The organism is Haemophilus parainfluenzae, from assembly GCF_014931395.1.
Lineage (GTDB): Bacteria > Pseudomonadota > Gammaproteobacteria > Enterobacterales > Pasteurellaceae > Haemophilus_D.
This window is the reverse complement of sequence record NZ_CP063120.1, coordinates 417,501-475,171: the sequence shown is the minus strand read 5'-3', so window position 1 is coordinate 475,171 and position 57,671 is coordinate 417,501. Positions and strand designations below refer to the sequence as shown.

Sequence of the window (57,671 nt, the reverse complement as noted above, 5' to 3'; positions counted from 1 at the left end):
TGTTTTTCTAAAATACTAGGATATTTCTTAAAGAGATAGGCAAATAATAGACAAATACCTTTATGCCCCGTACTATGTTTCTTTTTCTTTGGTATCGTTTATGACTCGAATTAATCTTGTTCCGCCTGAGGAGCTTTGTGATCAACATCTTTTAGCTGAACATCGTGAATTAACCCGTATTCCTAATGCCGTGGCGAAAGGTAAATATCACTTAAAAGGACAGCCTGCAGAATATAAATTAGGGGAAGGGCATGTGCGTTTTTTCTTTAATAAATTGGCATTTTTAAAAAAACGCTATGATGCATTACATGCGGAATGTAAAGCCCGAGGCTTTAACGTGCAGTATATTTGGAATGAAACATTACCCGATGACCCAAGTTTATGGTTGGACTATGAAGCCACAGAGGTGGCGTTGCAGATTAATCGGGAACGTATTCAGGAACAAATGCCATTAAAGGCGAGATTTACACCGCATCTTCCAAAGAGCGGTCAAAAATAAAGGAGTTTTCACTTATGAAAGGCAGTGAGAATATAAAAAAGGTGAGCATCGCTCACCTTATGAATTGTTTAATCTTTCAATTTAATAAAAAACGTACCACTAGGTATGATAGGCAAATAGTTTTTATGGAAATCCATAAAGGTTTTTTGTGGGTCTATGTCTTCAAAAAGTTTTGGGTAAAGTGCTTTTGCCATAAATTGAGCGGCTGCTAGATCACTTAGTGAGCGAGAAGCCGTATGATAAATACCGTAAACACGGTGGTTTTTAACTGCAGGTAAATCTTGCCACCCTGCACGGGTTAAGAAACCTTTTAGGCGTTTTTGTGTATCCTGTTCATTGATGTTTATTCCCATCGCCATCATTTCATCGTTAGTTTCATGCCCCATTTCTGTGCCAGAAATCATAATCACTTCAGGTTGTGCGGCAAGAAGTTGTTCTGGATTAATTGGTCCCCAATTTTCGACAAAAGGCGCGCTTACGTTATCACCGCCAACAGTTTCAGCAATAGCACCCCACATATTTTTACCAAAGGTAAAGCTATATTCACTAGGACCTTTATTGCCAAATTCTACATAGATTTTAGGTTTAGGTAGGTTAGCCTCTTTTACACGTTTTTGAATATCAGTAATGCCTTGAGCATATTCATCTGCAATTTTATTTGCTCGTTCTTCGGTACCTGCAAGTTGCCCAAAAATCTTTGCGCTTTGGGTGTGTCGTTCTACACTTTGAGCATTAAAATCGACAACAATAATTGGAATGCCAGCTTGTTCTAACTTTGGTAGTTCGGAACCAATAGTTTGATATTGCCATTCTGCAAGAATCAATACATCAGGTTTTAATGCCAAGGTTTTTTCGGTTGAGAAAGTTCCTGTATTTACATTACCAATATCAGCAATATTTTTGAGTTCAGGCATTTTTTCAGAAAACAATGCCCAACTTCCTGGATTAAATTTTTCCCAAAATTCACGTGAGATACCTTTAACATATTTAAAATTTTCAACACCCGTAACAGCAATGTAATCAGGATAGTAAAAGCCTAACACGGCATTTTTTACGGGCACATCAACGTTAACTTCTCGTCCTAATACATCTTTGATTGTTTTTATTTCTGCTTGAGTAGTGATACCAAAAGTCAGTAATAGAACGGCCAAAATTAAACGAATTGTTGATTTTTTTTGCATATAAACTCCTGTCTGAATAAAACATCAGAACATTACCATAAATAAGAATTATTATCAAATTTAGATGTTATAAAGTGATAATACAAGAAATGCTGTTGAAGGGTAAAATAGGCATATATCTAGAAAAAACATATTTCGCATTTAAAATTGGAAGTGCGGTCAAAACTTAGTAAGTTTTCACTTCTCCTTGGGTTGGACTAAAGGAGAAGTGAATGTGGGAGAATTATTTATATTCAACCACGATATCGCTTTCGCTGACGGTATCACCATAAACTGGCAATAAGGTTTTTTCGTAAGCTTGTTTTAAACGCCCATCTTTGCCTAGAGTTTGGATTTCGTTATTTAACCAATTTAACAATTCAGGTGCATCTTTGCGAACAGCTGGTGCAATAACATCTTGATCACCAAAGTTTTTTACGCCCACGGTATAACCTGGATTTTGTTTTGCCCAAGCGAATAAGAAGGTATTGTCATTAGATAATGCATCACCACGACCATCACGTAAGGCTTCAAAGGTTTCTGTATTTTGTTCGAATTTCAATAACTTCACATCTGGATAGTTTTTGGTGAAGAAAATATCAGCAGTAGTACCCTTATCTACGATTAAAGTTTTGCCTTTTAATTGTTCAAGGTCAGTAATCACAGAACCATCTTTTGAAACGACACCGAGTGCCACTTTCATATATGGATTCGCAAAATCTACCACTTCTTTACGTGCTGGCGTCACTGTAAAGTTGGCGAGAATGATATCAACTTTCTTAGAAAGTAAGTATTCTGCACGGTTTGCGGCATCGACTAAAACAAACTCTACTTTGTTTTCGTCACCTAATAAGTCTTTACCGATCGCTTTACCAATTTCGATATCAAAGCCTTGGCTTTTACCTTGTGCATCCACATAACCAAATGGTGGTTTATCGCTAAATACACCAATGCGCACTTTGCCATCTTTTTGTATTTGCTCAAGGCTTGAGATTGTTTTTGCTCCGTCTTTAGCTGGTTCTTTGTCATTACACGCGGTTAAGCCAAATGCTAAGGTGGCAGTAGCTAAAAGTGCGGTCAATGTTTTAAATGTTTTCTTCATAGTTTGTCCCTCTCGGTTCATAATTTAAGATATTTAAGAATGTTTTCGCACGATCCGTGGCTGGATTCGTGAAGAAATCTTCCGGTTTTGCCTGTTCAATGATTTGCCCTTTATCCATAAACACAATGCGATTAGCCACTTGACGGGCAAAGTTCATTTCATGGGTAACGATAAGCATCGTCATGCCATCTTTGGCAAGACCTAAAATTACATCAAGTACTTCACGTACCATTTCTGGGTCAAGGGCAGCAGTGACTTCATCAAACAGAATAATTTCAGGGTTCATGCAAAGTGAACGTACAATAGCAATTCGCTGTTTTTGTCCACCGGATAATTCACGTGGATAGGCATTTTTTCGATCATATAGACCTACACGTTTAAGTAACTCATCGGCTTGTTTTTCAGCTTCTGCACGATCGCGTTTTTGTACTTTTAAAGGACCGAGCAAAATATTGTCAATTACTGATAAATGAGCGAATAGTTCATAACTTTGGAATACCATCCCAATGCGTTGACGCGCTTTAACCCAAGGAATGTCTTTACCTAACTCTCCTGCATTTTGCAGCAAAATCTGACCGCGCTTTATTTCCTCTAGTCCATTTAGGCAGCGTAAAAAAGTACTTTTACCACAACCCGATGGACCTAAAATAACGACAACTTCGCCTTTCTCTATAGAAAGATTGATACCTTTTAGTGCTTCTACATCACCGTAATTTTTGACGAGGTTTTTAATTTCTAATAACGCCATGTGTTTTCCTAATTAAAATTAACTTTCCCAACGGGTTTCTAAATAACGGGAAAATAAGGATAGCGGGTAACAAATCACAAAATATAAACCGAAAATGACACCATAAATCCAAAGCGCCGCCGATTGATTACTAAATAATGAATGCTCGATAATTTGTTGACCGACTTTAATCACTTCTACGACACCGATTAACATTGCCAAGGAACTGGTTTTTACCATGCGGGTAAAGAGGTTAATAGCACTTGGTGTCACACGTTTTAAACTTTGTGGAAGTAAAATATACACAAAGGTTTGAAACGGCGTTAAACCTAAAGCGTAGGCTGATTCCACTTGATGTTTTTCAATGGAAGTTAATGCGCCACGCACTAAATCCCCCATTTCAGCCGTTCCCCAGAAAATAAACACCAAAATACATACAGAAATGCCATCTAAGTGAATATCAAACCATTTTGCTAAACCAAAATACGCGAGAAAAAGTAAGGCTAATAATGGAATGATGCGTATAAATTCTAAATAAAAGCGACAAATGGCTTTGATAATGGGATTTCTGCTTGTCATGATTACGCCAAAAATCACACCTAAAATACAGGCGAAGAAGACAGAAATGAACGCAATTTCAGCCGTCACCCATAAACCGTTGAGCAAGCGTTCAATGTTGCTGCCTTGGAATAATAATTCAAGCCCCATATTTTGCTCTCCGAGTACGGCGTTCTAAATGACCGATGAACAGAGACATCGGTAATAGAATGATCAAATAAAACACCACTAATAAAAATAAGGCTTCATTGGTTTTGTAATCGAGCCCGATGACTTCTTTCGCCACAAACATCAGTTCGGCTACGGCAACGGCACTGATCACTGAGGTTTCTTTCATTAAGAACAAGCAATTTGCGCCGATTGCAGGTGTGGCAATCGCAAAGGCTTGTGGGAAAATCACATAGCGAAAAGCTTGAAAAGGGGTTAGACCAATACTTAAGGCTGATTCAATTTGCCCTTTTGATACCGCTTCCAGACCACCACGAAAGGCTTCTGCCATATAGCTTCCACCTAAAAATGCCAGGCCGATAATGCCGCAAGTAAATCCATCTAATTTCAGGCCAATTTTAGACAGCCCAAAATAGAGAAAAAACACTTGAATCAATAAAGGCGTATTACGAGAAAGCTCAATATAGCCTTTTACTAGCCAAGTTAATGATTTGACTTTGTAGGTGGTAATCACCGCACAAATCACACCAATCACTAGCGACAATAAAATGCCCCAAAAGGCGAGATGAAGGGTCATCAGCGTGGCATGAATAAAACGTGGGGTGACACTTAAAATATAATCCCAATTCATTTTTTATAATTTAATCGTTTGCGTAACGATATAGTAAAAAATTTTGAATCGTTGAGAAAAGAATGGAAATTTATTACTTATAATGAAATGTAATAACAAGTGGGTTTTAAATGAAATAAGTGGTGGTTAGGAATAAAAAAACGGGGCTTTATTCAGCCCCACCTTTGTTTATTTTAATCACGTTTTGCAATAAGTACGGTTGGTTCTTCGTCTGTTTTTGGTTCATCTTGTATTTCAGCCGGTTTGTCTTGAATAGACATGGCTGATTTTAAACTGTCCTGACGAATTTTTTCCGCTGCTTCTTTGTCGCCAGCTTGTTCGAACACATAAGATGCCATCATGACATCATTTGGTTGAAGTTGAGTTGGGCAAGCAGTAACTTCTTTAAATGCTTCTGCTGCTTTAGCAAAATCGTTATTACGAACATAAAGATAGCCTAATGCACGATTGAGACAACAACGTTGGCTTTCATCGGCACGTTTTGCACGTTTTTCCACTAACTTAAGCAGTTTGCTGTTATCTTCTGCTTGTAAACGAGTGATTTGCGTGCAAAGCTCAGGGCTAATTGGGGTGTTATCACCCAATTTTTTCATGATTTCAAGCGTAAATTCATAAGCTGATTCATGGTCGTTGCAATCAATCAAGCGTTGAATTAAAGCGGTTTTTAATTCTAAATCATTGCGACGACGGCGTGGCTGAGCTTCCCACCATGCGAGCAAGCCTTCAACGCCTTCTTCATTCATTTTCTCATCTAACAAGCCATTTTCTGTTTCTTGTTGAAGCGCTTTAAATTCTTCAGCTGAGAATAAGCCTGAACCTTCGATTAAATCTAAGATGCCATCAAGTGCTTGATAAGCTTTGGAACGGCTATAAATTTCAGCAGCAAGTTTTAATACTTCTTTGTTGCGATCTGACATTTCAAGCAAGCTATCAACGGAACTACGCGCAGCCGGTAATTTATTTTGTTGTAATAAAATACGGGTACGGGCAATTTCGACTAATAGATTATCTGAACCGGCAAGCTCCGTCGCCTCAATTAAATAACGGTTTGCGCTGAATTCATCACCGCGTTGTTGTGCAGCTTCAGCGGCTTTAATCAGATTTAATACTGGCTCGGCAGAATGTTTTGCGTTTTTACCAATCAGTTTTTCTGCTTTGGCATAATCGCCTTCATTCATCTTCATCAAGCCTTCAAGGGTTTGACGTTGTGCTTTCACACGTTTACGACGAGAAAACCAGTTATAGGTATTGCTACTTAAACGGAAGAAACGGGTAACAATCCACTCTAATGTATAAATCACTGCAAGTGCGACCACAAAGAGAATGACTAATGTAGTAAGTGACATTTCATACACGGTGTTTGCCGTTTCAACTCTGACATAACCTTGCTGACCGGAGAGGTAAGGCCCTGCAATCAATCCGGCAAGTAAGGCGAGCATTAAAAAGAGAACTCTAAACATTATCTATCCTTATTGTTGGGGTTCAGTTGCCGGTTGTGCAGCTGGTGCTTCAGCGGGTTTTTCTTCAGCTTTTGGCTCTTCCACTTTCACTTCAGGTGCTGGTTTTACTTCTTCTTTTCTTGGTGAATTATCAACCGCTTTTTCTGCTTCAATTTCCACTTTCTGTACATCTAAAGGTGTACGATTTAAGTACTTATCAAGCATACTTAAGCTTTGTAATTGGCTTGGTACATCTACATAGATAGATACTTCAGATAATTCATCCACTGATTTTAAGAAACTTTGAGTCACTTCAGCATTGGTATCAAAATAGCTACGAATCCAAGATGCAACGGCTTCTAAAGATTGTTTATAAAGCTCATTTTGCTGACGAGGCACGGCCATAATCGCTAATTGTAAGCGTAAACGAATGTTTTCACGCAAATATATATCTTGGTTTGGCGCTAATAATTCTTTGCGATCCGCACCATGTTTCGGTGAAATACGGATAAAGTGATTTAAGAATGAGGTCGCACTCTTTTCTGCATTTTCCGCCCAGTCAGACAGGGAATCTGATAATTTTGTTGCATTTTGGTCGTCGCCAAAATTCACATCTAACACAGGTAACTCATCAACAGTATTAGCTAATTGCGATAATTTTTGCATGACCGAATTTTGATCGACGCCAGCTACGGAGAGAAGTTGTTTCAGATCTTGATTGATTGCGCTGCGGATAGCCGCGGATTGTGAGTTATTCACTTTAGCAAGAGTCTCATCAGCGAGTTTTAAGAGTGAAACCGCTGTATCCACGTCATTATCTAACACTAATTTACGCAATGCATTGTTGAGTAAGAAATCAGCTTCTGAGAATAACCAATCGGTAGGTTGTTGAGCATTAGCTTGTGCGCTCACTTTATTAATTTGTGATTGTAAGCCAACTAACTCATGTGATTTGGCATTGATTAGCTCTTCTACTTGCGCAATTTTGTTTTGTGTTGCTTTATTCGCAGACTCTAATTGAGCAAGCTGTGTAGTATCAAATTTTACTTCTTGAGCAGGTGCTGAAACCACCGTTTTATTATTGATTTGAGCTTCAAGTGCGGTCAATTTTTGTTGGAATTCATCCACTTTTTGTTGGCCAAAATAATAACCTGCACCACCCACGCCAAGTGCAATGAGAATAGCCAATAAACTTAATCCAGTACCACTTTTCTTCACAACAGTTTGTGTACGTGGCGCAACAGGCTCGCGATCTTCAGTTTGAATTTCCACTGCATCTGTTTCTTGGATTTCATCTGTCGTTTCAGGGGTTAATTTCTCTTTCGCCATATCTTTTCCTTAGTGAGAAAGGGGAGTTACTTCATTAAGTAAGGTATTAAGTAAACTTTGATTGTCCGCACCAGCGGAAACCACCACATTATGCCAACCTTGTTGTACTGCGACATCCGCAATGCGTTGACTTACCGTGACTAAACAGCAATTTTTTAGCCAATTTTGTTCATTTTCAGGCACAAATTCGATTAACGCCTGCAAAATTTCAAGGCTTGTTACCACAAGGGTTTGCACACCAGAACGAATACAAATACTGGTTTGCTCTTCGTTATTATAATTAATCGGCGTGCGTTGGTAACATTCGACTGTCTCAACAGTTGCACCGCGTAGTGTGGCCTGTTCACGTAGTAATTCTCGTCCACCGTTGCCACGTAAAATTAACAAGTTTTTATCTGTTAATTCTGTCATTTGCGGTAAATTTAATACACCTTCAGTATTTTCCGACGTCATTGGATAACGAATAGTACATTCAGTTTGACAGGAAAAATGCTGTGCCGTTCTATGTCCAACTGTAAAGTATTGTAAATCTTGACGCCAGCTAAAGCCAATATCTTTCAGGGTTTTATCCGCAAAATCGACCGCACTTTTTGAAACCAAAAACACATAATCACCACTTTTTAGCTGATTAAGTTTCGTCGGTAATTGGGCCAACTCAACACCCGCTTCAATAGAAAGCAAAGGCAAGTGCAAGGCAACTACACCGGCTTGATTCAGCTGGTCAACGAGGGCTTGTCCTCGTTCATCAGGGCGAGTGACTAGTACGGCCATGGTAATTTCCTATGCTGAATAAATCTTCGCCAGAATCTTATCTGCGCCTTGTGCTAGAAGTTGTTCTGCAATGCTCACGCCTAATGCTTCGGCGTTTTCAACCGCACTTTTACCTTCTGCACGAATAATCACGGAACCATCGGTTTCGCCGACGAGTGCACGCAAGAAAATTTCGCCATTTTGCTCAATGGCATAGCCTCCGATTGGCACTTGGCAGCCACCTTGTAAGCGAGTATTCATTGCACGCTCAGCCAAAACACAAGTTGTCGTAGTGGCATCTGAAAGTGGCGCAAGTAATGCTTTTACTTCTTCATCATCAACACGGCACTCAATGCCTACCGCGCCTTGTCCGGCAGCCGGTAAAGATTGTTCTACTTCAATGAATGAGGCAATACGTTCCGCTAGCCCTAAACGAATTAAGCCAGCTGAGGCTAAAATAATGGCATCGTATTCGCCATTGTCTAATTTATTTAATCGGGTTCCCACATTGCCACGTAAGGAACGGATATCAAAATCAGGGCGTAATTGTTTTAGTTGGCATTGACGACGTAAGCTTGATGTTCCAACGATAGCGCCTTGGGGCAATTCATCTAATGAACGGTATGTATTGGAGACGAAAGCATCGCGCGGATCTTCACGTTTACAGATCACACTTAACCCTAAACCTTCTGGAAATTCCATTGGTACGTCTTTCATTGAATGGACGGCAATATCGGCACGTTTTTCGAGTAAAGCATTTTCTAACTCTTTAACAAATAAGCCTTTTCCACCAATTTTAGCTAAAGGGGAATCCAGGATGACATCGCCTTTCGTTACCATTGGAACTAATTCAACAGAAAGCGTTGGGTGAAATTTTTCTAATTGATCTTTCACAAAATTTGCCTGCCAAAGGGCTAAAGGACTTTGACGGGTTGCAATTTTTAAGGTTTTAAGTACTGCCATAAATACCGCTGATTTTAAATAGAAACATGCCCTATGCTACCATTTTTAGGGCAAAAAGTCAGATCATTTAAATTTTTGATTTCTGATGAGCTAAGTGGTACAGTAATATCAGTTATATGGTCATAGGTAGGAAGCCTTGAAATACGATCTCACTCAAGCCCGAAAATGTATCAAAACTCTAGATAAACGTCGTTTTGATCGTGCATTATTGGGCTCAGGTGATGCATTCCGACACATCGTCTCTTTAGTGCCGCTGTTGTTGCATCTTAATCATCCTGCTCTGCCGAGTTATGTGAAAGATGCCCCGGCAGGCATTGCTGATTTTACTTTTTCAAATTATCAGCAAAATTTTCTCTCAAAAGAACATCCCGAACTTGTCGAAGCCGTGCAAAGTGCAGTCAATTCTGATGCTGTTTTTGCGCAGATCTTAGGTATTTATGTGATGGGCAGTTTTGGCTCCATTAGCCAAACTTCAGCTTCTGATTTGGATATTTGGATCTGCCATCAAGATGATTTATCTGAACAAGAACAGCAGCGCTTAGCAGAAAAAACGAAGAAAATCAGCCAATGGGCATCGACATTTCATGTGGAAATGCATTTCTATTTGATGACGCAACAACGTTTCCGTAACGAACGTTATTCCGATCCACTAACTAAAGAAAACAGTGGTTCAGCTCAATATATGTTGCTGTTGGAAGAATTTTATCGCTCCGCTGTACGTCTTGCTGGCAAGCCATTATTGTGGCTCCACTTGTGGGTGGAAGATGAAAAACAATATGAGGTCGAAGTTGCTCGTTTAGTTGCAGCTGGTGAGCTTAATTTAAATGATTGGGTTGATTTTGGTGGCTTAGGGCAATTCTCAGCCAGTGAATATTTTGGTGCGAGCTTATGGCAACTTTATAAAGGTATTGATTCACCGTATAAATCGGTGATGAAAATCTTATTGTTGGAAACCTATGCCCAAGAATACCCAAATGCCCATTTAATTGCTCGTCAATTTAAAGAAGATTTACTTTCCGGTCGTAGTACCGCTGCACATCATTTTGACCCTTATATCGCGATTCTAGAGAGAATTAGTCAATATTTGACCGCACATTCAGAATTTAAGCGTCTTGATTTCATACGTTCTTGTTTTTATGTGAAAGCCACAGAAGACTTTGCGTTATATCACGCATCAAACTGGCGTATTTCTTATATGAAAATGATGGCTCAAGAATGGGGCTGGTCAAAAGAGCGTATTGAAGAATTGGATCAGCGTCCAAATTGGAAAATCAAACGTGTGAAAGAAAGTCACAATAATTTAGTGAATTTCTTGATGATGAGTTATCGAAATCTGGTGGATTTTGCACGTAAACACAAAATTAATTCTAGCGTGATTCCGCAAGATATTACGGTGCTTTCTCGCAAACTTTATACTGCTTTTGAAGAATTACCAGGTAAAATCACATTACTGAATCCACAGATTTCGCATAATTTAGCAGAAGATCACCTCACATTTATCGAAGTTCTCGGCAATAAGAATTTTAAGGATGGGTGGTATATGGTGAATCAGCCACCACATCATATGATGTTCTCGAAAGAACGTGTGATTGAATACGGTGAAAGTTTAAATAAAGTCGTCGCATGGGCTTATTTTAATCGCTTGTTGACCGCTGAAACTCATTTGCACTTAATCAGTCAAAATATCGACCAACTCACTTTACGTAATTTTGTCGCCGATTTACGGTTGTTTTTCCCGCATACAAATGGTCAAGCTCCAACAAATGAGGCGCTTTCGTCCCAATGTGAAATCCGCGATCTATTTATTGCAGTAAACTTAGTGAATGATCCAACAGCACAAGTCGAAGAACTTAAATCCAATATTTCGCCAAGTGATTTGTTCAGTTTTGGTCAATTAGAACAGAGTTTGGTGGGTAGCATTGATTTCACTTACCGTAACGTATGGAATGAAATTCGAACTCTACATTTTGAAGGGCAGAATGCGATTTTGCTTGCCTTAAAAGTGCTTTCTAATAAAATTGATCAGGGTGTAAATCAGCCGCGTTCTGTACAGGTTTTCTGTTACAGTAAACACTACAATCGTACGTTGCGAAACTTAGTGAGTGCGTTAGTCAATCGTTGTATTAGTATTCAATTGGGAGATAGTCGTCCAACAACCCATTCTCGTTTACGTGTAGCAGGAAAAAACTGGCAATTCTTTTTTGAGGAAAAAGGGATCAGTTTGCAACCTATTGAAGGCGGAAAAGAAAGTGCGGTCAATTTTGAGGACGTTTTACCGACTCAGTTGGAAGAAAAAGAAATTATTCCTGAGGCCCGTCGATACCCGCCTGAAATTGATTTATTTGCCAGTGAAGGTTTTTTACAGTTCTTTTTTGAAGATAATGTGGATGATAGTTTTAACGTCTATTTGTTAGATGAAAAAAATCGTCTCGAAATTTATCGTCAATGTGAAGGTTCGAAAGATGATAAAGTACGTGAAATAAATCAGATTTATCAATCGCTTGGTTCGAAAGATTGTGAAAATCCGTATAAAATGGTGCAACGGAATTTTAATTACCCGCAATTTTATCAATTGCATCCGACAGAAAGCGGCATGCGTATTATGCCGTTCAAATTTAAAAGCAAAAGGACTTGCTAATAGCTAAATCAAAACAAGCATTGTTTGGGATAAAACTCATTTATCTGCAAATTATGCATTGGAAGATAAGCAAAATCCCGATAGAATCCCTCGTCCGAAAATCTATTGAGAAGTAATCTAAGGCTGTAGACGTTTTCGCCTTCAGACGATAGAATGTTCGTCCGCTTATCTCTTGGAGAATATTATGCAAGAAAAGTTAAAAGTATTAATTATCGACGACCATCCATTAATGCGTCGTGGTATCAAACAATTAGTTGAATTAGAAGAGAATTTTGAAGTCGTCGCTGATGTAGGAAGCGGTACCGAAGGTATTTCCATTGCAATTCAAGAATCACCGGATTTAATTATTTTAGATCTTAATATGAAGGGTCTTTCCGGTTTAGACACGCTCAAAGGTTTACGTGCAGAAGGTATTGATGCGCGTATTTTAATCTTAACCGTATCTGATGCGAAAAATGATATTTTCACCTTAATTGATGCGGGTGCTGATGGCTATTTACTGAAAGATACTGAGCCAGATGTATTACTTGAGCAAATTAAACGTGTTGCACAAGGTGAAGTGATTTTAAGTGATTCAATCAAAAATTTACTTTTAGAGCGTAAACATACGATTGATCCAATTGACTCACTCACTGATCGTGAAATGGATGTGTTACGTTTAATCGCGACAGGTTTATCCAACAAACAAATTGCAGGCCAACTTTTCATTTCGGAAGAAACAGTTAAAGTGCATATTCGTAATTTACTTCGTAAACTTAACGTGCATTCACGTGTTGCAGCAACTGTCTTATTCTTTGAACGAAATGGTCGATAGACAAGTTTCAAATCATAAAAAAGAGCGGTTTTTTAACCGCTCTTTTTTTTATTTCTTTAAAGCAAGAAAAATTAATTTTTCGCTGCTGCCGCGGCTTTTACGATTACCGCAAACGCAGGCGCTTTAAGTGAAGCACCGCCTACTAATGCACCATCGATATCCGGTTGAGTGAATAATTCTGCTGCGTTAGCATCATTTACTGAACCACCGTATTGAATGATCACTTGATCTGCTACAGCTTGTGATTTTGCTGCGATGTGACCACGGATAAATGCGTGAACAGCTTGAGCTTGTGCTGGAGTTGCTGATTTACCCGTACCGATTGCCCAAATTGGTTCGTAAGCAATCACTGCACCATTAAATGCTTCTACACCTAATGCATTGATGACTGCATCAATTTGACGCGCACATACTTCTTCCGTTTTGCCAGCTTCGTTTTCTGCTTCAGTTTCACCAATACATAATACTGGTACTAAACCTGCTTCTTTTAATGCACCAAATTTTTTCGCCACAAATTCATCGCTTTCTTTGTGGTAAGTACGACGCTCAGAGTGACCGATAATGATGTATTTTGCACCAAAATCTTTTAACATTTCGCTAGAAATGTCACCGGTAAATGCACCTTTCACATTGATATCTACGTTTTGTGCACCTAGCTGAATCACACTTTTGCCGCCACAGCTGCAACCACAACCAGAAAGTGCCGCTTCAGCCGTACCTAAATACATAACAGGTGGGGCAATTGCCACATCACAACCTGTTACATCGTGTAATTCTGCTTTTAATCCTTCGATTAATTCTTTGGTGAACGCTTTGGAACCGTTTAATTTCCAGTTACCCATCACTAAAGGACGACGTGCCATTTTTGTTTCTCCATATTGAATAAATAAAAAGTGTGTTTACTATACCAAACTTTGAACAGATTTCTTTGTGCAAAATCACATTTTGAAAATTTTTTTGGGGAAATGATGATTATTTTGTGCTAAAAAGCTACAATCTACTGTACGGAACCGATAAAAAATAACCAATTTTATAAATAAACGGAAAATAGGTCTGGTAACAATGAAAATTTTCAAAGCCGAACAATGGAATATAGAAGTGCTTGCTCCACTCTTTGAAGCCTATCGACTTGCCAACGGAATGAGTGAAAATCCTGACCGCACTTTAACCTTTCTAACAAATCGTATGCGTTTTAATGAAAGCATGTTTTTTATTGCTGTAAACGAAAATGCACAAGCGATTGGCTTTGTTCAACTTTATCCTCGCTTATCTTCTTTACAACTACAACGCTATTGGCAATTAACAGATATTTTTGTCAAAGAAGATAAACATCAAGCCGAGATTTATGCAGCGCTTATTTCTAAAGCAAAAGAGTTTGTCCGTTATACACAATCTAACCGTTTAGTGGCGGAATTGAGCCAAGCTCAACAGAGTATTTTAGAACGCGAAGGATTTAAGCTAAACACGAAAAAAAGTTTGTTTGAATTAACTCTCTAATGCATACACTCCTCAATCAATATTGGGATTACTTGCGAATTGAACGCCAAGTAAGCCCACATACCCTCACTAATTATCAACATCAACTGGATGCCATTTTAGCGATTTTAGCTGAAAAAGGTATTCAGCACTGGCAGCAAGTAAATCCAAGTGTGGTTCGTCTTATTTTAGCGGAAAGCCGTAAGCAAGGTTTAAAAGAAAAGAGCTTGGCATTACGTTTATCTGCTCTTCGTCAGTTTTTCAGCTATCTTGTACAACAAGGGCAAATGAAAGTGAATCCGGCAACGGGTATTTCAGCACCGAAACAAGGCAAGCATTTACCCAAAAATATTGATGCTGAACAGGTCCAAAAATTGCTTTCAAATGACAGCAAAGATCCGATTGATTTGCGTGATCGTGCGATGATGGAGTTGATGTATAGCTCAGGACTTCGCTTATCTGAATTACAAGGCTTAAACCTCAATAGCATTAATACCCGTGTACGTGAAGTGAGAGTGATTGGTAAAGGAAACAAAGAACGTATTGTGCCTTTTGGACGCTATGCTTCTCATGCAATTCAGCAATGGTTGAAAGTACGCCCTTTATTTAATCCAAAAGATGAAGCGCTTTTCGTGAGCCAACAGGGAAATCGCCTTACTCATCGTTCTATTCAAAAACGAATGGAAACCTGGGGCATTCGACAAGGATTAAACAGCCATCTCAATCCGCATAAACTACGTCACTCTTTTGCCACTCACATGCTGGAAGCGAGTTCAGATTTGCGGGCTGTTCAAGAGCTTTTAGGACACAGTAATTTATCCACCACGCAAATTTATACGCATTTAAATTTCCAATATCTTGCAGAAGTGTATGATCAAGCCCATCCTCGAGCAAAACGAAAAAAATAAACAAAGTGCGGTCAAAAATCCTTGTCTTTTTTAACCGCACTTCTAAACAAAAAGGCTACCTTATGGTAGCCTTTATTCATTTCACTATAAGCTAAACGCTTGAATATAAGGAAGTTTCCCTTTCTTCAGCATGTCTTCAATACCGCTTTGATGGTCATTTTCACCTAAACCTCGTAATTCGAAGGTGACACCAACGCTGTTGTCATAAACCACTTGGTCGTTACGTTGATTTTGGCGACTCGTCACATAACGTCTTGCACCAACGCCTAAAGACCAACAGCACGAGTTATATTGCACCCCCACATATTGCTCAACCGGTTTTTTCAACGCAATATCTTGATAGTATTTTCCAACAAGAGCCCAGTTATCCGACACTTCCCATGCAGCCACAACACCAACCTGTTTAATGTCTTGTTGATAACGGTTTGCGGAAGCACCCAAGTTTTGGTTGATGTACTCTTTGCTCGCATAACGATAATTTAACTGAATCAGATTGTTCTTCATCGGGTTAAATTCCAAACTGCTATTCGCCAATGAGGCTTTATCTAGCAATGTATCGTATTGGTAGCTACCGCGCCAATTCCATTTATCGCTAATTTTCCAGTTAGACTCCAAGGCCCAAGAAGAAGAGGATTTTGGCGTACGATTATTTGGATTATCATCAATTTTTGATGCCGTTAAATAATAAATTTGTCCTGCAGAGAAGTTAAAACGTTCATCAGAATTCTTATCATAAAAACGAGTTGTTCCACCAAGCGTTATTTGATTAGCTGATGAAATACGATCTAAACCACTATAACGACGATCACGGAATAATGAATAATAATCTTGTTGGACTAACGCGGAATCATAACCAAAGCCAAGATAATCATTCACTCGTTTTGAACCAATATTACTTTGGTCTTTGTATGGTCGATACAAATATTGAACATGAGGCTCAAGCGTTTGTGTATAGCCATCAAATAAAGTTTTATTGCTTGCTAAAACCGTTTGTAAATCTACTTTTAATTGTGGCAATACACGATTTACTGATTTTTGTACGTCTTCTGCTGCAGAAGATGAACCTTTTTTCTGGTTATAATGGGTCGCGTAAAGTTTAGTCTCAATATTCAAGCTACCATATTTATTTGACATTGCTGTAGACAAGCTTGGTTCAACATGAAAACGCCATGCTTTTGGCATCAAAGCACTATCATTATCAAAGCGTACTGCTTGCGAAAATAATTTAAAATCGACCCAACCATTCGCCAAATCATTTTTGTAATAATTGAAGTCGATTTGTGGCATCGCTCGGTAAGGCCCGATATCGACTTCATCAAAAATCTGGAACTGACGTGCTGAAATCGCGAAGTTGTAATTAGGTTTATAGTAAGCAATACGTGCGTATTGATTTGCATAACCATCAGTACTGTCACCATAATCTGAATCAAAATCAGTAAAATAACGTTTATCACTTACCTTAGTGTAATCAACATTGAAACGCCAGTTTTCAAGAAAAGAGGAATTATGGTTCCAATAGAACAAATGACGCTTACGATTATCACTGGTATATTCATCATAACGATCACGTCCTAAATATTCTCCTGCCAATCTACCTTCACCAACTGGCGTTAAATAACGGAATTCACCATTTAATTGCCATCCACGACGAGACATATATTTTGGTGCAAATGTGGCATCGTAATTGGGTGCAATATTCCAATAAATTGGTTGTTTATACCAATAACCATCACGGCTAGAATGACCAACGGTTGGCATTAATAAACCTGAACGACGGCGATCACCAATCGGTAATTGCAGATAAGGAGTATAGAATACTGGCACACCTAATACTTTAAAACGTGCATGCCAAAATTCGGCATATTCTTCTTTGATGTGCTGACGAATCTCAGAGGCATCTACCGCCCAGGCATTATCGTCGGGTAAACAAGAGGTAAATGTCGCGTTTTTCATTAAGCGGTAATCATCACCTAACTCAATTTCTTGTGCTTTACCTCGACCTTGACGTCCTACAAGTTGGTAGTCTGCATCGGTTACGTTACCGTTTTTGCTATCTAAATTAAAACTCGCATCATTACCTAATAGATTGATTTGGTTGTCTTTATAATCAAATCCACCACGTAAATAAGCCCAACGTTGAACTTGTTTACCTTCACCTGTTTGTTTAACTTCAACTGAATTACCAACTAAATGGCGGTTTCCTTGTTTCAAATCGACATTGCCTTGATAAATCGCCTGAGTTGGCTGATTAATTTCTGCTTTATCTGCTTCAATATAAACTGGCAAATTATTAACATCACCTTTTACAACTTCACCAGTAAAATGAGGCACGCCAAGTAAACATTGAGCATGCAGATCTGCCAAACTTTGTTGACTATAAAGTGCGGTCAGAATTGAGATTGAAATTAAGGTATATTTTTTATTCATAATTCAGCTCTTATTCAGATGAAATTAGGGGGATTATACTGGAACATCATTTACAACAACAGTTATTTGTATGGTCATTGACTAACCCCACCGATTGCATAAAGGCATAGCATGTCGTTTCGCCAACAAAGACAAAACCACGCTTTTTCAACGCTTTTGACATTGCTTTTGAGGTTTCAGTTCTGGCGGGTACCACAGAAATATCGGGGACATCATTGATAATTGGTTGATGATTTACAAACGACCACACAAAATCACTGAAATTTTCACCGCACTTTTCCATAGCTAAATAGGCTTTGGCATTTTTTACAATGGCTTCCAGTTTTGCTCGATGGCGAATAAGCCCGGTATTCTCCATGCAACGATCAATATCCTGCTCGGTCATTTGCGCGATTTTGGCAGGATCAAATTGATGGAACGCAGCCCGATAGGCTTCACGTTTTTTCAATACAGTAATCCAAGAAAGCCCTGCCTGTTGCCCTTCTAAACAGATTTTCTCAAACAGCTTTTGACTGTCAAATTGTGGCTTACCCCATTCTTTATCGTGATAGTCGATATAAATCGGAAGTTTACCTACCCAAGGGCATCTCGTATTTGTACTCATACCATATCCTTTTTGAGTTGTTCATAGATAGTGATAAAATCAGGCATTACCCCGCGCCACAAATGGAACGAATGGGTGGCTTGCGCCACCAACATACCAAAACCATCGCTGACAATATTCAGACCTAAGGATTTACAGTACGCAATAAAAGGCGTATCGTTGCCTTTGGCATATTGCATGTCATAACAGGCTCGGGCCAATGATAAGATTGAGCCATCAACAGCGGCGGTATACCCACTTAATCCTGCCGAAGTTGCATTGATCACCAAGTCATAGGTTTGTACGGGGATCGCATCCATCGCGACAGCTTCAATTGTGCCATAAGGCTTGAACTTATCTGCTAGTTGTTGCGCTTTTTCTAGCGTGCGGTTAGCCAAGACAATCTGTTGTTGTGCTTCCAATAAAGGGAGTAATACCCCTTTGGTAGCCCCGCCGGCACCTAAAATTAAAATGCGTTGTTGTGGTTGAATCCAACCTAAACGTTGTAAATCCGTCACTAAACCAATGCCATCGGTATTGTCCGCATAGAGTTTGCCGTTAGATAATTTTTTTAGTGTATTACAGGCTTCAGCCAGTTTTGCCCGTTCGCTATGTTCGTCAGCGAGCGCATAGGCGCGTTCTTTAAATGGTGCGGTGATATTACAACCTTGCGCCCCTGCAGCAAAAAAAGCCTGTAATTGCTGCTCAAAATTCTCAAGGTCACCTAATTTGGCAACATATTCCATCGTTTGCTGGGTTTGCTTGGCAAATAAGCGATGAATCAACGGGGATTTACTTTGAGCAATCGGATTGCCCCAAACGGCATAGTGCTGCATATTTTATCCTTGTCTGAATAGTTGGTTTGTGAGCAAATCGCGAATTTCCGATGGATTTTGTGCTTGGCCGACAGCTTCATCAAGCACAGGGAAATCTGCTCCAAATTGGGAACGCACAGCATCTGCGCTGCGGCAAGGTGATTGACCGGTTAAGTTCGCGCTGGTCGAGGTGAGAGCAAAGCCTGTTTTTTCGCACAAGGCTTTGACGGCAAGATGAGTACATAAACGCACCGCAATACTATTAAATTGCCCCGTCAGGAAATCTGGAACCTCTGTCTTAGCCGGCACCACCCAGGTGATTGGATGATCGTATTGTGCCTGTAAGCGTGCAAGCTGTTCGTCAGACAAATGGGAAAAATCAACAAAGGGCTGCAAAAAATGCAAGCTCGGCGCGACTAAAATAAGGCCTTTTTCAATCGGACGCTGTTTTAAATCAAGCAATTTTCTGACCGCACTTTCACTCAGCGGATTACAGCCCAAACCGAATACCGCCTCAGTAGGATAGGCAACGACTTCGTCTTGCATTAAACGGGCGGCAATTTGTTGTACATTCATTTTTCGTTCTCAAAAATATGTCGACAGCCTTTATTCGCACATTGCCACACTTGCTGTTCGGCAATTTCATTTTTTAATAGTGCGAGTGGAAAATGGCATTGTGGACAAGGCATGGCATAGGGTTTTGCCGGTAAGGAAAATTTGCAATGGGGAAAGTTATCGCAGCCATAAAAGATTTTCCCCTGTCGTCCGCGACGGGCAACCAAATATCCTTTATGGCATTCCGGGCAGTCAATGGATTGCTCTTCATCCTGTTGCTCATGCACCACAAAATCACAATCGGGATAATGACTGCAACCGATGAACATGCCAAAAGCACCTCGTTTGAGTTGGAGTGGGTTGCCACATTGCGGACAGGTTTCATCAAGCTCTTTCAACACCTTATGTTCTCCCTTATGTAAGGGACGCAAATAATCACAGGTGGGATATGCTGTACAACCTAAAAACAGCCCTTTTTTACCCTGTTTCATTTGCAAAGGCGCGCCACATTGTGGGCAGTATTCTTCGTGTTTTGTGTGTTGGAAAAGACTTTGACTCATACGCTCTCCCTATGCTTGTAGCATTGCTTCCAATTCTTCTTGGGCCGCTAACCAATCCATTTCGACTTCTTCCAACGCTTTCTTCACCTCTACTTGCTGTGCCAAAAGTGCGGTCAATTTTTCTTTATTTTCTGCGCTGTATAGTTCGGAATCTGCCAATTGGTTTTCAATCTCCGCAAGTTTGGAGGCATGCTTATTCATTTTTTCCTCCAATTGAGAGATTTGTTTGCGAAGAGGTGCAGTTTGTTGGCGAAGTTCGGCCTCACGACGTTTTTGTTCCTTGCGATTTTGCATGGAATTTTCATTGTCGTCATTTTTCTCCGAGGATTTATTTTCTGGTGCACTGTTTTGTTCATTCAGCCATTTTTGATAATCCTCTAAGTCGCCTTTGAATTCTTCCACTTTTTTATCGTGTACCAAATAGAATTCTTCCACGGTATTACGTAGTAAGTGACGATCATGGGAAACCACCACCAAAGAGCCCTCGTAATCCACTAGCGCTTCGGTTAATGCCTGACGCATATCCAAATCCAAATGGTTAGTTGGCTCGTCAAGCAGTAATAAGTTTGGACGTTGCCAAACAATCAGCGCGAGCACCAAACGGGCTTTTTCTCCACCGGAAAAGGCTTTCACCGCTTGATTAACTTTGTCACCATGGAATGCAAAACTCCCGAGGTAATCCCGTACCTGTTGCTCCGTTTGCTCCGGTGCAAGTTTCTGCATATGCCAAAGAGCGGACTCATCTGCGCGTAGGGTATCGAGCTGATGCTGAGCAAAATAGCCGAGTTGTACGCCTTTAGCTAATTGCACAGTACCGGAAAGAGCGGTGAGCTCTCCCGCTAACAATTTAATCAAGGTTGATTTCCCTGCACCGTTTTTCCCGAGCAAACCGATGCGCGAACCCGGCACTAAATTCAGTTTAATTTTAGTTAAAATTTCTACCGCACTTTCACCGCTACCATAACCTGCGCTCGCCTGTTCAATCATCACCAAAGGGTTCGGCAAGGATAGCGGAGGGCGAAATTCAAAGGTAAAAGGATTATCCACATAAGCCGGTGCAATCAGTTCCATGCGCTCTAAGGCTTTCATACGGCTTTGTGCTTGTTTGGCTTTGGTTGCTTTGGCTTTAAATCGATCGATATACTTTTGTAAATGAGATATCTTTTGTTGTTGCTGACGATACATCGCTGTTTGTTGTGCCAGTTTGGTTGCTCGTTGCACTTCAAAGGAGGAATAATCGCCCGTATATTCGTTGAGCTTCTGATTTTCGATATGAAGGATTTTCGTCACGATCGGATCGAGAAAATCTCGGTCGTGGGAGATTAATACCAAGGTGCCTTGATATTGCACTAACCAACGTTCTAACCAAATCACTGCATCCAAATCCAAATGGTTGGTTGGTTCATCCAGTAATAATAAATCCGATGGACAAAGCAATGCTTGTGCCAAATTCAAGCGCATTCGCCAACCACCGGAGAAGGATTTCACCGGTTGAGTGATTTCGTCTTGGCTAAAGCCTAAACCATGTAATAAGGAAGCCGCACGAGATTGGATCGTCCAAGCATCTAAGGTTTCTAACTGCCCGTGAATGCGCGCAATCGCATGACCATCATTACGCTCATTGGCTTCGTTAAGTTCCTGCTGTAAACGGCAATATTCGCGATCCCCTTGAATCACATAATCAATAGCGGGAATATCCAATGCTGGCGTTTCTTGATTCACCCAAGATACCCGCCAGTTGGATGGATAAGTAACCTCGCCGCCCTCTGGCGTTAATTCTTTTTTTAATAGGGCAAAAAGAGACGACTTACCGCAACCATTCTTACCCACCAAACCGACTTTTTGTTTCGGATTAATGGTCGCCGTGGCATTCTCGAGCAATTCGGTTTGCCCGCGCTTTAGGGAAATATTATTAAATACAATCATTTTTTCGAATACATCTGAATTTGCGCTTATTTTGCAATATTTTTCCTTTTCTCGGAACAGTCTATTCTAATTTTATCGATATTTCTGCCAGAAAAAACACGTATAATGACGCTCAACAAATCAATCATGAGGAAATAAAATGAAGCTCTCTATTCTTAATCTCGCCCCCGTTCGAGAAGGGCAAACGTATTTGCAAGCCGTTGAGTCGATGGTAAATCTTGCAAAACACGCTGAAAACATCGGCATCGAACGCTATTGGATTGCTGAGCATCATAATATGAAAAATTTGGTGAGTTCAGCGACCGCACTTTTAATTCAGCATACGCTAGCCAATACGAAGACCCTGCGCGTTGGCTCAGGTGGCGTGATGTTACCGAATCATTCACCTTATGTGGTAGCAGAGCAATATGGCACACTGGAGACGCTTTATCCAAATCGTGTTGAACTCGGTTTAGGGCGTGCGCCAGGAACGGATATGCAAACGGCTGCGGCACTTCGTCGTGGACGAAACAGTCTGGACTTTCCAGCAGAAATTGCGGAACTTCGCGGTTACTTTAAAGATTGCAACCCGGTTTCTGCGTATCCTTCCGCTGGCTTGAATATACCGTTTTATATTTTAGGATCGAGCACCGAAAGTGCCTATCTTGCGGCAGAACTTGGCTTGCCTTATGCCTTTGCTTCACACTTTGCGCCACGCATGATGGAAATGGCGGTAGAGATTTATCGCAAAAACTTCAAGCCCTCTACCTATCTTGCTGAGCCTTATGTTATCTTAGGTGTGAACGCGATCGTTGCCGAAACCGATAAAGAAGCGAAACAACTGGCGACAACACAAACACTCTTTTTCTTAAATGTGGTCACTAACGCACAACAAAATTTACAACCACCAATGGCATCAGAAGAAGATGTTTGGAAAGCTCAAATGCACGCCCAAAAGAAACCGCACTTTGGACCGGTCGATTTCGAGGAAATCCCAATTTACAACCAAGAACGCGCAGTGGTGGAACAAATGACTGCTTGTTCACTGATCGGTAGTCCTGAAAGCGTGGAATTTCAACTTAAACAACTCCGTGAACGAGTGCATTTTGATGAAATTATGGCGGTAAGCTATATTTTTGATGAACAAAAACAAGCACAATCTTACGCCATTTTGAAAGCGATTGTGGATAAGCAATAGCGAGACAAAAATGAAAAGTGCGGTAAATTTCACCGCACTTTAAATCAAAAAATATTAATAAGCCGTTTCTATCGGTAAACCGGCTTTTACCCAACCATCAAACCCGCCAATGACACTAAACACATTTTCATAGCCTTGTTCAACGAGGAAAGTCGCCACATTTCGGCTGCTCACGCCATGATAACAACTCACGATAATTGGGGAGTCGAAATCCACTTGTTCTTCAAATTGTAAAAAACTTTGGTTGGTTAAATGAAACGCCCCTTTCGCATGGGAATAGGTAAAACGTTGAGGGTCCCGGACATCAGCAAGGATGGCGCCATTTTGCACCATCTCCCAAGCTTGTTCCGGGCTAATTTCTTTAAACGACATGGTTTGTTCCCTTAGCGCGCTGTTTATACACGCCATCAAAAATAATCAGGCTCATCGCCAATACTAAACAAATGAATAACGGATAGCTGTCCGCATCCATTTTCTCTCCAATTAAAAATGAAATAATCACCATCAAAATGGTTTCAACATAGCCTAGAAGGCCGAGCAAATTCATCGGCAGCATATTGCTGGCGATCACGTAAGCAATCAATGCAGAGCCACTAATGAGCCCGAGCAATACCAATAACCCCCAAATATTAGGATTCGATTCCTGCACGGTGGCAAAATCAGTTTGAAGGGCAAAGTAAACGCTAATCGGCAATAATGCGATCATTTCTAAGCAAAAGGCACCAAGATCGGTATTTTTTAAGGCTTTTCGTATCGAGAAGTAGGTGGTGTAACCCACACAGATAACAATGGCCTCCCAAGATAATCCGCCTTTTAAAATGATGTTAGAAATCACTCCTACTGCCGCAATTAATACGGCAATGAATTTCAATGTTGAAATTCGCTCTTTAAAAATGATCCGCCCTGCGGCCACCATTACAATAGGTAATAATAAATAGCCAAAAGAAACACTTAAGGAGCTGCCATTATTGGGTGCCCACAAAAAGAGCCACATTTGATAACCCATTAATGCGCCACAGGTGATATAAGAAAGGGCAAAGAGCGGTTGTTTTTTGATGCGTTTTATATGTTCTACTAATGCCTGTTTTTGCTTAAACATGATGACGGAAAGGGCAACGAAAGGGAATGTAAACAGCATTCGATAGCCGAAAATATCCGTGCCGCTGAGCGGTTTCAGCAACGTGGAAAAATAATACATATAGCCAAATAAAAATGAGGCTAAAAGTGAAATGAGTATGCCTCTTAACATAATGAATCCTTAGGTTAATTCTGCTTATTATTCTAGTCTAACATCTCCCAAAATGCACGAATTAAGGGATTCGCCAAATTTCTTTTTTGAACACAAACCCCTAAATCAAACGCCTCAACAGGATTGTCTAAATTTAAACGAGACACGTCTTTTGACATCGGGTTATTATCAATCACCACATCCGGCAACATTGCTAGTCCAAAACCGAGCGCCACCATTGGTACGATTCCTTCATGACCTGCTACGGTGGCATAAATTTTGGGATGTTTAATGTGTTTGCTACGTAGCCATTGTTCGATACGCTGCCGTGCCATTCCATCTAACGGCAAAATAAAAGGCATCTGTTGCCAATTAATGGGGTCTTCCTGTAATAATTGTGTCGCTAAACAAGCGACTCGAGGGGCAATTAATGAAAGGGAAATATCATCAATCTTATAAAACTCCAATCCTGTCGGCAGATTATTGGGTTTTCCCGCCAAGGCAAGATCCACTTGTTCTGATTGAATAAATTGCACCGCAGAAGCTGGGTCACCAGTCGTCAGTTGAATTTCAACTTTCGGATAACGAGAACGAAATTTGGCTAACACCTGTGGTAAGTGACTATATGAAGCGGTAACTGAACAAAATAAGCGTAACTCTCCGCTTAATTCTGCTGAATTATCTCGCAGCTGACGCTTAAACTCTTGCCAGTTTTGCCATTCTGCTTTCGCAAATTGCAGAAATTTCTCACCTTGTTCGGTTAAACGCACTTGGCGATTATCACGAATAAATAAAGGTTGTTCTAATTCTTCTTCCATTCGTTGAATTTGACGTGAGAGCGTAGAGGGTGACATATAATTTTGCGTAGCGGTTTTTGCAAAATTTTGTGTATCCGCAAGATGAAGAAATATTTGAAGGTCTTGAAAGTTCATATGTATCGGTAAAAGTAAATGACATTGCAAAAATTGCAACACTAAGTGCAAATAATATCACTTTACGCAACAACTAAAAACCTTATAATCCACTTCACAACAAAAAACTATATTCAAACACAACCTCATACACATTAATCAACATCATAGAAAGGGTGAAAAATGGCTAACTATTTCAACACATTAAATTTACGCGAAAAATTAGACCAATTAGGTCGTTGTCGTTTTATGGATCGCAGCGAATTTGCTGACGGTTGCAACTACTTAAAAGGCAAAAAAATCGTTATCGTAGGCTGTGGTGCACAAGGTTTAAACCAAGGTTTAAATATGCGTGATTCTGGCTTAGACATCGCTTATGCATTACGTCCAGAAGCGATTGCAGAGAAACGTGCATCATTCCAACGTGCAACCGAAAACGGTTTTAAAGTGGGCACTTATCAAGAATTAATTCCAACCGCAGACTTAGTGATCAACTTAACACCAGATAAACAACACTCTAAAGTGGTGGCTGATGTAATGCCATTAATGAAAAAAGATTCAGCATTCGGTTACTCACACGGTTTCAACATTGTTGAAGTGGGTGAGCAAATCCGTGAAGACATCACTGTGGTGATGAGTGCACCAAAATGTCCAGGTACTGAAGTACGAGAAGAATACAAACGTGGTTTTGGTGTACCAACATTAATCGCGGTTCACCCAGCCAATGATCCACGTGGTGAAGGCATGGCAATTGCGAAAGCATGGGCTGCTGCAACCGGTGGTGACCGTGCGGGCGTATTAGAATCTTCATTCGTCGCAGAAGTAAAATCTGACTTAATGGGTGAACAAACCATTCTTTGCGGTATGTTACAAGCAGGTTCAATCGTATGTTACGACAAACTTGTTGCTGATGGTAAAGATCCAGCATACGCAGGCAAACTTATCCAATACGGTTGGGAAACCATTACAGAAGCATTAAAACAAGGCGGTATCACATTAATGATGGATCGCTTATCAAACAGCGCAAAATTACGTGCATTTGAACTTGCTGAACAAATCAAAGAAAGTCTTGGTTTCTTATATTACAAACACATGGATGACATCATCAGCGGTCACTTCTCAGCAACTATGATGGCTGACTGGGCAAATGGCGACAAAGATTTATTCGCATGGCGTGAAGCAACCGGCAAAACTGCCTTTGAAAATGCACCAAAAGCAGACGGCATCAAAATTTCTGAACAAGAATACTTTGATAACGGCGTGTTAATGGTAGCAATGGTGAAAGCAGGTGTTGAATTAGCCTTTGATGCGATGGTGGCAAGCGGTATCTATGAAGAATCAGCTTACTATGAATCACTTCACGAATTACCGTTAATCGCTAACACTATCGCGCGTAAGCGTTTATACGAAATGAACGTGGTCATTTCTGATACTGCAGAATATGGTAACTACTTATTCTCTAACGTAGCGACCCCTATTCTTGCTAAAGAAATCATCCCAACCTTACAAAAAGGTGACTTAGGTGAACCTACACCAGCAGTCGCTATCGACAACATCACCTTACGCGATGTAAACGATGCAATCCGTAACCACCCGGTTGAATTAATCGGTCAAGAGTTACGTGGCTACATGACAGATATGAAACGTATCGCTGTTGCAGGTTAATCATTAAATCGTTAAAATTTAAGCCAGCTTATTCAATAAGTTGGCTTTTTTTATAATCCCAAGGAATTAATATGAAAAACAACAAAATTTTTAACCGCACTTTTAAAATGAGTTTAGTCGCTGCAGCTCTTGGATTAGTAAATTCAGCTCTAGCGGCTGATGTGGCTTGTAATAGTAGCGGCGTGACAATTACTGGGCAAAGTGGGGCTATGTTAAATCAATGTTTAATTAATCCAACCAGTCCAACAAATGATCCTGAATGGGGTTTTCTATCCGCAGTAACAATGACAAACTCAAGCGGACAATTAAATAATGTTAATGCTTCACTATCTATTCCAGCAAATAGACATCATTCTTTTGCGGTAATGAATATCACTAATTCCACAACTGAAATCAATGGTGGAACCTATAGTATTACTAATCCTAACAATGCAGATGCTAGTGGTTATTTATTTGAGTTAAATAATTCAACGGTAACTATGCAAAACTCAAAAGTTTTGATAAGTGATAACAACCAAGACTCCATATTAGAGGCATTTGCTCTGAATCAGAAGAGTAAATTAACATTAAACAATGTGAATATAACATCAAACAATGATAGTTCTATTTTTGTATATGAAGCGGAGAATCAAGCTCGACCAGAATTGATCGTTAATAATTCCAATGTTTCAATTCCTCAAGGTGGAATCATTGCTTTAAGATCTGGGGTTGGTGAAGTTATCAACAGCCACTTCTCTGCGACTTTTAATAACTCAACAATAAGTGGTTTTGCGCTCGCTGGCGCTGAAAGCATCAAATTAAGTGGCACAGAAAGCCTTACAGAAAACATCCAACTAACCTTTAATAATTCTACTGTTTCTGGAGTTACTACTACCGACAGCAATAGCGTGCTCAACTTAAACTTAAATAATAGCAATTGGACAACTAAAGCTTTCACTGATGAAGATGGCGTGGTTCAAACAACAAGCTTAACTAATTTGGCTCTTAATAATGGCGTAGTAAATCTAGCCAATGATAACTACCAAGGTATCATTGTTCGTGGTAATCTCACTGGCTCAGGCACATTCAATCTAAACACGAATATCGCTGAAAACAAAAGCGATAAAATCGTTGTTAAAGGCACTGCTGAAGGTAATCATAAAATTGGTGTAACTAACCAAGGTGCAAATATTGCTAACGGAAAAGTGACACTTGTCGAAACCAATGGCGGTAATGCTGCATTTAGCTTAACGAACCCGAATAATCGTGTAGATTTAGGGGCTTACCAATATTTCCTAACAAAAGAAGGAAATAATTGGGTATTAGCGAACTCTAAAAATGAAGTCACCCCAACTCCACCTGTTGCACCAGTTACACCAAGCAAACAAGTGGTGACTCCAAGCAAACCTGCGGTAACGCCTAGCACCCCAGTAGTAACCCCAAGCAATCCAGTAGTACCACCTACAGCTCCAGTTCTACCAAGCACTCCATTACTTTCAGACTTAGCGAATGCACAAGTATCTCTTCGCCAAGCACAATTACTTTTAGTGGAAGATGATTTAAGTGGCATTCATCAACGTCTAGGTGAAGTGAAAAACGGTGAAAAAGGCAATGTGTGGGTTCGCAATGTGAATTCTCGCCAAAAATTAGCCGCACTTTCTACTGGTGAGAGTGAAACTTCTGGCTTTAAACAAAACGTACATAGCTTACAAGTGGGCGCTGATGCGGCTGTAACTGATAACCTCCGTGTTGGTGGATTTGTTGGTCGTAGCCAAGCAAACGTTGATTTCAGTGGTTATTACGGTGATGGCAAAGTAAGAAGCAATAGCGTGGGCTTATATGCAGCTTACCTTGCAGATAACGGTATTTATGTAGATAACATCGTGAAATACAGCCGTTTACACGCTAACTCAGATCACACTGAAAAACGCCATTACAACGCTTATACCATTTCGAGTGAATTAGGTAAACGCTTTAGCCTTGCGAATGATTGGACAATTACCCCGCAAGCACAATTAGCGTGGACACATATTTCATCACAAGAGAATGAAGATAGCTTATCTTCTGTGTATTCTCGAATTGGCTTACGTGTAGCCAAAGGCTTTGCATTAAGTAATGGTTGGAATTTACAACCTTATGCAGAAGTAAATGCGATTACGAGTAAAAACCGTAGCAGCAAAATTCATTACACAAACAGCGCGCTTGATGTCGCAAGCAGCCGTGGACGTTTTGAAAGTGCGGTCGGTTTAAATGCTGGATTTGCAAATCATCGTTTTGGTTTAGAAGTAAGCCGTGCTGACGGTAAAAACTTCGATAAACCTTATGCAATTCAAGCGGTTTATCGCTATCAATGGTAATATAAAAGGGCGGAGTGAAATCCGCCCTTTTTCTCTTTTTACTGAATAAATAATATGTCAAAACCTTTCTCTTCCCGCGCATTGACAACCAAACGAACGGCAAAATCCCCTCGTTCATTTAAGCCTAAAGCTAAGCCACTCACATTAGAACAGACCATTATCGTTTTATTTAACAAACCGTTTGATGTACTGACACAATTCACTGATGAAAACGGCCGAGCGACATTAAAAGATTTTATTAATATTCCCAATGTGTATGCGGCAGGACGATTGGATCGTGATAGCGAAGGGTTACTGATTTTAACGAATAATGGTGAAGTGCAACATCGTTTGGCGGATCCTAAGTTTAAAACAGAAAAAACGTATTTTGTGCAAGTGGAAGGTATTCCTGAAGAAACGGACTTAGACAAACTCCGCAAAGGCGTTGAATTGAAAGATGGAATGACAAAGCCGGCAAAAGTGCGGTTGATTTCAGAACCGGATTTTCTTTGGCCTCGTAATCCACCTATTCGTGAACGTCAAAGCATTCCGACAAGTTGGTTGGAAATTAAAATTAGTGAAGGACGAAATCGACAAGTGCGTCGAATGACCGCACATATCGGCTTTCCGACATTACGTCTCATCCGTTATCAAATGAGCCATTTAACACTTGATGGACTAAGTAATGGTGAATATCGCCGTTTGAATGAAGAAGAAATGCGTGCGTTATTCGAACAACTTCATTTAAATAACGCACGTTAAGATTAGAAACGTTGAGCGGGTTGCGCGTTTTCCACTTGCACGAAGAAGCCTTTATCATTCAAGATAATGCTGTAATCGGTAACATATTTAACGCCGTTGGTTTCCACGATCGCATTACAGCTGCGAATGCCTTGTTGTGGATAAGATTGCGTTTCACGGGCTTGCGAGATTTGTTTCACTGTCATTTGGGTGTTAGTGGCTGCTCCTTGTTTTTTGAAGGCATCAGATAATACCGCAAAAACTTTTGAATCATTACATCTTGGTACGACGACAGATTTTGTCACCATACTCGCTGTTTTTTGTGCGACAGCATCTACTTTCTTTTCAGCCACTTTTTCAACAGCTTTTGGTTCCGCTTTCTTCACTTCAGTTTTAACTGCGGGTGTTTTTTTAGCCATCACCTTTTCAGGTTTAGCTGATTCTTTAACTACACTCTGTTTGCTCTTAGCTGCAGCCTTTTTGTCTTTTACTACAGTTTGCTTCGTTTTTTCTACTGACTGTTTGCCTTTCGTTTTTGTCGGCTCTGCTTTAGCGGCTTTATTTGTCGTTTTATTTTTTATTTTTTCTTTTTTTGTTACCGCTTTCTTCGCTTCGACAATTTTAGCGGGCTTTTTCGCTTCTGCTTTTTTGGCATCTGCTTTCTTTTTCGCTGTTTTAGCTACGGTTTTAGGCGTAGTGGCTTTCTTGGCTTCCACTTTTTTAACTGCCGTTTTCACTGACTTGGTTTGAGTTGATTTTGCCGTATGATTTGGCGATGCTGCAAATGCCAAAACAGGTAACAAGGCAAAAATCACCGCGAGTAATTTTTTCATCTGTTATTCTCCTTAAACAAAAAGTGCGGTCAAAATTAACCGCACTTTGAAATCATTTATAAATTAAAGATAGTAGTGTTCTACATAGTTTAATTTATCGTCAAGTTTTAACACTAACGGTTGACCGGTTGGGATTTCAAAATCCATGATTTCCGCATCAGAAATACCGATGATGTGTTTTGCTAATGCACGAAGTGAGTTACCGTGCGCCACCACTAAAACACGTTTACCAGAAAGCATTGCTGGTGCAATTTGATCTTCCCAGAATGGTAATGCACGTTCTAAGGTTAATTTTAAGTTTTCTGCGTTTGGTACAACATCAGATGGGATGTTTGCATAACGACGGTCGTTATGTGCAGAGTTTGGATCTTTTGGATCTAAATCTGGAGGCGAAATATCGTAAGAACGACGCCAGATATGAACTTGTTCGTCACCGTATTGTTCTGCGGTTGCTTTTTTATCTAAGCCTTGTAATGCACCGTAGTGACGCTCATTTAAACGCCAATTTTTCACTTGAGGAATCCATAATTGGTGAGATTCTTCTAACACGATGTTACAGGTTTTGATTGCACGAGTTAAAACAGAAGTGAAGGCGATATCGAACTCATAGCCTTTCTCGAACAATTTTTTACCCGCTGCTTTTGCTTCTTCAACACCGCGCTCAGTTAAATTCACATCACGCCAACCGGTGAATAAATTTTTTGCGTTCCACTCACTGAAACCGTGACGAATGAATACTAATTCCATAAGGATCTCCTAAGTATTAATAAAAAAATGAATGGCTCTGTTATAGCAAAAAATCGTTATGTTTAAAAGTAAAAAGGCGGTATTTACTGATCTTTCGCAAAAAATCGCCTGTAAACTTTTAGCCACTCAAAAATAATGCTAGTATTTAAGTTTTATTCGCCCCTTAATTTCTCTCAAGTTTAGATGTATGCAGCAAAGCAATTGTAGAAAAAAAATCTTATCAAAACTGACCGCACTTTTGGCTTGTGGTCTGCTTGGCTTTTCATCTTTAGCGCAAGGCAACGATCTCACTCAAATTCAAAAACAAATTAAACAACAAGAATCGAAGATCGCCGAGCAAAAACGTGCACAAGCAAAACTCCAAGCCAGTCTTAAAGAGCAAGAAAGCAAAATTAATAGCGTTGTCGGTGAATTACGTGAAACAGAATTAAGCTTAAAAGAAATCCGCAAGCAAATGGCGGAAACGGAAAAGCAAATCAAGCAATTAGAAAAGCAAGAGCGCGTGCAAAAAGCGAAGCTTGCACAGCAAATCGATGCCATCTATCGTTCAGGAGTAAATCCTTCTACCTTGGAAAGAATGCTTTCGGAAGATGCGAAAAAAGCGGAACGCATGAAAGTGTATTATCAACACTTAAATCAAGTGCGCATTGATATGATTAACAATCTGAAAGCGACACAAGAGAATCTCGCGAAACAACGCGAAGCGATTTCAGGGCAACAAAAAAATCATCGCAATCAGCTTTCTACGCAAAAGAAACAGCAGCAAGAATTACAAAAAGCGCAACAAGAACGTCAATCTACGTTAAATGAACTCAACAAAAACTTAACCAAAGATCAGAATAAGCTGGAAACGTTGAAAGCGAACGAAAATGCCCTTCGCCAAGAAATTCAACGTGCTGAACAAGCCGCTCGCCAACAAGAACAACGTGAGCGTGAAGCCCTTGCTCAGAAAAAACAAGAGGAAGAAAAACGAACCTCAAAACCTTATCAACCAACCGATCAAGAACGTAAGTTGATTAACAGTACCAGTGGTTTAGGTACGGCTGCGCATCAATACAGTCGTCCCGTTTCCGGTCCGACATTGCATTCCTTTGGTTCAATCCAAGCGGGAGAAGTGCGTTGGAAAGGTATGGTTATCGGCGCACCAACGGGTACCGCGGTAAAAGCTATTGCAAGTGGTCGTGTCATTCTAGCGGGTCATCTTAATGGCTATGGTTATATGGTGATTGTGAAACACGGCGACAGCGACTTGAGCTTATATGGTTTCAACCAAGCAGTATTTGTAAAACAAGGTCAGCTGGTGTCTGCGGGACAAACCATCGCACAAGTGGGGAATACGGGTGAGATCTCTAAACCGGCACTTTACTTTGGTATCAGTCGTAAAGGGGTGCCTGTGAATCCAGCTGGGTGGATTAAATAATGGCAAGGTTCTTTCAAAGTGCGGTCAAAAATACGCTCATTTTTTCAACCGCACTTTTCTCTGCGTTTACTTTTGCACAAGGCAAGTTAGCTATTGTAATTGATGACATTGGCTATCATCCGAAAGAAGATGCCGAAGTTTTAGCCATGCCAAAAGAAGTCTCTGTTGCGATCATTCCAGCAGCACCCTATGCAAAAATACGCAATCAAGAAGCGAAAGCACAAAATCACGATATTCTCATTCATATGCCGATGCAACCGGTCAGCAATATTAAAATTGAAGAAGGTGGTTTGACTTTAGGCTTGTCTGAAGCGCAAGTGAATGAGCGAGTGAAAAAAGCGAAAGCTATTGTGCCCAATGCCATCGGAATGAATAATCATATGGGCAGTGCAGCCACAGCCGATGCCACATTAATGACCTATTTAATGACCGCACTTCGTGAGCAGCATTTATTTTTTTTAGATAGTCGCACCATTGGAAAATCAGTCGCGGGAAAAATAGCAAAAGAACAAGGCGTACGTGTATTAGATCGTCACGTATTTTTAGATGACAGTGATAATTTGACAGACGTTCAACGCCAATTTCAAAGTGCAATTCAATATGCACGTAAACATGGCACCGCCATTGCCATTGGACACCCTCGCCCAAATACTGTGGCTGTATTAAAAGCGGGAATAAAGAATTTACCCGATGATATTCAATTAGTAAGTATGGGCAGTTTATGGCGAAATGAAAAAATCTTGCCACCTAAGCCATTTATCTTAATTTTTAATGATATCCCTGCACCAACCTCAGTTGAGCCATTTGAGCCAATCCCTTTATTGCGAGGCGTACCGAGATAATAATATATAGCAGAAGAAGTGTTGATATATTGTTATTATGTAAACCTAAAGAAATTTACGTAAATTTACAAAAATTTACCTTAAATGTTGATAAAAGAGGTAAGAATATAACATTTCAAGGTTGCAACGTTATTTTCCTTTTGTTAGAATTCGCCCAGAAAGGCTTTTATTAGCCTTTTGTATACAAAAGGTGCTATAACGCAATAGTGTAATAGCATAAGTCTATTGGCTAACCAATTTTATAAGGTTACATACATTATGAAAAACAACAAATTCATTAAATTTAGTTTAACAGTAGCGTGTGCAGCGGTATTAGCAGCATGTGGTTCTAGCGGCGGTAGCAGCAACAATGATGAAGCAGCTCAACAAGCAGCAGCTCAACAAGCAGCAGCTCAACAAGCAGCAGCTCAACAAGCAGCAGCTCAACAAGCAGCAGAAAAAGCAGCAGCAGAACAACAAGCAGCAGCTGCAGAAGCATTAGTTGCAAAAACAAACGATGCAGGTGCTAAATTTGTTAAGAAAACTCAATCTAACTTAAACGTTGGTGAAGGTGTAGAAACTAACAGCAAATCTTCTGTTGCTCCAACTAACATGACAGTTGAATTACACCCAAGCTTAGATACTATCGTTGTAGCGGTTCCATTAAACGCTGATGGTTCTGTGAACACTCAAGCAAAACAAGCTTACTTAGAAGATTTTGACTTCCGTGGTAACACATCTAACACTACTGGTCAACACACATTAAGCCACATTTACAAAACAGCTAATGGTAGCACAACTGTAGGTGCAGCACGTAATGGTGGTGAGGCTTCAACTAAAACTGATACTAAAGGTAATGATACTGGTTTAGCATATGTTTACGAAGATGGTCGTTTAAACTATACTCGTAAAGCTGAAGGTAAAAACGTAGTTGATACAAAAGATGCACGTACTGATGCTCGTTTAGCTGATTCTGTTGCTGAAGTGTATGGTCACAGAACTTTCGTTGATGGTGATTCTGAAGTGAAAAACATCGCTGATGGTGATACTGTATTAGCGAACGCACCATTCACAGCAAAAGATGCTGATGGTAAATATACCGCAGGTTCTAAATTGAACTATGTTCAATACGGTCGTGTAACCTCTAAATTACACGCAGTACAAGAAGCAGATCTTAAAGATGGTAAAGATGTTGCTCAATACGGTACTAAAGTAGCAAGCTTCGGTGGCTACGGTGAAAACGGTACTGAAGATAACTACTTCTACCGTGGTGTAAACAACACTCCATACAGCGCAACTTTAGCAAGCGATCTTAAAAATATTTACTTCGGTTCTGAAGCAGCAGCGGGTAAATTACACTACCAAGGTCACGCAGTTACTTACAACCTAGACAAAGACTATGAAGATAAATCAGGTCTTCCAAATGCTTTAGGTGCGGAATACGCATTAGTAAGTGGTACTCACGTTGCAGCTGACATTGATTTAGCAAGCAAAAATGTAACTGGTAACCTTTACAACAGATGGACAGAAACTAATACTCAACAACAAGTTAAAGAACACAATGTTGAGTTAGCTAACTTCACTGGTACATTAGCAAATAACGGTAGCATCTCTGGTAGCGCAACTAAACACGATGGTGCTCAAGGTGTGTTAAAAGCTAGCTTATACGGTGCACAAGCACAAGAGTTAGGTGGTGTGATTGCAAGTAATGACACTGCAAACAACTGGGGTGCATCATTCGGTGCTAAAGTACAAAATACTCCATATGTTGCACCTGCTGTAGTAACTCCAGCTCCAGTTCCAGCTTGGGGTGAAAGTACAGATGCAAATAACGCAAAATAATTTTTTGAGTTATATTTAATATTCAGACAGCCCATGAAAATGGGCTGTTTTTTTCTATCGTTGAGGGCTTATGAAAAAATCAACATTATTACTCACTCTTGCAAGTATTGCATTACCGACTTATGCTCAAACGTCTCCCGCGCCTGTACAGGAAAGAGACCCATTGCAAAATGAAGCGAGCATGCCAAATATTAACCAAAAAAATCTAAAAGAAGACTTGTTAAGAAAACAGCGTTTATCTGAACAAAGTACGATGGCGCAAGAAAATCAAGGTAATAGTGTTGCGAGATTTACTGGAAAACAGTTGGCTGAAAACCCAGCTCTGTTAGAACGTTTATTTTTAGAAGCGCTGGTTAATCCAAATAAAGCGGTTCTTCCTGTTTATATCCAAATTTATGAATCTGTTCCGAATGCCGATCGTTCTTTAATTGATTGGGCAAAGGCGATCCTTGAAAGAGAAGAGGATTTGAATAAATCTGTTGCCTCATACCGTAAACTCATTTCTGATTTCCCTGAAAATAATTTTATTCGCTATCAACTTGCTGAAACATTATTCTATAACCAAGAATACGAAGCAGCTAAAACACAGTTTGAAAGACTTCGTGCTTCGACTCAAAACGCTCAAGATGTTGCAGTATTTGATAAATTTATCGAAGTGATTGATAGCAAAGAAAACTGGAATTTCTCTTTCTCAACAACTTTTTTAAATGATAAAAATCTAGCAAATTCTGCGAAACAGGGAACCAAAATGGCTGTTGGTAGTGGTGAGGTAACCTATAATACCCCTCGTCAAACAGGTAAAGGTCTTGGTTTGTCTATTGGAGCGGATAAACGTTGGAGTTTATCTAACGGCAAATATATTGCTTTTGATAGCAGTATGAGTTCCAGATATTATTGGGATAATAAAAAATATAATGATGTTATCGGTCATGTTGGTTTAGGCTACGGTTATTCTGATGCACGTTTTAATGTGCAAGTGACACCATATATTAACAAGCGTTGGTATGGTGGTGGTTTAAATGGTGGCGATAGCTTAAAACAATACACCGATACTTATGGTGCGAGCTTATCAGCAGGGTATTGGCTAAACCAAAACTTTAAATATTCTGCACTTTATAACTTTGGTTATGAACGTTATAGAAAAGAGATCGATAAACGAAATTATAATGGTGCAGTGCACTCTTTAACGAATTCATTGATGTTTATTCCTAGCTCAACCCAATTCTGGTCAATTTCATTAGACTTGACAAAGAAATATGCGGCTGACAGATCAAATGCTTACAATCGAATTGGTACCCGTTTAACTTGGGGACAAGAGTGGCCACTCGGTATTACAACCAGCACAACACTTGGCTATGCAAAACGTCATTATCTTGAACAATCATTTGTTGGTATAAAACAACGTAATAATGAATATAGTGCTTCGGTTTCCCTTTGGCATAAACAATTCCACTATGCTGGTTTTACACCAAAAGTAACCTGGTCATATAGTAAAACGAAAAGTAATATGGCGATTTATTCATACGATAAAAACCAAGTCTTTATCGAAGTGGGTAAAAGTTTCTAAATGTAAAAAAGTTGGATTTCAAAGGAATCCAACTTTTTTATTATTCAACAATATTTGAAATAATTTATTTCTGCTCTCTCTCCCACAAATCAGCATACTTCACAAAAGTAGAGTGGGCCGAAAGTACCGCAAGCAGAAAACCTTGTTTTCCATCTAAGAAACCGGCTTTTAAAATGTACATTTTGACAAAGCAGCTAATCGCATGACTAATACCTTGCCATAACGTTGCTTTTTTCCCTTTGGCTTGGCGTTGGTCAGCCCAAGCTTTGGCGTAGCCTGCAGATTTCACCAAATAGTGATGAATGCTTTTATAGGTGAAATGCTCCAGATCGCCAGTTAATTTCTGTACTTTCGTGTTTTCAGGATAAACCACTTTTTCATGTACCAGAGAATCGTTATATCCCGCATAATTTGTGCGATATAAACGCACCACATAATCCGGATACCAACCTGAATGGCGAATTTCGCGCCCAAACACTTCACTCACACGAGGAATATCATAAACCGTATTTGGCGTATCTTGTTGAACCGCTTGTTGAATGGATTCACGAAGTTTCGGAGTGACGCGTTCATCGGCATCTAACCACAAAACATAATCACTGGTGACATATTGTTGTGCACGTTGGCGTTGTTTGCCAAAGCCTGGCCAATCAGGATGCGAATAAAATTTTGCACCATATTGTTCCGCGATTTCTTGGGTATTATCAGTACTGCCTGAATCGACGATAATGATTTCATCTACCCAATCTTTTACCGTATCGAGACATTGAGCGAGATCTGCCGCTTCATTTTTGACAATCATGGCAACGCTAATTGTTGGCATATTTTGATCCTTTTTTTGCTATACTAGCCGAAATTTTTGTAAGTATAACCGAATTTATTTTATGTGGCGTTTTTTTTATACCTGCTTGATGTACTTGATTCAGCCTTTTGTCCTGTTCTTCATGTTGCTACGAAGTCTCAAGGCGCCGAATTATCGTAAGCGTCTAGGCGAGCGATATGGTATTTATGCGACTCTTGCTAAGCCTGTGCAAGATGGGATCGTCATTCATGCCGCATCAGTCGGTGAAGTGATTGCCGCTACACCGCTAGTAAAACGTATTCAGAAGGAATATCCACATTTACCAATTACGTTTACAACGGTTACACCAACAGGTTCTGAGCGTGTAAAAGCTGCATTCGGGGATAGTGTGACGCATTGTTATTTGCCTTACGATTTACCTTGTGTCATCAATCGTTTTATTGATTTTATTCAGCCTAAAGTATTCATTGTGATTGAAACGGAACTTTGGCCAAATTTGATTGATTGTTTGGATCATCGACATATTCCTTTCATTGTGGCGAATGCTCGTCTTTCTGCGCGTTCAGCCAGACGTTATGGCAAGGTGAAAAAACGCCTACAAAGAATGTTCTCTCAAATCAGCTTGATTGCACCACAAGATAGTATCAGTGGAAAGCGTTATCTAGAGTTAGGTTATGAGAAAGATCGTCTACAATTAACTGGCAATATTAAATATGATCTTGTAGTCAGTGACGAGTTACTCAAAGACATTGCAACACTTCATGAGAGCTGGGCGAAAGACCGTCAGATTTGGATTGCGGCAAGCACCCATGAAGGGGAAGAAGAGCTTATTTTACAAGCGCATCATTTGTTACTAAAAAAACATCCAAACTTATTGTTATTGCTGGTGCCTCGCCATCCTGAGCGTTTTAATCCTGTGGCAGATTTAATTGAAAAAGCCAACTTTAACTTTATCCGCCGTTCAACGGGTGAGATTCCTTCAGAGAATACCCAAGTGATTCTGGGTGATACCATGGGTGAATTGATGTTGATGTATGGTATTTCTGATATTGCGTTTGTAGGCGGAAGTTTGGTCAAACATGGGGGACATAATCCGCTCGAGCCTTTGGCGTTTAAATTACCCGTTGTGAGCGGAAAGTATACTTTCAATTTCCCTGAAGTCTTTACTTCGTTGCTAGAGGTACAAGGTGTATTGCAAATCAACTCAACAGAAAAAGCATTGGCAGAGATTATTGATAAGTTATTGAATTCAAAAGACGCGCGTCAGCGTTTAGGCAATGCAGGCTATGAGGTGTTAATTGAAAATCGTGGCGCATTACAGCGACTTTTAGATTTGCTTCATCCTTATTTAACCAATATTTCGGAGAACAGTAAATGACAAGCGTAATTTACCCCGGCACGTTTGATCCAATTACCAACGGGCATTTAGATATCATTGCGCGAAGTGCGGTCATTTTCCCAAAAGTTTTTGTCGCGGTGGCGAATAGTCCAAGCAAAAAGCCATTGTTCTCATTGGAAGAACGCGTTGAACTGGTGCGTCAATCGGTCGCTCATTTACCCAATGTGGAAGTATTTGGATTCTCTGATTTACTCGCAAATGAAATTAAAGCTAAAAAAATTACTGCGATTATTCGTGGTGTGCGTACAACGACGGACTTCGAATATGAATTACAACTGGCTGCGTTAAACCGTTTATTAACCGATGGTGTGGATAGTTTGTTTTTCCCACCAACAGAAAAATGGGCGTTTGTGTCTTCCACGATTGTACGAGAAATTTATTTGCACCATGGCGATGTGAAAGAACTGGTGCCGGAAGCCGTTTATTTAGCCTTAAAAGCACGTCGTGAATGAAAAAAACACTTCTAATTTTAACCGCACTTTTAGTGTTAACCGGTTGTGGTACAGTGGTGAAATTAATTGATCCATCGGAGAAATACACACCTTACGCGGGTGCGGCTTATGATTTAGAGATGGCACAAAAATGGGGCTTACCTATTTTAGATTTGCCACTGTCATTTTTATTAGATACCGCATTATTGCCTTATGCGTGGTCAAATTAATTTGCATTAAGATATGAAACTCAATCCTCAACAACAACAGGCTGTCGAATATGTCAGCGGGCCTTGCTTGGTGCTGGCAGGCGCTGGTTCGGGCAAAACTCGCGTGATCATCAATAAGATTGCTCATTTGATTGAACACTGTGGTTATTTGCCTAAACAGATCGCTGCTGTGACCTTTACCAACAAAGCGGCTCGTGAAATGAAAGAGCGTGTAGCCCATTCCATTGGTAAAGAAAAATCCAAAGGATTGATTGTTTCCACTTTCCATACCTTAGGTTTTGATATTATCAAACGAGAATATAAAGCTTTAGGCTTTAAATCGAATATGACCTTGTTTGATGAGCACGATCAACTTGCCTTACTAAAAGAAATGACGGCAGATGTGCTGCAGGAAGATAAAGACTTACTGCGTGAATTAATTTCCGTTATTTCCAACTGGAAGAATGATTTGGTTTCGCCAAAACAGGCTTATGCCTTAGCGAAAGATGCCAAATATCAAACCTTTGCAAAATGTTATGAGCGTTATGCAACACAAATCCGTGCTTATAATGCATTGGATTTTGATGATTTGATTATGTTGCCGACCTTACTCTTCAAACAGAACGAAGAAGTGCGGTCAAAATGGCAGGAGAAAATCCGCTATTTGTTGGTGGATGAATATCAAGATACCAATACTAGCCAATATGAACTCATCAAATTACTCGTTGGTGAGAGAGCTTGTTTTACCGTAGTGGGTGATGACGACCAGTCCATTTATTCTTGGCGAGGTGCTCGACCGCAAAATATGGTGCGCTTACGTGATGATTTTCCGCGTTTGCAAGTCATCAAATTAGAACAAAATTATCGTTCCACTCATCGTATTTTGCATTGTGCCAACATTTTAATTGATAACAACGAACACGTGTTCGACAAAAAGCTTTTTTCCAACTTGGGCGAAGGTGAAAAACTGCAAGTCATTGAAGCGAAAAATGAAGAGCATGAATCCGAACGGATTGTGGCAGAATTAATTGCTCATCGTTTTAGCCGTAAAACCAAATTTAAGGATTATGCGATTTTATATCGCGGTAATCATCAATCTCGTCTATTGGAAAAAGTGCTGATGCAAAACCGCATTCCGTACAAAATTTCTGGCGGGACGTCTTTTTTCTCCCGCGCTGAAATTAAGGACATGATGGCCTACTTGCGTTTAGTGGTAAATCAAGACGATGATGCGGCTTTCTTGCGTATTGTGAATACACCAAAACGAGAAATAGGTACCGCAACATTGCAAAAACTAGGCGAGTTGGCACAGGAAAAACATATCAGCTTATTTGAGGCGATTTTTGAGTTTGAACTGATGCAACGTGTTACACCGAAAGCCTATGATGCCTTGCAAAAATTTGGTCGTTGGATTGTGGAGTTAAACGATCAAAGTTTACGTTCCGATCCTGAAACCGCTGTGCGTTCTTTGCTTTCCTCATTGCATTACGAAGAATATTTGTATGAGTATGCCACCAGCCCTAAAGCCGCCGAAATGCAAAGTAAAAACGTGGCAACCTTATTTAGCTGGGTAGAGGATATGCTCAAAGGCGATGAGGTGAATGAGCCGATGACTTTAAATCAAGTGGTTACCCGTTTAACCTTGCGCGACATGATGGAACGCGGTGAAGACGATGACGAGAGCGATCAAGTGCAATTGATGACGCTGCATGCCTCTAAAGGTTTAGAGTTTCCTCATGTGTATTTAATCGGTATGGAAGAGGGGATTTTACCGCATCAAACTAGTATTGATGAAGACAATGTGGAAGAAGAACGCCGCCTAGCTTATGTGGGTATTACGCGAGCGCAACAAACGCTGACTTTTTCTCTTTGTCGTGAACGGCGTCAGTTTGGTGAGTTAATTCGTCCAGAGCCGAGTCGTTTCTTGGCAGAGTTGCCACAAGATGATGTGCAATGGGAAAAAGATAAGCCAAAATTAACGGCAGAGCAGAAGCAACAACAAACTTCTAGTCAGCTCGATCGTTTACGGGCAATTTTAAAAGGCTAGAGATGATTAAAGTGCGGTAAGAAATTCATTTGTTTTTTCAACCGCACTTTATTTATGCAAAATGTAGATAAATCAAGCAACCAACATCGCTTTTTCAAAAAATGATTTGACATATTTTCAAAAAAACGTATCATACCGCCCACACACCGAATGTGGTGAGATGGCCGAGTAGGCTGAAGGCGCTCCCCTGCTAAGGGAGTATGGGGTCAAAAACTCCATCGAGGGTTCGAATCCCTCTCTCACCGCCATTTGTTGTTAGTTTTATTTATTCTGCACCCGTAGCTCAGCTGGATAGAGTACTCGGCTACGAACCGAGCGGTCAGAGGTTCGAATCCTCTCGGGTGCGCCATTTTAAATCGACTCTATCAGTTAGAATGGTCAGGAATAATAAAACATCACTACGCACCCGTAGCTCAGCTGGATAGAGTACTCGGCTACGAACCGAGCGGTCAAAGGTTCGAATCCTTTCGGGTGCGCCATCTTTTCTCTTCAAACTTTTCTTTTTATCAAAAACAATTAACTACTAATTCAGTTATTTTTCTCGGTCATCAATAGTTTTTAATAAATAATTTCCTTTTATGTCTGTGATACTTCTAAAACCAACATTCGTGATTTTATAAGGGAAATTTGTCTTGTATTCGACGTTATCGTGGTGATGCCCATGGAAAACGTGTCTTACCCCTAATTTTTCTGCGAGTTGATTAATCACACGAAATCCCATTGGATGGGGTTTAGGCGCTTCATGGCAAATTAAAATATCGGCTTGCTCGTTTTCAATGGCTTCGATATCAGAAGGGAAAATAGACGTGCGATGACGCAATGGAACACCGCCACGCCAAATTTTTTCTTGTGGACTATATTGGCAATAGTGGATGGGATCAAAATACATTGGCTTGTTTGGTGGCATCCAGATTTGTCCTCGGAATACACCGCCTAATCCGGCAATGCGCTGCCCTTGAATTTCAACAACACGATTATGCAAATTACGCAATTTCCAATGTGTACCCCAAATCGCCTCAAATGCGGCGACGGTTTTGCTGTCATGATTACCGTGAATAAACCAAATATCACAATATTTTGCGAGTTTATCTAATTCATCAGGCGAAGAGAGTTGCAAGTCGCCCAAAATAATCAGGGCAACGTTGCCATTTTCTTGCACGAAAGGATAAAGATGTTCATAACTTCCGTGCGGATCGCCTGCGAATAAAATCATGTTATTTCTCGGTGGTCAATGTGCGTTTAGTATGCTGTAAACCTTCAAGTTCTTCATCATTTAACACTTTTTCCACAACAGATTTCACTTGGTTATAACGGTCTAGATAACTTGGCGATTCAATTTCAATGTAAGGCACTTTGTATTTATCTAACAATTTCTTCAATAACTGTTGGAATTGTTGACGTTGTTTTTGACTGCCTAGACTACGTAAGCCATCATCCACCCATTTTGTGTTGTTTTTCAATAAAATGGTGACATCAAACGGATATTCTTTGATCATAGAATCCAAGAATGGATGGGCTTTGCCTTCATATTGAATACAAAAAGCCTGCGTGGTAATGAAATCGGTATCAATAATCGCTACTTTATGGGCATGACGCACCGCATAATCAATATAGCGTTGGTGGCCTAGCGCCATTTGTGGATAGTCAGAATATTGCATGGCTTGCTCATCGCCACCTAATTTTTCAAAGACATATTCCCGACCATATTCCCATGCAGAAGTGGTATTAAATACAGCAGCCAGTTTGCTAACTAACACACTTTTACCGCTACTTTCGCCACCCAAAATGGCAATGGTTTTCGCAAAGAACGGACGGACTTCTTTCGGAATGAATTTCCAATATTGGAAAGGAGTAGTACGAATTTTCGTTGCGGATACATTAAAGAAAGAGCGGTCAGGATCCACTAAAGAAACTTCGAGACCCAAGTATTTTTCGTATGGCGCTTTGTCTTGTGGTTCACTACTAAAAACCATCGTCGGGGTAAATTGTTTTTCTTCAAAGAGATTTTTTACCGCTTCACTCCAAGCTTGCCAACCATTCGGATAACTTGGAATACCATCCTCAACTAAATGATGAATGAAAATTTGATTTTTTTGATATTTAAAGATTTGCTGCATCCAGCGAAGACGATCTTGTACCGTCGGCATACGCTTCATTTTACTATCATAAAACAGCTTTAAATCGCGTTCGGTATCGCTACAGACAATCACGTGAAGCTCATCCACTTTACTGAATGCTTCATAAATCATATTAATATGGCCGGTGTGAACAGGGTAGAATTTTCCAAAAATCACACCCACTTTTTTATCGTGTTTATTCGACATAATGTATCCTTCGCTAAATCGCCACCGCATAGTGACAGTATAGCCCTATTTTATGCAATCTTTGTGCAAATAAAAACATTTTTCATTGAATGATTTTTTACCGCAACATTTTGCGTTATACTACGACCTGCATTCTCAGGGCAGGGTGAAATTCCCTACCGGTGGTGACAGCCCACGAGCACTTAAAAGTGCGGTCAATTTTGATTGCGTTTTACAAAATTGTTTCGCTTTGTCCTTTTAAGGTTAGCAGATTTGGTGAAATTCCAAAGCCGACAGTATAGTCTGGATGAAAGAGAATAAAACGGATTGGGTTCCCAATTCCGTCCTATTTATTTGCATTTCTCAGCCCTGATTCTGGTTAATTTTAACGTAACAACAAAGGAAATTACGATGAATCAGTCAATTTTATCTGCATTTGGTGCGACCGGAGAAGAACGGGTGATTAACGCATTGAATGCATTCAAACAAGGCAATGGCGTATTGGTATTGGATGATGAAGATCGCGAAAATGAAGGCGATTTAATTTTCCCTGCAGAAACCATTACGCCAGAACAAATGGCAAAACTTATTCGTTATGGTAGCGGTATTGTGTGTTTATGTATCACCGATGAACAATGTAAACAGCTTGATTTGCCACCTATGGTTGAGCATAACAATAGCGTGAATAAAACCGCGTTTACCGTGACGATTGAAGCGGCAGAAGGTGTGTCAACAGGTGTATCGGCACAAGATCGTGTCACCACAATCAAAGCGGCGATTGCAGATCAGGCGAAACCGGCAGATCTTCACCGTCCAGGACATGTTTTCCCATTACGTGCGGCAGAAGGTGGTGTTTTAACGCGTCGCGGTCATACTGAAGCGTCCGTTGATTTAGCGCGTTTAAGTGGTTTTAAACCAGCGGGTGTGATTTGTGAAATCACAAATGATGATGGCACTATGGCTCGCGCACCAGAAATTATCGAATTTGCGAAAAAATTTGGTTATGTAGTATTAACAATTGAAGATTTAGTAGCGTATCGCCAAAAACATCATTGCTAATTAAATACTCAGAAAACAAAAGTGCGGTTAGAAAATCTCTTAAATTCTGACCGCACTTTGTATTTTAGGCTTAATTGGTTTCCACAAAGCTTAATGCTGTTTCGACCACTTCGATTCCCGCGCCTTGCTTAAAGGCATTTTCACTTAAATAGCGTCGCCATTGTCTTGCCCCTTTGCAGTTTTGGAATGCGCCGAGCATATGTCGAACGATATGATTTAAATAAACACCTTGGCTCAGTTGTTTTTCAATATAAGGGAACATGGCTTCCACCGCTTGTCTTGGTGTGACGATATCCGCATTTGCATCAAAAAGCATTTGATCAATATAGCCCAACAACGATGGATTTTGATAAGCCTCACGCCCAACCATCACGCCATCCACAAATTGTAAATGATATTTCATTTCTTCGATGGTTTTAATGCCGCCATTAATAGCAATGGTTAACTGTGGAAAATCTTTCTTTAATTGATAAACACGATCATAATCCAAAGGGGGAATCTCGCGATTCTCTTTTGGACTTAATCCTGAAAGCCAGGCTTTTCGTGCATGAACAATAAATTCTTGGCAGCCTGCATGATGAACTTTTTCGATAAAATTGCAGAGAAATTCATAGCTATCCAAATCATCAATGCCGATACGCGTTTTCACGGTCACAGGAATATTCACGACACGTTGCATTTCTGCAATACATTCTGCTACTAAATCTGCCTTTGCCATTAAGCAAGCACCAAACATACCATTTTGCACGCGATCGGAAGGGCAGCCCACATTCAGATTAATTTCATGATAGCCTCTTTCTTCGGCTAATTTGGCACAATGTCTAAGTTGTGCGGGATCACTTCCGCCAAGTTGTAGGGCAACCGGGTTTTCTTGCAAATCAAAATCTAAATGATCGTATTTCGCATGAATAATGGCGGGAGCCGTGACCATTTCGGTATAAAGCAACGCATGTTTACTAAATTGGCGATGAAAATAGCGACAATGGCGTGTCGTCCAATCTAACATTGGGGCAACAGAAAAGCGGCCACGATAAAAGTGCGGTTGGTTTTCTGACATTTTTTATTTCTCTTGAATCTCGTTACGGCGAAGATCTTCTGCTTGTTGTTCCTGCATTCGTTGACGGAAACGTCCAGCCGCAAAGTGGTAAAAAGGTTTCGGGCTAAATTGGCGCGAAATTATGGAGGCAATGATACTGGAAATCAAGAGCCAAATCAGCACAGGTTGAGCCCCGGTCATTTCCATCACCACTACGCTAGCGGTCACAGGGGATTGGGTGCCGCCGGCTAAAAAGGCTGCCATACATAAAATGACGAGGAAGCGTTGATCAACCATGCCATTGCTGATTTCCCATAACATGGTGCCAATGCCTGCACCGGTAGTGAGGGATGGCGTAAAAATTCCACCTGCGATGCCATTCCAATACGTCGTAACCGTTGCGAAGAGTTTTAGTATCCCCACTTCAGGTGAAACGAGTTGTCCTTCTAATGCTCTGGCGACAACATCATAACCTGTTCCATAGGTTTGTCCTTCGCTGTAGGTACCCATAGCCGCAAGCACTAAACCAAGTAATAAGGCAATATAAATAGGGTGTTTACGGATCCAGTCACGCCATTTGATTGGAGAAAGTCCTGCGAGTCCTTTGGCAAGGAGTCGCCCAAATATACCACCCAATACACCGCAGACAACGCCACAAATGGCAAGCCAAAGATATAAATAAGGAATAGAGGTCGCGCCCTTATAAACAGGAAAGTAAGGGCTATTGCCTTGAATCGCTACCAAAATAAAACCCGCTGCTAATACCCCAAGTAATACGCGGCGTTCCCAGCGTAACATCACGCCTCGACCCAATTCTTCAATGGCAAAAATCACTCCAGCCAAAGGGGCATTAAATGCGGCAGCAAGACCACCTGCCGCACCGGTTGCGACGAGTTCATTCGTACTTAATCCACGGAAAGCAAAGTTATATTTACGACAGAAATTTCCCCAACTCAGCATAACAGCAGCACCGACTTGAACAGAAGGACCTTCACGTCCAACAGACGCACCGATAACCATTGCAAAGAAAGTAAGGGGAATTTTCCAAATGGTTTGGCGAAATTCAACCAGTTTTGTTTTATAGCCACTATAAGGAAGATTGATGGATGCAATCACTTGTGGAATACCGCTGCCACCAACATAAGGCGTGTATTTGGCTGTAAACCAGGTAAGAAATGCAAGACCAAGTGGCAAGACGATCCAAACGGCGAGAGGGTATTTGGCAGACCAATAAGCATTAAATTCAAGTCCCATGTCAGCGAGTTTTGCAAATCCAAAGGAAAAAAGCGCAACAAATGTTGCACCAATCAGTAAGCATATAAACTCTAGGGTTTTATGAGAGATACGATGGGTTTGTCGAAGCTTTTTATGATAGAAATAACGTAAGTGAAAAATAAATGAACGTAACATAATGATTGCCAACAAAATAATTCTGTTTGAAATTATAAAACCCTGGCTTCAGGCAGGCAATTGATTTGAAAAAAGAGAGTTAAAACTAAATGAATTAAACATCTTGAAGAGAATATATTAAATGTAAAGATGAGATGGAATAAATTATTTAAAAATCATATAATTATAGAAGATCTCTTAAGCTAAGTCAGAATTTACTACACTTAGATCAATAATTATAAGGATTCTATTATGAAAAAAATACTATTTATCTCTATATTTAGCTGTTTCCTAACTTGTACTGAAGTACAAGCATCTATAGCAAATTCCACCAGTTCGAGTAGTCAATTTAATCAAATTTCTACTAATTTAAGTAATGAAGAATTTGGTAAGCATATCCTCAAAAAAGTTTATCCGAGAGCTGTATACGATAAATGGAGTAAATCTTGGGAAGATGATGATTTTTTTATTGATTATGATTTAAAAGATATTCAAACCAGTGAAGGAGAAAAGCGTTATTTTGCACTGAATTATGGAACTGCAGGATATAATGAGGAGCTGTATTTATACATTTTCAAAAAGTCATTAGATGAATGGGTTTTAGAAAATCAGGAATATATGAATTCTGAAAACTTTGAGCAAAAACCATTATTTAAAAATAAAAATATAGAGCTTCTTGGTAAAGCATCGGTCGTTAAGCTAGGAAAGGATACACTGGGTTTTCAATTAGACGGCCGTGATGGAGGGAGTGGCGGTGAGAAAGGTGATATTAATTGGATTTACCCCGTAGGTAATAAAATGAAAATGGTGGTTGGGTGTCATTATGAAGAGTGGCGTTTTGGGCCTCTCGGCGTTGAATGCGAGCCTAAAATTAATTCAAGCCTAAAACCAACAGAGGCATATTATCCGATCGAATTGAATTATAAGCTTGTGAAATATAAGCTTAATGATAAGGCTCAGAGTGGGTCAGAAGAATGGGATATAAAGAGCATAGGTAACAAGAAAGGTAAAGTAGTAATTTTATTTAATCCACAAACTCAAACTTATGAACTACCAGTTGGTTTTGAAAAAATTAGTACGGATGCGAATAAACTATGGGAATACTTTAGTAGCTCAGCGGCATCTAAAAAAATAAGTAAATAGTAACCAATTAATAGATTTGGCAGATTTTCTAGTTATTGATGAAAATGGTAAGCCATCACCAAAAGTAAAGACCATTTATGAAAAGAAGGAAGTCTTTGCCTAGACTGTCAGTTATAGGGGATGGGTGTCAAGTACAAAGAATGCGATACTTGACATTCCCAAGGGAACTCTTTAGAATTTAGCGTCTATTTCTTCTGTCTATTGGATGGAGAGATAGATTTTGTAACAAACATTCTATTATGAATAACATTTAAACTGGAGCTTTTTTAATGGCAACTATCAACCAGCTAGTACGCAAACCGCGTGTGAAAAAGGTTGTAAAAAGTAACGTTCCTGCATTAGAGGCTTGCCCGCAGAAACGTGGTGTGTGCACTCGTGTATACACAACTACACCTAAAAAACCGAACTCAGCATTACGTAAAGTATGTCGTATTCGTTTAACTAATGGCTTTGAAGTAACTTCTTACATCGGCGGCGAAGGTCACAACCTTCAAGAGCACAGTGTTGTGCTTATCCGTGGTGGTCGTGTTAAAGACTTACCAGGTGTTCGTTACCACACTGTACGCGGCGCATTAGACTGTGCAGGCGTTAAAGATCGTAAACAAGGTCGTTCTAAATACGGCGTTAAACGTCCTAAAGCTTAATGGAACTCCGTTAAGTAAGGCCAAACGTCTAAATTAGTAAAAATTTAAATCAGAAACTCCAGTATCACATTAGCTCACTTTAAAGTGCGGTTAATTTTTATAGAGTTTTGGATATCCTGAAGATTAAATATACGGAGAAATTCGCAATGCCACGTCGTCGTAGTGTTGAACCACGCAAGATTCTTCCAGATCCGAAGTTCGGTTCAGAGTTACTTGCAAAATTTATTAATGTATTAATGGTAGACGGTAAAAAATCCGTTGCTGAAACCATCGTTTACGGTGCGTTAGACAAACTTGCAGAACGCACAGGTAAAGAACCTTTAGAAGCATTTGAAATTGCACTTGAAAACGTTCGCCCAACCGTTGAGGTTAAATCTCGTCGTGTTGGTGGTTCTACTTACCAAGTGCCAGTTGAAGTACGTCCAGTTCGTCGTAATGCATTAGGTATGCGTTGGATCGTTGAAGCTGCACGTAAACGCGGTGATAAATCAATGGCTTTACGTCTTGCAAATGAATTATCTGATGCATCAGATAACAAAGGCGCAGCAGTGAAAAAACGTGAAGACGTTCACCGTATGGCTGAAGCTAACAAAGCATTTGCTCACTTCCGTTGGTAATACGCTTTTAAAATTTAAGGGCTTCATCCTCGATGAAGCCTTACCCTTATATAAACAGATATTAAACTTAACAAGGTTATAATAATGGCTCGTACAACCCCTATTGAAAGATATCGTAATATCGGTATTAGTGCGCACATTGATGCTGGTAAAACTACTACCACTGAACGTATCTTATTCTACACTGGTGTAAGTCACAAAATTGGTGAAGTACACGATGGTGCAGCAACAATGGACTGGATGGAACAAGAACAAGAGCGTGGTATTACCATTACCTCTGCGGCAACTACCGCATTCTGGTCTGGTATGTCACAACAGTTCCCACAACACCGTATCAACGTTATCGATACCCCGGGACACGTAGACTTTACTGTTGAAGTAGAACGTTCTATGCGTGTTCTTGATGGTGCGGTAATGGTTTACTGTGCGGTTGGTGGTGTTCAACCTCAGTCTGAAACTGTATGGCGTCAAGCTAACAAATATCAAGTTCCACGTATTGCGTTCGTAAACAAAATGGACCGTACTGGTGCTAACTTCTTACGTGTTGTTGAACAACTTAAAACTCGTTTAGGTGCTAACGCTGTTCCTCTTCAACTTCCAATCGGTGCAGAAGAAAGCTTCACCGGTGTTGTTGATTTGATCAAAATGAAAGCGATCAACTGGAATGAAGCTGACCAAGGTATGACTTTCACTTATGAAGATATTCCAGCAGATATGCAAGCAGCGTGTGAAGAATGGCGTCAAAACCTTGTTGATGCAGCAGCTGAAGCAACTGAAGAATTAATGGAAAAATATCTTGGTGGTGAAGACTTAAGCGAAGAAGAAATCAAAGCAGGTCTTCGTCAACGCGTATTAGCAAACGAAATCATCTTGGTAACTTGTGGTTCTGCATTCAAAAACAAAGGTGTTCAAGCGATGCTTGATGCAGTTGTTGAATACTTACCAGCACCAACTGATATTCCAGCAATCAAAGGTATCAACCCAGATGAAACTGAAGGTGAACGTCACGCAAGCGATGATGAGCCGTTCTCTTCATTAGCATTCAAAATTGCAACTGACCCATTCGTAGGTAACTTAACCTTCTTCCGTGTGTACTCAGGTGTAATTAACTCTGGTGATACAGTATTAAACTCTGTACGTCAAAAACGTGAACGTTTTGGTCGTATCGTACAGATGCACGCTAACAAACGTGAAGAAATCAAAGAAGTTCGTGCGGGCGATATCGCTGCAGCAATCGGCTTAAAAGATGTCACTACGGGTGATACATTATGTGCAATCGAAGCACCAATCATCCTTGAGCGTATGGAATTCCCAGAGCCAGTAATCTCTGTAGCAGTAGAACCTAAAACTAAAGCTGACCAAGAAAAAATGGGTCTTGCATTAGGTCGTCTTGCTCAAGAAGACCCTTCATTCCGTGTTCACACTGATGAAGAATCTGGTGAAACCATTATTTCTGGTATGGGTGAGTTACACTTAGACATCATCGTTGACCGTATGAAACGTGAGTTCAAAGTGGAAGCTAACATCGGTAAACCACAAGTATCTTACCGTGAAACTATCCGCACTCGTGTTAACGATGTGGAAGGTAAGCACGCAAAACAATCTGGTGGTCGCGGTCAATATGGTCACGTTGTTATTGACTTATACCCATTAGATCCAGAAGGTCCTGGTTACGAATTTGTAAACGAAATCAAAGGTGGTGTAATCCCTGGTGAATACATTCCTGCAGTTGATAAAGGTATCCAAGAACAGCTTAAATCTGGTCCATTAGCGGGTTATCCGGTAGTAGATATTGGTGTACGTTTACACTTCGGTTCATACCATGATGTTGACTCATCAGAATTAGCGTTTAAATTAGCGGCTTCTTTAGCATTTAAAGCAGCGTTCGCTAAAGCAAACCCAGTTCTACTTGAGCCGATTATGAAAGTTGAAGTAGAAACTCCACCTGAGTATGTGGGTGATGTAATCGGTGACTTAAGCCGTCGCCGTGCTATGGTTAACGGTCAAGAAGCAAACGAATTCGTTGTTAAAATCGATGCAGAAGTTCCACTTTCTGAAATGTTCGGTTATGCAACAGACTTACGTTCACAAACTCAAGGTCGTGCATCATACTCAATGGAACCGTTAAAATATGCTGAAGCGCCAACAAGTGTTGCTGCTGCAGTAATTGAAGCGCGTAAAAAATAATTTTTTGTAACAATCCGCTCTATAAGTCGAATGGCTTATAGAGCATTTTCTAGGAAACTAAACAAATGTCTAAAGAAAAATTTGAACGTACAAAACCGCACGTAAACGTGGGTACAATCGGCCACGTTGACCACGGTAAAACAACTTTAACAGCAGCAATTACAACCGTATTAGCAAAACACTACGGTGGTGCAGCTCGTGCATTCGACCAAATCGATAACGCGCCAGAAGAAAAAGCGCGTGGTATCACCATCAACACCTCACACGTTGAATACGATACTCCAACTCGTCACTACGCACACGTTGACTGCCCAGGACACGCGGACTATGTTAAAAACATGATTACCGGTGCGGCGCAAATGGACGGTGCAATCTTAGTAGTAGCAGCGACAGATGGTCCTATGCCACAAACTCGTGAGCACATCTTATTAGGTCGCCAAGTAGGTGTACCTTACATCATCGTATTCTTAAACAAATGCGACATGGTAGATGACGAAGAGTTATTAGAATTAGTAGAAATGGAAGTTCGTGAACTTCTTTCTCAATATGATTTCCCAGGTGACGATACACCAATCGTACGTGGTTCTGCATTACAAGCATTAAACGGCGTTGCAGAATGGGAAGAAAAAATCCTTGAGTTAGCAAACCATTTAGATACTTACATTCCTGAACCAGAGCGTGCAATTGACCAACCGTTCCTTCTTCCAATCGAAGACGTGTTCTCAATTTCAGGTCGTGGTACAGTAGTAACAGGTCGTGTTGAGCGTGGTATCATCCGTACTGGTGATGAAGTTGAAATCGTTGGTATCAAACCAACAGCGAAAACAACAGTAACTGGTGTTGAAATGTTCCGTAAATTACTTGACGAAGGTCGTGCAGGTGAAAACATCGGTGCATTATTACGTGGTACCAAACGTGAAGAAATCGAACGTGGTCAAGTATTAGCGAAACCAGGTTCAATCACTCCACACACTGATTTCGAATCAGAAGTTTACGTATTATCAAAAGATGAAGGTGGTCGTCACACTCCATTCTTCAAAGGTTACCGTCCACAGTTCTATTTCCGTACAACTGACGTAACTGGTACAATCGAATTACCAGAAGGCGTGGAAATGGTAATGCCTGGTGATAACATCAAAATGACAGTAAGCTTAATCCACCCAATCGCGATGGACCAAGGTTTACGTTTCGCAATCCGTGAAGGTGGCCGTACAGTAGGTGCTGGCGTTGTTGCGAAAATCATCAAATAATTGATGTCTTAACTGTAACAGGTTAGATTAAGAAGGCGTATCGAAAGATACGCCTTTTTGTTTTTTATCAATGAATATCATTTTTATGATAGAAAGTACGGTTAAAAATTGTGTTGTTTTGGTATGATACAGATTCATTTTTTATACGGATGTTTTTATGCAACAACTACCATTTAAAGCCGTTGTCTCTGATCTTGATGGCACGCTACTTAATACCAATCATGTAATTGGTGAGTTTACTATTGATGTATTGAATAAATTAGAACAAAAAGGTGTAGATATTATTTTAGCAACGGGCCGTAATCATACAGATGTTGCTTCTATTTTAGACAAGATTGGTACGGAGCATGCCGTAATGATCACTTCCAATGGCGCGCGAGTGCGTGATCTAAAAGGTAATCTTATTTATAGCAATAGTCTTCCAGAAGAAATCGTGCTTGAGTTATACAAAATTCCTTTTGATCGCACCAAAATTTGTATCAATATTTATCAGGATGATGGTTGGTTTATCAATACAGATGTGCCTGAATTAGCAAAATATCATAAGGATTCAGGTTTTATGTACGAAGTGGTTGATTTTACAAAGCATCATGGAAGAGGAACTGAAAAAGTATTTTTTATTGCTCATGATCCTAAAGATCTAATCGAACTAGAAGATTACCTTAGAACACATTTCGGAGATAAAACAACGATTGTTTATTCGGCGCTAACTTGCTTAGAAGTGATGAACAAAAATGTATCGAAAGGTGATGCATTATCTCATCTATTAGAAAATAGAAATTATGGATTAAAAGATTCTATTGCTTTTGGTGATGGCCAGAATGATGTTGAAATGCTTTCTTGGGTTGGTAAAGGTTATGTGATGGCAAATGCTGATCCTCGTTTAAAGGAGGCTTGTCCTGAACTGGAAGAGATCGGGTTAAATAAAGACGAAGCAGTGGCTAAACATTTAGCCGCACTTTTTGGTATTAAATAGATGTTTCAATCAATTTTTCTGGTTAGTGCTGGTGCGGCAATTGGTGCTTCTTTACGTTGGGGATTAGGTCTATGGCTTAATTCACTCTTTAGTTCGATTGCATTTGGCACACTTGTAGCCAATTTTATTGGCTGCTTTTTGATGGGGATTTTACTAGCAGCCTTTTGGACCTTCCCTCAATTTAGTCCTGAATGGCGATTATTCTTAGTGACTGGGTTTCTTGGTGCGCTCACCACATTTTCCTCTTTTTCAGGCGAAGTAATTGAACTCTTTTTTAAAGAAGAATGGGGAAATGGATTGTTTGTTTTAGTGAGTCATTTAGTTGGTTGCTTAATTTTTACAGTATTAGGGATTTATTTCTTTAGACTCATCAGTCTTCTATTCCATTTCCGATAAAATCACTAAATTCTTCAGAATAAAACCCATGAGAGAGCATATACTGCCAAATTTTTTGTTTGCTTTTGATTGGTTGAGGTTCTGCATAATTAGGAAACTTTTTACGTAGAACCTTTTCTGCGATTTCAGTCCAATTAATTTCACTTTCTGTAAGAACTTCATTTATAACGTCTGAAGGTACGCCTTTTAGTTGGCGTAATTCTTTTTTGATACGATTTACGCCATATCCTCGTTGTGAGCGTGCGTGTAAATAATTTTCAACAAATCGTTTATCATTTTGCCAGTTTTTTTTCTGGCAGTAAGCAATCGTTTCATCGATCTCATCTTCTGTAAATGCTTTTTCCTGCATTTTATTGCGCAGTTCAAATTCGCTATATTCACGTCGAGCAAGTAAATTAACAACGTAGCTCAAAGCAAGAGAAGACATATAAATTCCTTGTAGGTGAAATACGGTTGAAATGAAAAGTGCGGTCAATTTTGACCGCACTTTTAGTGATTAGAAATCGCTTTCTGTGTCATCGTTAGATTGTTCAATGTCAGCCATTAATGCTTGTTCTGGATTGGCTACTAATTCAGCACGAAGCTTCGCTTCAAGTTCATCAGATTTAGCAGGGTTTTCGTTTAACCATTTCATTGCATTGGCTTTACCTTGACCAATCTTTTCACCATTGTATGCATACCATGCACCAGATTTCTCAACAAGTTTGTGTTTAACACCGAGCTCAATTAATTCGCCCGCTTTCGAAATACCTTCTCCGTAAAGAATCTGGAAATCAACTTGGCGGAAAGGTGCTGCTAATTTGTTTTTAACTACTTTAACACGAGTTTCATTACCAATGACTTCATCTCCATCTTTAACTGAACCTGTACGGCGAATGTCTAAACGCACAGAAGAATAGAATTTTAATGCGTTACCACCGGTTGTAGTTTCTGGGTTACCAAACATGACACCAATTTTCATACGAATTTGGTTAATGAAGATAACAAGACAGTTTGCATTTTTGATTTGACCAGTTAATTTACGTAGCGCTTGAGACATTAAACGCGCTTGTAAGCCCATGTGCGAATCCCCCATTTCACCTTCAATTTCAGCTTTTGGAGTGAGTGCAGCAACAGAGTCCACAATGACGACATCTACAGCACCAGAACGTACTAATGCATCACAAATTTCAAGTGCTTGTTCACCATTGTCTGGTTGGGAAACTAAAAGTTCTTTTACATCAACGCCAAGTTTTGCTGCATAAATAGGATCAAGTGCATGCTCCGCATCGATAAACGCACAGGTTTTACCGACTTTTTGTGCTTGAGCAATAACAGATAAAGTTAAGGTTGTTTTACCAGAAGATTCAGGTCCAAAAATTTCAACAATACGACCCATTGGTAAACCACCAATACCAAGCGCGACATCAAGACCTAAAGAACCCGTTGAAACAGATTCAACATCAAGGGCTTGAGTATCGCCCAATTTCATAATTGAGCCTTTACCAAATTGCTTTTCAATTTGACCAAGTGCTGCCGCGAGTGCTTTTTGCTTTTCTTCTTGAGTTGCCATATAAAACCTTCTTGAATAGAGTTATCTAAATTTAGTTAGATTATATCTGTATTGATGTACAGTATCAAGAGAAAATTTTTTCCTCGATGAAAAAATGTGAACTAGATTCCAAATTTTAGAAATAGTTTATTTAAAATCAAATTTTTAAGTATTTGTGTAGATCTTGAATTTGTGCTTTGAGAATTTGTTCACCCAGTTCATATACAGTTTTTATTTTGACTTCATCTCGCTCTAATCGGCCTATATTGAGTGATACATTTGGACGAATTACAAAGATTTTATTTTGTTTTTCTAAACGAATGATTTTTTCTACTTGCTCATTGTAAGTGCGGTAGCGATTTTCTAAGGTTTTGACTAAGTGTGGATATTTGCGATAAAAAAGCTTGAATAAAAAAGAAGATGATCTTGTTTTACGGTAGTCAATCGGTTGGGTTAAAACCACGATGATTTTATCACAACCGAGCTCTTGTGCTTTTTCAAATGGAATACTATCGGCAATTCCGCCATCTAGGTATTTTTGTCCATTGATTTCTACAAATTTTGAGACAAAAGGCATCGCTGAGGTTGCTCTGAAGTATTCCATCTCTTTGAAAACATCTTTGATTTTGAAATACTCCGCTTTACCGCTCGCGATGTTTGTGGCGGTTAAATAAAAATCGAGGTGAGATTTCTCGAATTCGTCTTGATCAAAGGGATCAAGATTAAAAGGGAGATCATAGAAAGCGAAATCTTTATTGACAATATTGCCTGTTGTAAAAAGGCTATAAAATCCCATGTAACGCTTATCTTTAAGATATTTCAGGTTATATCTCAACGCTCTTCCTTTTTGATTAGATGCATAATTTATGCCAAATAATGCACCTGCAGAAACGCCAATAATTTTATCTATTTGAATGTTTTGTTCCATCAGTGCATCAAGGACACCTGCGGTAAACA

General features: G+C 39.9%; 54 protein-coding genes, 3 tRNA genes and 1 riboswitch (1 of these 58 only partly in view). Of the genes, 28 read left to right on the top strand and 29 right to left on the bottom strand.

What is annotated here, in order from left to right; all coding sequences use genetic code 11:
- The first annotated feature begins 100 nt into the window (after positions 1 to 100).
- The gene (locus INP94_RS02290; protein ID WP_197543904.1) at positions 101 to 499 is read left to right on the top strand and encodes a pyrimidine dimer DNA glycosylase/endonuclease V; all 399 of its coding nucleotides are present in this window, start codon (positions 101 to 103) and stop codon (positions 497 to 499) included.
- A gap of 68 nt (positions 500 to 567) precedes the next feature.
- On the opposite strand, the gene INP94_RS02285 is transcribed toward INP94_RS02290, so the two are convergent.
- The 9 genes from INP94_RS02285 to hemC all read right to left on the bottom strand — a co-directional run bounded on the left by INP94_RS02285 (position 568) and on the right by hemC (position 9,326).
- The gene (locus INP94_RS02285) at positions 568 to 1,680 is read right to left on the bottom strand and encodes an ABC transporter substrate-binding protein (protein WP_197543903.1); all 1,113 of its coding nucleotides are present in this window, start codon (positions 1,678 to 1,680) and stop codon (positions 568 to 570) included.
- Positions 1,681 to 1,903: 223 nt separating this feature from the next.
- Complete coding sequence (locus tag INP94_RS02280; protein WP_197543902.1) at positions 1,904 to 2,761, bottom strand: cysteine ABC transporter substrate-binding protein; 858 nt, start codon at positions 2,759 to 2,761, stop codon at positions 1,904 to 1,906.
- Positions 2,745 to 3,509 carry an amino acid ABC transporter ATP-binding protein gene (locus INP94_RS02275; protein ID WP_178162514.1) on the bottom strand — a complete coding sequence of 255 codons (765 nt, stop codon included), beginning with the start codon at positions 3,507 to 3,509 and terminating at the stop codon, positions 2,745 to 2,747. The genes INP94_RS02280 and INP94_RS02275 overlap by 17 nt, the downstream gene beginning before the upstream one ends.
- 18 nt (positions 3,510 to 3,527) lie before the next feature.
- A complete protein-coding gene (locus INP94_RS02270; protein WP_111315383.1) occupies positions 3,528 to 4,196 on the bottom strand; it encodes an amino acid ABC transporter permease in 669 nt (222 codons plus the stop codon).
- Positions 4,186 to 4,845 carry an amino acid ABC transporter permease gene (locus INP94_RS02265; RefSeq protein ID WP_049364192.1) on the bottom strand — a complete coding sequence of 220 codons (660 nt, stop codon included), beginning with the start codon at positions 4,843 to 4,845 and terminating at the stop codon, positions 4,186 to 4,188. Before INP94_RS02265 ends, INP94_RS02270 begins: the two co-directional genes overlap by 11 nt.
- Positions 4,846 to 5,018: 173 nt before the next feature.
- Positions 5,019 to 6,305: a heme biosynthesis protein HemY gene (locus INP94_RS02260; RefSeq protein WP_197543901.1), complete on the bottom strand. Its 1,287-nt coding sequence runs from the start codon at positions 6,303 to 6,305 to the stop codon at positions 5,019 to 5,021.
- 9 nt (positions 6,306 to 6,314) lie between these two features.
- Positions 6,315 to 7,613 carry a uroporphyrinogen-III C-methyltransferase gene (locus INP94_RS02255; RefSeq protein WP_197543900.1) on the bottom strand — a complete coding sequence of 433 codons (1,299 nt, stop codon included), beginning with the start codon at positions 7,611 to 7,613 and terminating at the stop codon, positions 6,315 to 6,317.
- 9 nt (positions 7,614 to 7,622) lie between these two features.
- Entirely contained in the window at positions 7,623 to 8,384 is a 762-nt protein-coding gene (locus INP94_RS02250) for a uroporphyrinogen-III synthase (RefSeq protein ID WP_197543899.1), read from the bottom strand.
- Positions 8,385 to 8,393: 9 nt separating this feature from the next.
- Entirely contained in the window at positions 8,394 to 9,326 is a 933-nt protein-coding gene (gene hemC / locus INP94_RS02245; RefSeq protein WP_197543898.1) for a hydroxymethylbilane synthase, read from the bottom strand.
- 136 nt (positions 9,327 to 9,462) lie between these two features.
- On the opposite strand from hemC, the gene INP94_RS02240 reads away from it, so the two are divergent.
- Together INP94_RS02240 and INP94_RS02235 are read left to right on the top strand one after the other, a co-directional pair.
- Positions 9,463 to 11,964 carry a class I adenylate cyclase gene (locus INP94_RS02240; protein WP_197543897.1) on the top strand — a complete coding sequence of 834 codons (2,502 nt, stop codon included), beginning with the start codon at positions 9,463 to 9,465 and terminating at the stop codon, positions 11,962 to 11,964.
- Positions 11,965 to 12,148: 184 nt separating this feature from the next.
- The gene (locus tag INP94_RS02235) at positions 12,149 to 12,778 is read left to right on the top strand and encodes a response regulator (protein WP_049369963.1); all 630 of its coding nucleotides are present in this window, start codon (positions 12,149 to 12,151) and stop codon (positions 12,776 to 12,778) included.
- A gap of 71 nt (positions 12,779 to 12,849) precedes the next feature.
- On the opposite strand, the gene tpiA is transcribed toward INP94_RS02235, so the two are convergent.
- Positions 12,850 to 13,641, bottom strand: a complete 792-nt coding sequence (tpiA, locus tag INP94_RS02230) for a triose-phosphate isomerase (RefSeq protein WP_005694828.1) — start codon at positions 13,639 to 13,641, stop codon at positions 12,850 to 12,852.
- A gap of 199 nt (positions 13,642 to 13,840) precedes the next feature.
- Here tpiA and INP94_RS02225 point away from each other — a divergent pair, with 199 nt between their 5' ends.
- The gene (locus INP94_RS02225; protein WP_070868226.1) at positions 13,841 to 14,275 is read left to right on the top strand and encodes a GNAT family N-acetyltransferase; all 435 of its coding nucleotides are present in this window, start codon (positions 13,841 to 13,843) and stop codon (positions 14,273 to 14,275) included.
- Positions 14,275 to 15,162 (top strand): tyrosine recombinase XerC, encoded by an 888-nt coding sequence (gene xerC / locus INP94_RS02220; protein ID WP_197543896.1) that lies wholly within the window; start codon positions 14,275 to 14,277, stop codon positions 15,160 to 15,162. Before INP94_RS02225 ends, xerC begins: the two co-directional genes overlap by 1 nt.
- Before the next feature lie 84 nt (positions 15,163 to 15,246).
- On the opposite strand, the gene lptD is transcribed toward xerC, so the two are convergent.
- From lptD to INP94_RS02190, 6 genes are read right to left on the bottom strand one after another with little or no spacing between them, the layout of a single operon-like run.
- Positions 15,247 to 17,589, bottom strand: coding sequence for an LPS assembly protein LptD (lptD, locus tag INP94_RS02215; protein WP_197543895.1), 2,343 nt, complete (start codon positions 17,587 to 17,589; stop codon positions 15,247 to 15,249).
- Between the two features lie 46 nt (positions 17,590 to 17,635).
- Entirely contained in the window at positions 17,636 to 18,193 is a 558-nt protein-coding gene (locus tag INP94_RS02210; protein ID WP_197543894.1) for a DNA-3-methyladenine glycosylase I, read from the bottom strand.
- On the bottom strand, positions 18,190 to 19,008 hold the full coding sequence (gene aroE / locus INP94_RS02205) for a shikimate dehydrogenase (protein ID WP_197543893.1): 819 nt from the start codon (positions 19,006 to 19,008) through the stop codon (positions 18,190 to 18,192). The genes INP94_RS02210 and aroE overlap by 4 nt, the downstream gene beginning before the upstream one ends.
- Before the next feature lie 3 nt (positions 19,009 to 19,011).
- On the bottom strand, positions 19,012 to 19,563 hold the full coding sequence (gene tsaC / locus INP94_RS02200) for an L-threonylcarbamoyladenylate synthase type 1 TsaC (protein WP_197543892.1): 552 nt from the start codon (positions 19,561 to 19,563) through the stop codon (positions 19,012 to 19,014).
- Positions 19,560 to 20,102 (bottom strand): DNA topoisomerase family protein, encoded by a 543-nt coding sequence (locus INP94_RS02195; protein WP_197543891.1) that lies wholly within the window; start codon positions 20,100 to 20,102, stop codon positions 19,560 to 19,562. Before INP94_RS02195 ends, tsaC begins: the two co-directional genes overlap by 4 nt.
- A gap of 9 nt (positions 20,103 to 20,111) precedes the next feature.
- On the bottom strand, positions 20,112 to 22,028 hold the full coding sequence (locus tag INP94_RS02190; RefSeq protein ID WP_197543890.1) for an ABC transporter ATP-binding protein: 1,917 nt from the start codon (positions 22,026 to 22,028) through the stop codon (positions 20,112 to 20,114).
- A 139-nt stretch (positions 22,029 to 22,167) separates the two neighbouring features.
- On the opposite strand from INP94_RS02190, the gene INP94_RS02185 reads away from it, so the two are divergent.
- Complete coding sequence (locus INP94_RS02185; protein ID WP_197543889.1) at positions 22,168 to 23,205, top strand: LLM class flavin-dependent oxidoreductase; 1,038 nt, start codon at positions 22,168 to 22,170, stop codon at positions 23,203 to 23,205.
- A 54-nt stretch (positions 23,206 to 23,259) separates the two neighbouring features.
- Here the strand turns inward: INP94_RS02185 and glpE are convergent, their stop codons facing one another.
- The 3 genes from glpE to ilvY are packed head-to-tail and all read right to left on the bottom strand — an operon-like array spanning position 23,260 to position 25,365.
- The gene (glpE, locus tag INP94_RS02180) at positions 23,260 to 23,577 is read right to left on the bottom strand and encodes a thiosulfate sulfurtransferase GlpE (RefSeq protein ID WP_197543888.1); all 318 of its coding nucleotides are present in this window, start codon (positions 23,575 to 23,577) and stop codon (positions 23,260 to 23,262) included.
- Positions 23,567 to 24,454, bottom strand: coding sequence for an EamA family transporter RarD (rarD, locus tag INP94_RS02175; RefSeq protein WP_197543887.1), 888 nt, complete (start codon positions 24,452 to 24,454; stop codon positions 23,567 to 23,569). The genes glpE and rarD overlap by 11 nt, the downstream gene beginning before the upstream one ends.
- Before the next feature lie 32 nt (positions 24,455 to 24,486).
- The gene (ilvY, locus tag INP94_RS02170; protein ID WP_111387590.1) at positions 24,487 to 25,365 is read right to left on the bottom strand and encodes an HTH-type transcriptional activator IlvY; all 879 of its coding nucleotides are present in this window, start codon (positions 25,363 to 25,365) and stop codon (positions 24,487 to 24,489) included.
- Positions 25,366 to 25,527: 162 nt separating this feature from the next.
- Between ilvY and ilvC the strand changes: the two genes are divergently transcribed.
- The 3 genes from ilvC to INP94_RS02155 all read left to right on the top strand — a co-directional run bounded on the left by ilvC (position 25,528) and on the right by INP94_RS02155 (position 30,086).
- The gene (ilvC, locus tag INP94_RS02165) at positions 25,528 to 27,009 is read left to right on the top strand and encodes a ketol-acid reductoisomerase (RefSeq protein ID WP_197543886.1); all 1,482 of its coding nucleotides are present in this window, start codon (positions 25,528 to 25,530) and stop codon (positions 27,007 to 27,009) included.
- Between the two features lie 71 nt (positions 27,010 to 27,080).
- Positions 27,081 to 29,345 (top strand): autotransporter outer membrane beta-barrel domain-containing protein, encoded by a 2,265-nt coding sequence (locus tag INP94_RS02160; RefSeq protein ID WP_197543885.1) that lies wholly within the window; start codon positions 27,081 to 27,083, stop codon positions 29,343 to 29,345.
- A 54-nt stretch (positions 29,346 to 29,399) separates the two neighbouring features.
- Positions 29,400 to 30,086 (top strand): rRNA large subunit pseudouridine synthase E, encoded by a 687-nt coding sequence (locus INP94_RS02155; RefSeq protein WP_197543884.1) that lies wholly within the window; start codon positions 29,400 to 29,402, stop codon positions 30,084 to 30,086.
- 2 nt (positions 30,087 to 30,088) lie between these two features.
- Here INP94_RS02155 and INP94_RS02150 read toward each other — a convergent pair whose 3' ends face one another.
- Together INP94_RS02150 and INP94_RS02145 are read right to left on the bottom strand one after the other, a co-directional pair.
- Positions 30,089 to 30,898, bottom strand: coding sequence for a hypothetical protein (locus tag INP94_RS02150; protein WP_197543883.1), 810 nt, complete (start codon positions 30,896 to 30,898; stop codon positions 30,089 to 30,091).
- Positions 30,899 to 30,961: 63 nt separating this feature from the next.
- A complete protein-coding gene (locus tag INP94_RS02145) occupies positions 30,962 to 31,645 on the bottom strand; it encodes a 2,3-diphosphoglycerate-dependent phosphoglycerate mutase (protein ID WP_005694847.1) in 684 nt (227 codons plus the stop codon).
- Positions 31,646 to 31,832: 187 nt separating this feature from the next.
- Here INP94_RS02145 and envC point away from each other — a divergent pair, with 187 nt between their 5' ends.
- The 4 genes from envC to INP94_RS02125 all read left to right on the top strand — a co-directional run bounded on the left by envC (position 31,833) and on the right by INP94_RS02125 (position 37,295).
- On the top strand, positions 31,833 to 33,065 hold the full coding sequence (envC, locus tag INP94_RS02140; RefSeq protein WP_197543882.1) for a murein hydrolase activator EnvC: 1,233 nt from the start codon (positions 31,833 to 31,835) through the stop codon (positions 33,063 to 33,065).
- Positions 33,065 to 33,907: a divergent polysaccharide deacetylase family protein gene (locus tag INP94_RS02135; protein ID WP_197543881.1), complete on the top strand. Its 843-nt coding sequence runs from the start codon at positions 33,065 to 33,067 to the stop codon at positions 33,905 to 33,907. The genes envC and INP94_RS02135 overlap by 1 nt, the downstream gene beginning before the upstream one ends.
- A gap of 258 nt (positions 33,908 to 34,165) precedes the next feature.
- Positions 34,166 to 35,728: a transferrin-binding protein-like solute binding protein gene (locus tag INP94_RS02130; RefSeq protein WP_197543880.1), complete on the top strand. Its 1,563-nt coding sequence runs from the start codon at positions 34,166 to 34,168 to the stop codon at positions 35,726 to 35,728.
- Between the two features lie 70 nt (positions 35,729 to 35,798).
- Entirely contained in the window at positions 35,799 to 37,295 is a 1,497-nt protein-coding gene (locus INP94_RS02125) for a surface lipoprotein assembly modifier (RefSeq protein WP_197543879.1), read from the top strand.
- Positions 37,296 to 37,359: 64 nt separating this feature from the next.
- Here INP94_RS02125 and INP94_RS02120 read toward each other — a convergent pair whose 3' ends face one another.
- Positions 37,360 to 38,118, bottom strand: a complete 759-nt coding sequence (locus INP94_RS02120) for a glycosyltransferase family 2 protein (RefSeq protein WP_197543878.1) — start codon at positions 38,116 to 38,118, stop codon at positions 37,360 to 37,362.
- 61 nt (positions 38,119 to 38,179) lie between these two features.
- Here INP94_RS02120 and waaA point away from each other — a divergent pair, with 61 nt between their 5' ends.
- The 7 genes from waaA (at position 38,180) to INP94_RS02085 (ending at position 42,662) form a co-directional block, all read left to right on the top strand.
- Entirely contained in the window at positions 38,180 to 39,475 is a 1,296-nt protein-coding gene (gene waaA / locus INP94_RS02115; protein ID WP_193452006.1) for a lipid IV(A) 3-deoxy-D-manno-octulosonic acid transferase, read from the top strand.
- On the top strand, positions 39,472 to 39,948 hold the full coding sequence (gene coaD / locus INP94_RS02110; protein WP_014064370.1) for a pantetheine-phosphate adenylyltransferase: 477 nt from the start codon (positions 39,472 to 39,474) through the stop codon (positions 39,946 to 39,948). The genes waaA and coaD overlap by 4 nt, the downstream gene beginning before the upstream one ends.
- Positions 39,945 to 40,157: a lipoprotein gene (locus tag INP94_RS02105; protein ID WP_070583784.1), complete on the top strand. Its 213-nt coding sequence runs from the start codon at positions 39,945 to 39,947 to the stop codon at positions 40,155 to 40,157. The genes coaD and INP94_RS02105 overlap by 4 nt, the downstream gene beginning before the upstream one ends.
- 13 nt (positions 40,158 to 40,170) lie before the next feature.
- Entirely contained in the window at positions 40,171 to 42,183 is a 2,013-nt protein-coding gene (rep, locus tag INP94_RS02100) for a DNA helicase Rep (RefSeq protein WP_193452007.1), read from the top strand.
- Between the two features lie 154 nt (positions 42,184 to 42,337).
- A tRNA-Ser gene (locus INP94_RS02095) sits at positions 42,338 to 42,431 on the top strand.
- A 24-nt stretch (positions 42,432 to 42,455) separates the two neighbouring features.
- Positions 42,456 to 42,532 (top strand) — tRNA-Arg (locus INP94_RS02090).
- A gap of 53 nt (positions 42,533 to 42,585) precedes the next feature.
- Positions 42,586 to 42,662 (top strand) — tRNA-Arg (locus INP94_RS02085).
- A gap of 53 nt (positions 42,663 to 42,715) precedes the next feature.
- On the opposite strand, the gene INP94_RS02080 is transcribed toward INP94_RS02085, so the two are convergent.
- Together INP94_RS02080 and nadR are read right to left on the bottom strand one after the other, a co-directional pair.
- Positions 42,716 to 43,396, bottom strand: coding sequence for a metallophosphoesterase family protein (locus tag INP94_RS02080; protein WP_193452008.1), 681 nt, complete (start codon positions 43,394 to 43,396; stop codon positions 42,716 to 42,718).
- A gap of 1 nt (position 43,397) precedes the next feature.
- Positions 43,398 to 44,507, bottom strand: a complete 1,110-nt coding sequence (nadR, locus tag INP94_RS02075) for a multifunctional transcriptional regulator/nicotinamide-nucleotide adenylyltransferase/ribosylnicotinamide kinase NadR (protein WP_193452009.1) — start codon at positions 44,505 to 44,507, stop codon at positions 43,398 to 43,400.
- A gap of 127 nt (positions 44,508 to 44,634) precedes the next feature.
- Positions 44,635 to 44,809, top strand: a riboswitch (FMN riboswitch).
- 88 nt (positions 44,810 to 44,897) lie between these two features.
- On the opposite strand from nadR, the gene ribB reads away from it, so the two are divergent.
- On the top strand, positions 44,898 to 45,545 hold the full coding sequence (ribB, locus tag INP94_RS02070; RefSeq protein WP_049365188.1) for a 3,4-dihydroxy-2-butanone-4-phosphate synthase: 648 nt from the start codon (positions 44,898 to 44,900) through the stop codon (positions 45,543 to 45,545).
- Positions 45,546 to 45,615: 70 nt separating this feature from the next.
- On the opposite strand, the gene dusA is transcribed toward ribB, so the two are convergent.
- Complete coding sequence (gene dusA / locus INP94_RS02065; RefSeq protein ID WP_197543877.1) at positions 45,616 to 46,602, bottom strand: tRNA dihydrouridine(20/20a) synthase DusA; 987 nt, start codon at positions 46,600 to 46,602, stop codon at positions 45,616 to 45,618.
- Between the two features lie 3 nt (positions 46,603 to 46,605).
- Complete coding sequence (locus INP94_RS02060) at positions 46,606 to 47,991, bottom strand: chloride channel protein (RefSeq protein WP_197543876.1); 1,386 nt, start codon at positions 47,989 to 47,991, stop codon at positions 46,606 to 46,608.
- Between the two features lie 231 nt (positions 47,992 to 48,222).
- Here INP94_RS02060 and INP94_RS02055 point away from each other — a divergent pair, with 231 nt between their 5' ends.
- The 7 genes from INP94_RS02055 (at position 48,223) to crcB (ending at position 55,183) form a co-directional block, all read left to right on the top strand.
- Positions 48,223 to 49,113 carry a hypothetical protein gene (locus INP94_RS02055; RefSeq protein ID WP_197543875.1) on the top strand — a complete coding sequence of 297 codons (891 nt, stop codon included), beginning with the start codon at positions 48,223 to 48,225 and terminating at the stop codon, positions 49,111 to 49,113.
- Between the two features lie 269 nt (positions 49,114 to 49,382).
- Complete coding sequence (rpsL, locus tag INP94_RS02050) at positions 49,383 to 49,757, top strand: 30S ribosomal protein S12 (RefSeq protein ID WP_005543325.1); 375 nt, start codon at positions 49,383 to 49,385, stop codon at positions 49,755 to 49,757.
- Between the two features lie 146 nt (positions 49,758 to 49,903).
- A complete protein-coding gene (gene rpsG, locus INP94_RS02045) occupies positions 49,904 to 50,374 on the top strand; it encodes a 30S ribosomal protein S7 (protein ID WP_005699184.1) in 471 nt (156 codons plus the stop codon).
- Between the two features lie 84 nt (positions 50,375 to 50,458).
- Positions 50,459 to 52,561 carry an elongation factor G gene (gene fusA / locus INP94_RS02040; protein ID WP_049365197.1) on the top strand — a complete coding sequence of 701 codons (2,103 nt, stop codon included), beginning with the start codon at positions 50,459 to 50,461 and terminating at the stop codon, positions 52,559 to 52,561.
- A 65-nt stretch (positions 52,562 to 52,626) separates the two neighbouring features.
- Positions 52,627 to 53,811 (top strand): elongation factor Tu, encoded by a 1,185-nt coding sequence (tuf, locus tag INP94_RS02035; RefSeq protein ID WP_005635637.1) that lies wholly within the window; start codon positions 52,627 to 52,629, stop codon positions 53,809 to 53,811.
- 157 nt (positions 53,812 to 53,968) lie between these two features.
- Entirely contained in the window at positions 53,969 to 54,787 is an 819-nt protein-coding gene (locus tag INP94_RS02030; protein ID WP_197543874.1) for a Cof-type HAD-IIB family hydrolase, read from the top strand.
- Positions 54,788 to 55,183, top strand: a complete 396-nt coding sequence (gene crcB, locus INP94_RS02025; protein ID WP_197543873.1) for a fluoride efflux transporter CrcB — start codon at positions 54,788 to 54,790, stop codon at positions 55,181 to 55,183.
- Here crcB and recX read toward each other — a convergent pair.
- The 3 genes from recX to INP94_RS02010 all read right to left on the bottom strand — a co-directional run.
- Positions 55,158 to 55,610 carry a recombination regulator RecX gene (gene recX / locus INP94_RS02020; RefSeq protein ID WP_197543872.1) on the bottom strand — a complete coding sequence of 151 codons (453 nt, stop codon included), beginning with the start codon at positions 55,608 to 55,610 and terminating at the stop codon, positions 55,158 to 55,160. The genes crcB and recX overlap by 26 nt on opposite strands.
- A 69-nt stretch (positions 55,611 to 55,679) precedes the next feature.
- The gene (recA, locus tag INP94_RS02015) at positions 55,680 to 56,735 is read right to left on the bottom strand and encodes a recombinase RecA (protein WP_065285491.1); all 1,056 of its coding nucleotides are present in this window, start codon (positions 56,733 to 56,735) and stop codon (positions 55,680 to 55,682) included.
- Between the two features lie 136 nt (positions 56,736 to 56,871).
- Positions 56,872 to 57,671, bottom strand: the 3' portion of a protein-coding gene (locus tag INP94_RS02010) for a patatin-like phospholipase family protein (RefSeq protein ID WP_197543871.1). The gene runs 43 nt beyond the window's last position; only the last 800 of its 843 coding nucleotides appear in the window; the start codon falls outside the window, past its right edge; it ends in the stop codon at positions 56,872 to 56,874.

Bases quoted from the DNA above. Each gene is read 5' to 3' on its own strand.
- INP94_RS02290 (WP_197543904.1), top strand. From the start codon at position 101: ATGACTCGAATTAATCTTGTTCCGCCTGAGGAGCTTTGTGATCAACAT.
- INP94_RS02285 (WP_197543903.1), bottom strand. From the start codon at position 1,680: ATGCAAAAAAAATCAACAATTCGTTTAATTTTGGCCGTTCTATTACTG.
- INP94_RS02280 (WP_197543902.1), bottom strand. From the start codon at position 2,761: ATGAAGAAAACATTTAAAACATTGACCGCACTTTTAGCTACTGCCACC.
- INP94_RS02275 (WP_178162514.1), bottom strand. From the start codon at position 3,509: ATGGCGTTATTAGAAATTAAAAACCTCGTCAAAAATTACGGTGATGTA.
- INP94_RS02270 (WP_111315383.1), bottom strand. From the start codon at position 4,196: ATGGGGCTTGAATTATTATTCCAAGGCAGCAACATTGAACGCTTGCTC.
- INP94_RS02265 (WP_049364192.1), bottom strand. From the start codon at position 4,845: ATGAATTGGGATTATATTTTAAGTGTCACCCCACGTTTTATTCATGCC.
- INP94_RS02260 (WP_197543901.1), bottom strand. From the start codon at position 6,305: ATGTTTAGAGTTCTCTTTTTAATGCTCGCCTTACTTGCCGGATTGATT.
- INP94_RS02255 (WP_197543900.1), bottom strand. From the start codon at position 7,613: ATGGCGAAAGAGAAATTAACCCCTGAAACGACAGATGAAATCCAAGAA.
- INP94_RS02250 (WP_197543899.1), bottom strand. From the start codon at position 8,384: ATGGCCGTACTAGTCACTCGCCCTGATGAACGAGGACAAGCCCTCGTT.
- hemC (WP_197543898.1), bottom strand. From the start codon at position 9,326: ATGGCAGTACTTAAAACCTTAAAAATTGCAACCCGTCAAAGTCCTTTA.
- INP94_RS02235 (WP_049369963.1), top strand. From the start codon at position 12,149: ATGCAAGAAAAGTTAAAAGTATTAATTATCGACGACCATCCATTAATG.
- tpiA (WP_005694828.1), bottom strand. From the start codon at position 13,641: ATGGCACGTCGTCCTTTAGTGATGGGTAACTGGAAATTAAACGGTTCC.
- INP94_RS02225 (WP_070868226.1), top strand. From the start codon at position 13,841: ATGAAAATTTTCAAAGCCGAACAATGGAATATAGAAGTGCTTGCTCCA.
- xerC (WP_197543896.1), top strand. From the start codon at position 14,275: ATGCATACACTCCTCAATCAATATTGGGATTACTTGCGAATTGAACGC.
- lptD (WP_197543895.1), bottom strand. From the start codon at position 17,589: ATGAATAAAAAATATACCTTAATTTCAATCTCAATTCTGACCGCACTT.
- INP94_RS02210 (WP_197543894.1), bottom strand. From the start codon at position 18,193: ATGAGTACAAATACGAGATGCCCTTGGGTAGGTAAACTTCCGATTTAT.
- aroE (WP_197543893.1), bottom strand. From the start codon at position 19,008: ATGCAGCACTATGCCGTTTGGGGCAATCCGATTGCTCAAAGTAAATCC.
- tsaC (WP_197543892.1), bottom strand. From the start codon at position 19,563: ATGAATGTACAACAAATTGCCGCCCGTTTAATGCAAGACGAAGTCGTT.
- INP94_RS02195 (WP_197543891.1), bottom strand. From the start codon at position 20,102: ATGAGTCAAAGTCTTTTCCAACACACAAAACACGAAGAATACTGCCCA.
- INP94_RS02190 (WP_197543890.1), bottom strand. From the start codon at position 22,028: ATGATTGTATTTAATAATATTTCCCTAAAGCGCGGGCAAACCGAATTG.
- INP94_RS02185 (WP_197543889.1), top strand. From the start codon at position 22,168: ATGAAGCTCTCTATTCTTAATCTCGCCCCCGTTCGAGAAGGGCAAACG.
- glpE (WP_197543888.1), bottom strand. From the start codon at position 23,577: ATGTCGTTTAAAGAAATTAGCCCGGAACAAGCTTGGGAGATGGTGCAA.
- rarD (WP_197543887.1), bottom strand. From the start codon at position 24,454: ATGTTAAGAGGCATACTCATTTCACTTTTAGCCTCATTTTTATTTGGC.
- ilvY (WP_111387590.1), bottom strand. From the start codon at position 25,365: ATGAACTTTCAAGACCTTCAAATATTTCTTCATCTTGCGGATACACAA.
- ilvC (WP_197543886.1), top strand. From the start codon at position 25,528: ATGGCTAACTATTTCAACACATTAAATTTACGCGAAAAATTAGACCAA.
- INP94_RS02160 (WP_197543885.1), top strand. From the start codon at position 27,081: ATGAAAAACAACAAAATTTTTAACCGCACTTTTAAAATGAGTTTAGTC.
- INP94_RS02155 (WP_197543884.1), top strand. From the start codon at position 29,400: ATGTCAAAACCTTTCTCTTCCCGCGCATTGACAACCAAACGAACGGCA.
- INP94_RS02150 (WP_197543883.1), bottom strand. From the start codon at position 30,898: ATGAAAAAATTACTCGCGGTGATTTTTGCCTTGTTACCTGTTTTGGCA.
- INP94_RS02145 (WP_005694847.1), bottom strand. From the start codon at position 31,645: ATGGAATTAGTATTCATTCGTCACGGTTTCAGTGAGTGGAACGCAAAA.
- envC (WP_197543882.1), top strand. From the start codon at position 31,833: ATGCAGCAAAGCAATTGTAGAAAAAAAATCTTATCAAAACTGACCGCA.
- INP94_RS02135 (WP_197543881.1), top strand. From the start codon at position 33,065: ATGGCAAGGTTCTTTCAAAGTGCGGTCAAAAATACGCTCATTTTTTCA.
- INP94_RS02130 (WP_197543880.1), top strand. From the start codon at position 34,166: ATGAAAAACAACAAATTCATTAAATTTAGTTTAACAGTAGCGTGTGCA.
- INP94_RS02125 (WP_197543879.1), top strand. From the start codon at position 35,799: ATGAAAAAATCAACATTATTACTCACTCTTGCAAGTATTGCATTACCG.
- INP94_RS02120 (WP_197543878.1), bottom strand. From the start codon at position 38,118: ATGCCAACAATTAGCGTTGCCATGATTGTCAAAAATGAAGCGGCAGAT.
- waaA (WP_193452006.1), top strand. From the start codon at position 38,180: ATGTGGCGTTTTTTTTATACCTGCTTGATGTACTTGATTCAGCCTTTT.
- coaD (WP_014064370.1), top strand. From the start codon at position 39,472: ATGACAAGCGTAATTTACCCCGGCACGTTTGATCCAATTACCAACGGG.
- INP94_RS02105 (WP_070583784.1), top strand. From the start codon at position 39,945: ATGAAAAAAACACTTCTAATTTTAACCGCACTTTTAGTGTTAACCGGT.
- rep (WP_193452007.1), top strand. From the start codon at position 40,171: ATGAAACTCAATCCTCAACAACAACAGGCTGTCGAATATGTCAGCGGG.
- INP94_RS02080 (WP_193452008.1), bottom strand. From the start codon at position 43,396: ATGATTTTATTCGCAGGCGATCCGCACGGAAGTTATGAACATCTTTAT.
- nadR (WP_193452009.1), bottom strand. From the start codon at position 44,507: ATGTCGAATAAACACGATAAAAAAGTGGGTGTGATTTTTGGAAAATTC.
- ribB (WP_049365188.1), top strand. From the start codon at position 44,898: ATGAATCAGTCAATTTTATCTGCATTTGGTGCGACCGGAGAAGAACGG.
- dusA (WP_197543877.1), bottom strand. From the start codon at position 46,602: ATGTCAGAAAACCAACCGCACTTTTATCGTGGCCGCTTTTCTGTTGCC.
- INP94_RS02060 (WP_197543876.1), bottom strand. From the start codon at position 47,991: ATGTTACGTTCATTTATTTTTCACTTACGTTATTTCTATCATAAAAAG.
- INP94_RS02055 (WP_197543875.1), top strand. From the start codon at position 48,223: ATGAAAAAAATACTATTTATCTCTATATTTAGCTGTTTCCTAACTTGT.
- rpsL (WP_005543325.1), top strand. From the start codon at position 49,383: ATGGCAACTATCAACCAGCTAGTACGCAAACCGCGTGTGAAAAAGGTT.
- rpsG (WP_005699184.1), top strand. From the start codon at position 49,904: ATGCCACGTCGTCGTAGTGTTGAACCACGCAAGATTCTTCCAGATCCG.
- fusA (WP_049365197.1), top strand. From the start codon at position 50,459: ATGGCTCGTACAACCCCTATTGAAAGATATCGTAATATCGGTATTAGT.
- tuf (WP_005635637.1), top strand. From the start codon at position 52,627: ATGTCTAAAGAAAAATTTGAACGTACAAAACCGCACGTAAACGTGGGT.
- INP94_RS02030 (WP_197543874.1), top strand. From the start codon at position 53,969: ATGCAACAACTACCATTTAAAGCCGTTGTCTCTGATCTTGATGGCACG.
- crcB (WP_197543873.1), top strand. From the start codon at position 54,788: ATGTTTCAATCAATTTTTCTGGTTAGTGCTGGTGCGGCAATTGGTGCT.
- recX (WP_197543872.1), bottom strand. From the start codon at position 55,610: ATGTCTTCTCTTGCTTTGAGCTACGTTGTTAATTTACTTGCTCGACGT.
- recA (WP_065285491.1), bottom strand. From the start codon at position 56,735: ATGGCAACTCAAGAAGAAAAGCAAAAAGCACTCGCGGCAGCACTTGGT.